Source organism: Blastomonas sp. (assembly GCF_030373265.1).
In the GTDB taxonomy this organism is placed as follows: domain Bacteria; phylum Pseudomonadota; class Alphaproteobacteria; order Sphingomonadales; family Sphingomonadaceae; genus Blastomonas.
Genome location: NZ_JAUCZC010000015.1, coordinates 1 through 57671 on the forward strand (window position 1 = coordinate 1; position 57671 = coordinate 57671).

53 protein-coding genes (1 of these 53 running past the window's edge) are annotated in these 57671 nt (G+C 65.6%); 28 read left to right on the forward strand and 25 right to left on the reverse strand.

The window, feature by feature from the left end; translation table 11 throughout:
* The 10 genes from dapB to QUV11_RS10305 all read left to right on the forward strand — a co-directional run.
* Positions 1-677 (forward strand): 4-hydroxy-tetrahydrodipicolinate reductase (gene dapB, locus QUV11_RS10260; protein ID WP_300882317.1); only part of this gene is annotated, 677 nt, incomplete at its 5' end.
* 56 nt (positions 678-733) lie between these two features.
* Entirely contained in the window at positions 734-1924 is a 1191-nt protein-coding gene (locus QUV11_RS10265; RefSeq protein ID WP_300882319.1) for a M48 family metallopeptidase, read from the forward strand.
* A 10-nt stretch (positions 1925-1934) separates the two neighbouring features.
* A complete protein-coding gene (nth, locus tag QUV11_RS10270; RefSeq protein WP_300882321.1) occupies positions 1935-2678 on the forward strand; it encodes an endonuclease III in 744 nt (247 codons plus the stop codon).
* 222 nt (positions 2679-2900) lie between these two features.
* Positions 2901-3515 (forward strand): hypothetical protein, encoded by a 615-nt coding sequence (locus tag QUV11_RS10275; protein ID WP_300882323.1) that lies wholly within the window; start codon positions 2901-2903, stop codon positions 3513-3515.
* Between the two features lie 217 nt (positions 3516-3732).
* Positions 3733-3951, forward strand: coding sequence for a hypothetical protein (locus tag QUV11_RS10280; protein ID WP_300882325.1), 219 nt, complete (start codon positions 3733-3735; stop codon positions 3949-3951).
* Positions 3952-4023: 72 nt separating this feature from the next.
* Positions 4024-4784 (forward strand): IS5 family transposase gene (locus tag QUV11_RS10285; RefSeq protein WP_300882327.1). Its coding sequence is split into 2 segments (ribosomal slippage): positions 4024-4357 and positions 4357-4784, totalling 762 coding nucleotides; the frame shifts between segments, so codons are not numbered across the junction.
* 498 nt (positions 4785-5282) lie between these two features.
* Positions 5283-5411, forward strand: a complete 129-nt coding sequence (locus tag QUV11_RS10290) for a hypothetical protein (RefSeq protein ID WP_255352559.1) — start codon at positions 5283-5285, stop codon at positions 5409-5411.
* Between the two features lie 8 nt (positions 5412-5419).
* On the forward strand, positions 5420-5731 hold the full coding sequence (locus tag QUV11_RS10295; protein ID WP_188515064.1) for an alkylphosphonate utilization protein: 312 nt from the start codon (positions 5420-5422) through the stop codon (positions 5729-5731).
* Positions 5732-5735: 4 nt separating this feature from the next.
* Positions 5736-6152, forward strand: coding sequence for a DoxX family protein (locus QUV11_RS10300; protein WP_300882333.1), 417 nt, complete (start codon positions 5736-5738; stop codon positions 6150-6152).
* Between the two features lie 107 nt (positions 6153-6259).
* Positions 6260-6880: a lysophospholipid acyltransferase family protein gene (locus QUV11_RS10305; RefSeq protein WP_300882335.1), complete on the forward strand. Its 621-nt coding sequence runs from the start codon at positions 6260-6262 to the stop codon at positions 6878-6880.
* 10 nt (positions 6881-6890) lie between these two features.
* Here the strand turns inward: QUV11_RS10305 and nadA are convergent, their stop codons facing one another.
* The 10 genes from nadA to QUV11_RS10355 all read right to left on the reverse strand — a co-directional run bounded on the left by nadA (position 6891) and on the right by QUV11_RS10355 (position 17856).
* Complete coding sequence (gene nadA, locus QUV11_RS10310) at positions 6891-7898, reverse strand: quinolinate synthase NadA (RefSeq protein WP_300882337.1); 1008 nt, start codon at positions 7896-7898, stop codon at positions 6891-6893.
* 77 nt (positions 7899-7975) lie between these two features.
* Positions 7976-8851 (reverse strand): MBL fold metallo-hydrolase, encoded by an 876-nt coding sequence (locus QUV11_RS10315; RefSeq protein ID WP_300882339.1) that lies wholly within the window; start codon positions 8849-8851, stop codon positions 7976-7978.
* Positions 8852-8925: 74 nt separating this feature from the next.
* Positions 8926-10800 carry a M56 family metallopeptidase gene (locus QUV11_RS10320; protein ID WP_300882341.1) on the reverse strand — a complete coding sequence of 625 codons (1875 nt, stop codon included), beginning with the start codon at positions 10798-10800 and terminating at the stop codon, positions 8926-8928.
* Complete coding sequence (locus QUV11_RS10325) at positions 10797-11168, reverse strand: BlaI/MecI/CopY family transcriptional regulator (RefSeq protein WP_300882343.1); 372 nt, start codon at positions 11166-11168, stop codon at positions 10797-10799. The genes QUV11_RS10320 and QUV11_RS10325 overlap by 4 nt, the downstream gene beginning before the upstream one ends.
* A 173-nt stretch (positions 11169-11341) precedes the next feature.
* Complete coding sequence (locus tag QUV11_RS10330; protein WP_300882345.1) at positions 11342-12220, reverse strand: alpha/beta hydrolase; 879 nt, start codon at positions 12218-12220, stop codon at positions 11342-11344.
* A 3-nt stretch (positions 12221-12223) separates the two neighbouring features.
* Entirely contained in the window at positions 12224-12766 is a 543-nt protein-coding gene (locus QUV11_RS10335; RefSeq protein WP_300882348.1) for a VOC family protein, read from the reverse strand.
* 34 nt (positions 12767-12800) lie between these two features.
* Complete coding sequence (gene wrbA, locus QUV11_RS10340; protein ID WP_289619688.1) at positions 12801-13403, reverse strand: NAD(P)H:quinone oxidoreductase; 603 nt, start codon at positions 13401-13403, stop codon at positions 12801-12803.
* Between the two features lie 26 nt (positions 13404-13429).
* The gene (locus QUV11_RS10345; RefSeq protein ID WP_300882350.1) at positions 13430-15619 is read right to left on the reverse strand and encodes a TonB-dependent receptor; all 2190 of its coding nucleotides are present in this window, start codon (positions 15617-15619) and stop codon (positions 13430-13432) included.
* Positions 15620-15829: 210 nt separating this feature from the next.
* Complete coding sequence (locus tag QUV11_RS10350; protein WP_300882352.1) at positions 15830-16642, reverse strand: IclR family transcriptional regulator; 813 nt, start codon at positions 16640-16642, stop codon at positions 15830-15832.
* Between the two features lie 65 nt (positions 16643-16707).
* Positions 16708-17856 (reverse strand): CaiB/BaiF CoA-transferase family protein, encoded by a 1149-nt coding sequence (locus tag QUV11_RS10355; protein ID WP_300882354.1) that lies wholly within the window; start codon positions 17854-17856, stop codon positions 16708-16710.
* Positions 17857-17975: 119 nt separating this feature from the next.
* Here QUV11_RS10355 and QUV11_RS10360 point away from each other — a divergent pair, with 119 nt between their 5' ends.
* On the forward strand, positions 17976-18770 hold the full coding sequence (locus QUV11_RS10360) for a citryl-CoA lyase (RefSeq protein WP_300882356.1): 795 nt from the start codon (positions 17976-17978) through the stop codon (positions 18768-18770).
* Positions 18771-18779: 9 nt separating this feature from the next.
* Here QUV11_RS10360 and mtgA read toward each other — a convergent pair whose 3' ends face one another.
* From mtgA to QUV11_RS10375, 3 genes are read right to left on the reverse strand one after another with little or no spacing between them, the layout of a single operon-like run.
* On the reverse strand, positions 18780-19469 hold the full coding sequence (mtgA, locus tag QUV11_RS10365; RefSeq protein ID WP_300882358.1) for a monofunctional biosynthetic peptidoglycan transglycosylase: 690 nt from the start codon (positions 19467-19469) through the stop codon (positions 18780-18782).
* Positions 19470-19479: 10 nt separating this feature from the next.
* Entirely contained in the window at positions 19480-19977 is a 498-nt protein-coding gene (locus tag QUV11_RS10370; RefSeq protein ID WP_367279856.1) for a DUF192 domain-containing protein, read from the reverse strand.
* Between the two features lie 14 nt (positions 19978-19991).
* Complete coding sequence (locus QUV11_RS10375) at positions 19992-20549, reverse strand: RecX family transcriptional regulator (protein WP_300882362.1); 558 nt, start codon at positions 20547-20549, stop codon at positions 19992-19994.
* Between the two features lie 209 nt (positions 20550-20758).
* On the opposite strand from QUV11_RS10375, the gene QUV11_RS10380 reads away from it, so the two are divergent.
* From QUV11_RS10380 to QUV11_RS10410, 7 genes are all read left to right on the forward strand, one after another.
* Positions 20759-22486 carry a fatty acyl-AMP ligase gene (locus QUV11_RS10380; protein WP_300882364.1) on the forward strand — a complete coding sequence of 576 codons (1728 nt, stop codon included), beginning with the start codon at positions 20759-20761 and terminating at the stop codon, positions 22484-22486.
* 69 nt (positions 22487-22555) lie between these two features.
* Positions 22556-22984, forward strand: coding sequence for a hypothetical protein (locus QUV11_RS10385; protein WP_300882366.1), 429 nt, complete (start codon positions 22556-22558; stop codon positions 22982-22984).
* Between the two features lie 202 nt (positions 22985-23186).
* A complete protein-coding gene (locus tag QUV11_RS10390) occupies positions 23187-23516 on the forward strand; it encodes a hypothetical protein (RefSeq protein WP_300882368.1) in 330 nt (109 codons plus the stop codon).
* A gap of 144 nt (positions 23517-23660) precedes the next feature.
* A complete protein-coding gene (locus QUV11_RS10395; RefSeq protein ID WP_300882370.1) occupies positions 23661-25835 on the forward strand; it encodes an ATP-binding protein in 2175 nt (724 codons plus the stop codon).
* Between the two features lie 145 nt (positions 25836-25980).
* Positions 25981-27192 (forward strand): toxic anion resistance protein, encoded by a 1212-nt coding sequence (locus tag QUV11_RS10400; protein ID WP_300882372.1) that lies wholly within the window; start codon positions 25981-25983, stop codon positions 27190-27192.
* Positions 27193-27205: 13 nt separating this feature from the next.
* Complete coding sequence (locus QUV11_RS10405; RefSeq protein ID WP_300882374.1) at positions 27206-27928, forward strand: hypothetical protein; 723 nt, start codon at positions 27206-27208, stop codon at positions 27926-27928.
* On the forward strand, positions 27925-28731 hold the full coding sequence (locus tag QUV11_RS10410; RefSeq protein WP_300882376.1) for a DUF4198 domain-containing protein: 807 nt from the start codon (positions 27925-27927) through the stop codon (positions 28729-28731). Before QUV11_RS10405 ends, QUV11_RS10410 begins: the two co-directional genes overlap by 4 nt.
* Before the next feature lie 7 nt (positions 28732-28738).
* On the opposite strand, the gene QUV11_RS10415 is transcribed toward QUV11_RS10410, so the two are convergent.
* The gene (locus tag QUV11_RS10415) at positions 28739-29140 is read right to left on the reverse strand and encodes a gamma-glutamylcyclotransferase (RefSeq protein ID WP_300882378.1); all 402 of its coding nucleotides are present in this window, start codon (positions 29138-29140) and stop codon (positions 28739-28741) included.
* 35 nt (positions 29141-29175) lie between these two features.
* Here QUV11_RS10415 and QUV11_RS10420 point away from each other — a divergent pair, with 35 nt between their 5' ends.
* Positions 29176-29502: a DUF962 domain-containing protein gene (locus QUV11_RS10420; protein WP_300882380.1), complete on the forward strand. Its 327-nt coding sequence runs from the start codon at positions 29176-29178 to the stop codon at positions 29500-29502.
* A gap of 58 nt (positions 29503-29560) precedes the next feature.
* Positions 29561-29779, forward strand: a complete 219-nt coding sequence (locus tag QUV11_RS10425; protein ID WP_300882382.1) for a hypothetical protein — start codon at positions 29561-29563, stop codon at positions 29777-29779.
* Between the two features lie 6 nt (positions 29780-29785).
* Here the strand turns inward: QUV11_RS10425 and QUV11_RS10430 are convergent, their stop codons facing one another.
* The 9 genes from QUV11_RS10430 to QUV11_RS10470 form a co-directional block, all read right to left on the reverse strand.
* Positions 29786-31021, reverse strand: coding sequence for a NupC/NupG family nucleoside CNT transporter (locus QUV11_RS10430; protein ID WP_300882384.1), 1236 nt, complete (start codon positions 31019-31021; stop codon positions 29786-29788).
* Positions 31022-31142: 121 nt separating this feature from the next.
* Complete coding sequence (locus QUV11_RS10435; RefSeq protein WP_300882386.1) at positions 31143-32078, reverse strand: DMT family transporter; 936 nt, start codon at positions 32076-32078, stop codon at positions 31143-31145.
* Between the two features lie 53 nt (positions 32079-32131).
* Positions 32132-33058 carry a hypothetical protein gene (locus QUV11_RS10440; protein ID WP_300882388.1) on the reverse strand — a complete coding sequence of 309 codons (927 nt, stop codon included), beginning with the start codon at positions 33056-33058 and terminating at the stop codon, positions 32132-32134.
* 54 nt (positions 33059-33112) lie between these two features.
* Positions 33113-33745 (reverse strand): glutathione S-transferase, encoded by a 633-nt coding sequence (locus QUV11_RS10445; RefSeq protein WP_300882390.1) that lies wholly within the window; start codon positions 33743-33745, stop codon positions 33113-33115.
* A gap of 75 nt (positions 33746-33820) precedes the next feature.
* On the reverse strand, positions 33821-34243 hold the full coding sequence (gene ribH, locus QUV11_RS10450; protein ID WP_300882392.1) for a 6,7-dimethyl-8-ribityllumazine synthase: 423 nt from the start codon (positions 34241-34243) through the stop codon (positions 33821-33823).
* Positions 34244-34286: 43 nt separating this feature from the next.
* Positions 34287-34913, reverse strand: a complete 627-nt coding sequence (locus tag QUV11_RS10455) for an ABC-type transport auxiliary lipoprotein family protein (protein WP_300882394.1) — start codon at positions 34911-34913, stop codon at positions 34287-34289.
* 11 nt (positions 34914-34924) lie between these two features.
* Positions 34925-35872, reverse strand: coding sequence for an MlaD family protein (locus QUV11_RS10460; protein WP_300882396.1), 948 nt, complete (start codon positions 35870-35872; stop codon positions 34925-34927).
* An 80-nt stretch (positions 35873-35952) separates the two neighbouring features.
* Positions 35953-36801 (reverse strand): ABC transporter ATP-binding protein, encoded by an 849-nt coding sequence (locus QUV11_RS10465; RefSeq protein ID WP_300882398.1) that lies wholly within the window; start codon positions 36799-36801, stop codon positions 35953-35955.
* On the reverse strand, positions 36798-37910 hold the full coding sequence (locus tag QUV11_RS10470; protein WP_300882401.1) for an MlaE family lipid ABC transporter permease subunit: 1113 nt from the start codon (positions 37908-37910) through the stop codon (positions 36798-36800). Before QUV11_RS10470 ends, QUV11_RS10465 begins: the two co-directional genes overlap by 4 nt.
* A gap of 143 nt (positions 37911-38053) precedes the next feature.
* Between QUV11_RS10470 and QUV11_RS10475 the strand changes: the two genes are divergently transcribed.
* On the forward strand, positions 38054-38764 hold the full coding sequence (locus QUV11_RS10475) for an HAD family phosphatase (protein WP_300882403.1): 711 nt from the start codon (positions 38054-38056) through the stop codon (positions 38762-38764).
* 33 nt (positions 38765-38797) lie between these two features.
* The gene (locus tag QUV11_RS10480; protein WP_300882405.1) at positions 38798-40219 is read left to right on the forward strand and encodes a M24 family metallopeptidase; all 1422 of its coding nucleotides are present in this window, start codon (positions 38798-38800) and stop codon (positions 40217-40219) included.
* 209 nt (positions 40220-40428) lie between these two features.
* On the opposite strand, the gene QUV11_RS10485 is transcribed toward QUV11_RS10480, so the two are convergent.
* The gene (locus QUV11_RS10485; protein WP_300882406.1) at positions 40429-41340 is read right to left on the reverse strand and encodes a prephenate/arogenate dehydrogenase family protein; all 912 of its coding nucleotides are present in this window, start codon (positions 41338-41340) and stop codon (positions 40429-40431) included.
* Entirely contained in the window at positions 41337-42437 is a 1101-nt protein-coding gene (gene hisC, locus QUV11_RS10490) for a histidinol-phosphate transaminase (protein ID WP_300882408.1), read from the reverse strand. The genes QUV11_RS10485 and hisC overlap by 4 nt, the downstream gene beginning before the upstream one ends.
* A gap of 466 nt (positions 42438-42903) precedes the next feature.
* Between hisC and QUV11_RS10495 the strand changes: the two genes are divergently transcribed.
* The 6 genes in view from QUV11_RS10495 to QUV11_RS10520 are tightly spaced (at most 57 nt apart) and all read left to right on the forward strand, a layout consistent with a single transcriptional unit that may run on beyond the window.
* Positions 42904-44565, forward strand: a complete 1662-nt coding sequence (locus QUV11_RS10495) for a ShlB/FhaC/HecB family hemolysin secretion/activation protein (RefSeq protein WP_300882410.1) — start codon at positions 42904-42906, stop codon at positions 44563-44565.
* Positions 44565-52781, forward strand: a complete 8217-nt coding sequence (locus QUV11_RS10500; protein WP_300882412.1) for a hypothetical protein — start codon at positions 44565-44567, stop codon at positions 52779-52781. The genes QUV11_RS10495 and QUV11_RS10500 overlap by 1 nt, the downstream gene beginning before the upstream one ends.
* On the forward strand, positions 52778-55876 hold the full coding sequence (locus QUV11_RS10505; RefSeq protein ID WP_300882414.1) for a CHAT domain-containing protein: 3099 nt from the start codon (positions 52778-52780) through the stop codon (positions 55874-55876). Before QUV11_RS10500 ends, QUV11_RS10505 begins: the two co-directional genes overlap by 4 nt.
* A 57-nt stretch (positions 55877-55933) precedes the next feature.
* On the forward strand, positions 55934-56293 hold the full coding sequence (locus QUV11_RS10510) for a hypothetical protein (RefSeq protein ID WP_300882416.1): 360 nt from the start codon (positions 55934-55936) through the stop codon (positions 56291-56293).
* Positions 56290-57273: a bifunctional diaminohydroxyphosphoribosylaminopyrimidine deaminase/5-amino-6-(5-phosphoribosylamino)uracil reductase RibD gene (gene ribD / locus QUV11_RS10515; protein WP_300882418.1), complete on the forward strand. Its 984-nt coding sequence runs from the start codon at positions 56290-56292 to the stop codon at positions 57271-57273. Before QUV11_RS10510 ends, ribD begins: the two co-directional genes overlap by 4 nt.
* Positions 57274-57316: 43 nt before the next feature.
* On the forward strand, positions 57317-57671 hold the 5' portion of the coding sequence (locus tag QUV11_RS10520; protein WP_300882420.1) for a riboflavin synthase. It continues 263 nt past the right edge of the window; only the first 355 of its 618 coding nucleotides appear in the window; it begins with the start codon at positions 57317-57319; its stop codon lies off the right edge, out of view.

Below are 57671 nucleotides of genomic sequence, written 5' to 3' on the forward strand. Positions count from 1 at the left end.
CGGCGATTGCGGATGCAGGCGCCAGCGTCTCGGGCGGGATCGACAAGGGCGGCGACGCGCTGGCGCTGGCGAAGGAAAGCGACGTGCTGGTCGATTTCTCCTCGCCTGCCGCGCTCGAAGCCAATCTCGACGCCGCTGTCGCCGCCAACATCCCGATCGTCATCGGCACCACCGGGCTCGAGGAACGCCACCACTGGCTGATCGATACCGCGTCGGACCAGATCGCGGTGCTCCAGACCGGCAACACCTCGCTGGGCGTCACCCTGCTCGCGCATCTGGTGCACGAGGCCGCGACCCGGCTGGGCGAGGACTGGGATATCGAGATCGCCGAGATGCACCACCGCCACAAGGTCGATGCGCCCTCGGGGACGGCGCTGCTGCTCGGCGAGGCGGCGGCCAAGGCGCGCGGGATCGATCTGGCGCGTGACAGCGAACGCGGCCGCGACGGGCTGACCGGTGCACGCGCGCGCGGCGCGATCGGCTTTGCGAGCCTGCGCGGCGGATCGGTGTCGGGCGACCACACCGTGTACCTTGCCAGCGACGACGAGCGGATCGAACTCACCCATCGCGCAGAAAACCGCATGGTGTTCGCGCGCGGCGCGGTGAAGGCGTGCCTTTGGCTGCACGAGAAGCCCGCCGGGCGCTATACCATGCCGCAGGTGCTGGGGCTGGCTTGACGGACGCAGGGGCACAGCCTAATGCTGTGTTATTGATACAATACAGCGGGGGCATGATGGCATTCAATCCGGAAGCGGCGACAAAGGCCTATATCGACGGGCTGGGCGCGGACGCGCTGGCCAAGGCTGCGGCCTACACGATGGACGGCCACTGGATGATCCTGTGGGGGCTGCTGGTGTCAGTGGTTGCCACCGTCATCCTGGTGCGCCTCCGCGTGACCGACCGCATCTGGGCCAAGCTCGAGAAACGCGCATGGGCGCTGCGGACATTCGCGACCGCTGCGGGTCTGTTCATCGTCTCGGCGATCATCACCCTGCCCTGGAGCATCTGGGCCGAATGGGGCCACGAACGCGCGTACGATCGCACCCAACAGCCGCTCGCCGACTTCCTGATGCAGGATGCGATCGGCATCGCGATCAGCGTCATCGGCGGCGGGCTGTTCTTCCTCGGCATCTACGCGCTGATCCGCCGCACCGGCAAACGCTGGTGGCTGTGGTCGGGCGGGTTCTCGGCGATCGTGGTGTCGGTGGTCCTGCTGCTCTCGCCGACGCTGATCGAGCCGCTGTTCAACAACTACGAGCCGATCCCGGCTGGCCCGGTGCGCGATGCGGTGCTGGAAATGGCCCAGCAGGTCGATATCCCCGAGGACCGCATCTTCCTCTATGATGGCTCGCGCCAGTCGAACAACTTCACCGCCAACGTCTCGGGCGTCGGCAGCGCGGCGCGGATCGCGATCTCGGATGTCGCGCTCAAACAGGCCTCATTGGACGAGGTCCGCGCGGTCACGGGGCACGAGATCGGCCATTATGTGCTGGGCCATGTCTGGCGCTCGGTGCTGGTGCTGAGCGTGCTGGCGATCGTGTTCTTCTTCCTGGCCGACCGGCTGTTCGCGAAGGTCGCGCGCGTCTTCGGCAGCAGCACAACCGAGATCGGCGATCCACGCGGGCTGCCGGTATTCCTGTTCGTGCTGTCGTTCCTCGGCGTGTTCGCAGTCCCGGTGGCCAACACGCTGACCCGGATCAGCGAGAGCGAGGCCGACGCCTATTCGCTGCAGATGGTCAACCTGCCCGACGCGCTGGCGGGCGCCTTGGTCAAGACCGCCGAATATCGTTACCCGCGCCCGCATCCGGTGCAGGAGGCCTTGTTCTACTCGCACCCCTCGGTCGAACGCCGTGTGCGCCGGGCGATGGAATGGAAGGCCGCGCACCCGCCGGGCCCGCCGCCCGCGGCGTCCGCCAATCCGTGATGCTGGCTGGATGAACAAGACCGACACGTTTGAATTCTACCGGCGGCTGGCCGAGGGCAACCCTGCGCCGGTGACCGAGCTGGAATATGGCAACCATTTCCAGCTGCTGGTCGCAGTCGTGCTCTCGGCGCAGGCGACCGATGTCGGGGTCAACAAGGCGACGCGCGCGCTGTTCGAGGGGATCAAGACGCCGCAGCAGATGGTCGAGCTCGGCGAGGACGGGCTGAAGGCGCACATCAAGACCATCGGGCTGTTCAACGCCAAGGCCAAGAACGTGATCGCCTTGTCCGAAGCGCTGATCGCGCGACATGCAGGCGAAGTGCCCAACGATCGCGACGCACTCACCGCCTTGCCCGGGGTCGGGCGCAAGACCGCCAATGTCGTGCTCAACGCCGCGTTCGGCGCGGAGACCTTCGCGGTCGATACGCACATCTTCCGCGTCGGCAACCGCACCGGGCTGGCACCGGGGCGCACGGTGCTCGATGTCGAACGCGCGCTCGACAAGGGCACGCCGGGGCCGTTCCGCGTCCATGGCCATCACTGGCTGATCCTGCACGGCCGCTATGTCTGCAAGGCGCGCAAGCCCGAATGCTGGCGCTGCCCGGTCGCGGATCTGTGCCGGTTCAAGCCCAAGCCCGCCGGGCCGGACGCGCCTACGCCCAAAGCCGCGCTCAAGCACCGCGCCAACAAGCCCGCGCCTGCGAGGAAGAAGCGGGCGAAGGTGGTGAAGGCCGTAGAGATCACCGATCCCTAGATATAAAAGCCCGGTCCCCTGCGAAGGCAGGGGCCCATCTCCTAACGGTTCCTTTGCCGAGCCACCGTTTGACGAGACGCACCAGCAGAAGATGGGCCCCTGCCTTCGCAGGGGACCGGCAAGGTCAGGGAGCGGCAAGGTCAGGGGAGCGGCAAGGTCAGGGGACCGGCAAGGCGATGCTTCGGCTCGACACGGGCGCAGCATTGCGGCATTCAGGGCGCTATGAACAACATGACCCGCAGTGCTGCTGCATTCGCCCTGGCCCTGGCTGCCACCAGCTGCACGACCACACCCCGCAGCGCCGACCCGCAAACCGCCTTCATGGCCAATCTCGCGCAGCATTGCGGCAAGGCCTATCCCGGCAGGCTGGTCAGCACCGACGCCGCCGATGCCGATCTGGCGGGCAAGCCGATGATCGTCCATTTCCGCTCCTGCGCACCCGACCGGATGGAAATCCCGTTCCACGTCGGCACCGAGGGCGGCGGCTGGAACCGCTCGCGCACCTGGATCATCACCCGCACCGGAACCGGCCTCCGCCTCAAGCACGATCACCGGCATGAGGACGGCAGCATCGACAAGGTCACCCAGTACGGCGGCGACACCGCCACTGTCGGCACACCCGGCCAGCAGACGTTCCCTGTCGATGCCGAAAGCATCGCGATGTTCCGCGCGCAGGGGCTCACCGGGTCGGTGACCAACAGCTGGATCGTGGACATCGACGCGCGCACCTATGCCTATGCCCTGCGCCGCCCCGACGGACCCAATGCGCGCAACTTCCGCGTCGAGTTCGATCTCACCCAACCGGTCGCCCCGCCGCCTGCGCCCTGGGGCTGGTAGATGTGGCTGACGCCGACTTTCAAAGCTCTTCAATCACTTTTATCGTGACCTGCCAGAATGGGCCGTCTGACGATCATAGCAGACGGCCGCCATAGCTTGCTTGCGGACAAAAGCGGTAATTCCTTTACCGACCCCATTGCGGACATGTAAAAAATAGTCACGATCGCACGCCTGTTTCTATCAAGGGAATCTGGGAAAAGTTGTCAGGAGAAATCGGATGGCAGATTTAGCGGTTATCGCGATACTATTAGTTGGTGTGCCGTTGATGGGGTGGATTACGCTGCATGGCTTTCAAACAGGCACAATGTATGCATTTGGTGTGCCTTATGCGAGTTATTTACGGTCGAAGAACCCATTCCTTTTTTGGTTTGCGACAATGTTCAATATCTTTGTATTGATTGTAGGTGCTGGCTTCCTGCTTAAAGGCATTGTTTAGGCTCAGGACCTATTAAATTGCTTGCGGAGCATGCGATCGGTTGATTCAATGGCGGCGCAAGGAGGCGCTGTCATGAGTGATCTGATCTGGTTGTCGGAGGCGCAGATGCGTCGGATCGAGCCGTATTTTCCGTTGTCGCACGGGGTGCCCCGTGTCGATGACCGGCGGATTATCAGCGGTATCATCTTCGTGATCCGCAATGGCTTGCGCTGGCGCGATGCTCCCGCCGAGTATGGGCCAGCCAAGACGATCTACAATCGGTTCATCCGCTGGAGCCGCATGGGCGTATTCAACAGGATCTTCGCTGCCTTGGCCGCGAAGGGCGGCAAGCCTGATCACTTGATGATTGATGCCACCCACCTCAAAGCACACCGAACGGCAGCCAGCCTGCTTAAAAAGGGGCTGTTCCCCGACGTATCGGACGCACCAAAGGAGGCCTGAACTCCAAGCTCCATGCGGTATGCGATGGCAAGGGTCGCCCGCTCGTCATGCTGCTCAGCGAGGGCCAGATGAGCGACTACAAGGGCGCAGCATTGATGATCGACGCCTTGCCATCTGCCAAGGCAATGTTGGGCGATCGAGGCTACGATGCCGACTGGTTCCGCACCGCCCTGGCACAGCGCGGCATGATCGCCTGCATCCCGTCAAAAGCTAACCGCAAAGTGCCGATCCCACATGATACCGTGCTCTACCGCCAGCGTCACAGGATCGAGAACATGTTCGGCAAACTCAAGGATTGGCGCCGCATCCACACACGCTACGACCGATGTGCCCACACTTTTATGTCCGCGATCTGCATCGCTGCGACCGTCATCTTCTGGATCAATCAATGAGTCCTGAGCCTAGAACGCGCTTTGCGGAGGCTTGCCGCAAACCCCATTGGGAATTCGTAGCCTCCCCACCCACAAACGGTTGCCCGCGATGCATCGGTAACTCTCTAATTTCGGCCAGGCGGCTAGTGGATCGATTCTGCCGAAGCCGCCACTCTGTTGCAGACCCCTTGACGGCCAGCCTGCTGTATCCGTCATCCCGGGCTTGACCCGGGACCCAGGGTTTTCGTTCCAGGCGGCGCACTTGATCGCTCTGGGCCCCGGATCAAGTCCGGGGTGACGATGACGGGTGGGGCAGCTTACACCCCAATCGTCGCCATTCACGCTGTTTGAAATTTTCCCCGATTGCGGACATCTCAGAGAACTGCGGCTCCTGATGCCTCGTCTCTCATAACGCGCTGGCAAACCGGGCGTCTGCGTGGCTCGCGAATTGTCGCGCTTTGCACGCCGATTGGCGCTATAGCCGCGCTCCGGGCGCTGCGCCTGGACAAGGAACAGACCATGGCAAAAGGCCAGAAGAAGACCAATCGCGAGACCCGCAAGCCCAAGGCCGAAAAGCCCAAGCCGCAGAACGCGTCCAACCCGTCGACCAAGCCCGGCGGCCTGTCCATCGTCACGCTGAAGAGCTGAACCGACCGATGCACAGCGGCGACAGCGACGATTATGTCTATGACGAGGCGACCGGCGAATGGGTCGCCCCCGGCGATCTGACCGTCGCGGCATCCGAAGACGAAGCGGTCGAAGTGCGCGATTCGGCGGGCACGTTGCTTGCCGATGGCGATCAGGTAACCTTGATCAAGGACCTCAAGGTCAAGGGCGCGGGCCAGACATTGAAGCGCGGCACCGTGATCAAGTCGATCCGGCTGACCGGCGATGCGCAGGAGATTGATTGCCGGTTCGACGGCATCAAGGGTCTGGTGCTGCGCGCCGAGTTCGTCCGCAAGCGCTGAGACCATGCCGCGCCAGTCCGCCGTCCGCACCGGATTTCGCTGGCTGCTGGCGCTGATCTATTTTGCGGCCGGGATCATCCACATCCGCTCGCCCGGCGGGTTCCTCGCGATCACGCCCGGCTGGGTGCCGTTTCCCGAAGAGGTGGTTTTCCTGACCGGCGTGGCCGAGATCGCAGGCGCGATCGGGCTGATGGTGCCGCGGCTGCGCTATGCTGCCGGGATAGGCCTGGCGCTCTATGCTTTGTGCGTGTGGCCCGCCAACATCAACCACGCGTTCGGCGACATCGCGGTCGGCGGGCGGACTTTGCCCTGGGCCTATCACGGCCCGCGCCTGCTGCTGCAGCCGGTGATCATCTGGTGGGCGCTCTGGGTGGGCGGCGTCACCGACTGGCCGTTCGGCGCCAAGCAAAAGATGCCGTAACGGCAATTGATCTGGCCAGCGGTTTGCGCCACTAGGCAATTTCATGACAGCGGCACGCGGCCATCACGCCGCAAGGAAAGCCCTGCATCACGATGTGGGGACGGATGATGAACGCGAGCCAGCCCGAGCCTTCCCGGCCGCGAAAGCTTTCCACCGCGCATCTGGGCTGGGCCGCGCGCGCGCTGTATGCGCTGATGATGTTCATCTATCGCCGCCACCGGTTCACCGCGATCGGCACGCCGCCGCCCGAGCGCCGCTACATCATCATCGCGGTGCCGCACACCAGCAACTGGGATTTCCCCAATTATATGGGCGTCACCCGCGAGCTTGGCCTGGAAACCCATTTCATGGCCAAGACATCGCTGTTCCGCTGGCCGTTTCACAATTTCATGCGGCAGATGGGCGGGGTTCCGGTTGATCGCAGCGCAGCGGGCGACATGGTGCAGCAGATGATCGCCGAGTTTAACGCGCGCGACGACTTCATCCTGACGATCGCACCCGAAGGCACCCGCCAGTCGGTCGCGGCCTGGCGCACCGGCTTTTACCGCATCGCCTATGGCGCGGGCGTGCCGATCGTCTGCGGGTTCATGGACTATGCCAACCGCCGCGCCGGCCTTGGCCCGGTGATCCACCCGACCGGAAATTACGAGGCCGACATGGCCCCCGCCTTCGCCTTTTATGCGGCGATGGCAGGGCGCAATGCGGTGCATTCAGCCCCGAAGAGCTGAGCGCAAGTCCTCAATCCTGGTGCGCGAGGTCGGGGCGGCCGAGATCGCCCTGCCCCACGGTGCTGCTCGCCATTTCGAGCATCCGGTCGAGCGACTGCTTGGCCTTCAGCCGCAGCTCCTCGTCCATCTCGATCCGTGGCTCCAGATCGCGCAGCGCGACATAGAGCTTTTCCATCGTGTTGAGCGCCATATACGGGCAGATGTTGCAGTTGCAGTTGCCGTCCGCGCCCGGCGCGCCGATGAAGGTCTTTTCCGGAACCGCCTTTTCCATCTGGTGGATGATGTGCGGTTCGGTGGCGACGATCACGGTCTCGCTGGTCGTCTCCTTGGCGAACTTGAGGATCGCGCTGGTCGATCCGACCATATCGGCGTGGTCCAGGATGTGCGCGGGGCATTCGGGGTGCGCGGCGACCGGCGCATCGGGGTACTGCGCCTTGAGCTTGAGCAGTTCGGTCTCGCTGAACGCCTCGTGCACGATGCACACGCCCGGCCACAGCAGCATCTCGCGGCCCAGTTTGCGGACCAGATACCCGCCCAGATGCTTGTCGGGGCCGAAGATGATCTTTTGGTCGAGCGGGATCTGGCTGAGGATCTTTTCCGCCGAGGACGAGGTGACGATGATGTCGCTCAATGCCTTCACCGCCGCCGAGCAGTTGATATAGGTCAGCGCGATATGATCGGGGTGCTGCGCGCGGAACGCGGCGAACTGGTCGGGCGGGCAGCTGTCCTCGAGCGAGCAGCCGGCATCCATGTCGGGCAGCACGACGATCTTGTCGGGGCTGAGGATCTTGGCGGTCTCGGCCATGAACTTGACCCCGCAGAACGCGATCACGTCGGCATCGGTTTCCGCTGCGATCCGCGACAGCTCGAGCGAATCACCGACGAAATCGGCGATGTCCTGAATTTCGGGCTTCTGGTAATAATGCGCCAGAATGACCGCGTTCTTCTCCTTGCGCAGCCGGTCGATTTCGGCGCGCAGATCAAGACCGGACAGGTTTTCGCGGGGTTGTGCAGTCATCGGTAGTCAGCCCTTCATTGGATAGCTGCATCCCTAGCGACATTGCGCTTGGTTGTGCAGCCGTTTCGTTCGGCGGATCAGGCGGCGGCGAGCAGCCGCCATGTTTCGCCGTCGCGCGCCACCAGTCTGCGGTTCTCCAGATCGATCAGATGCGCCAGCACCGAGCGGCCCGCAGCACCGAACAGACGATGGTCAAGGCCCTTGTACATCAGCGGCACCATATCGGGGATCGCCTGCGGCCCGGCCTCGAGCTGGCGCAGCACCTGGCGCTCGCGCTGCTTGCGGTGGCCCATCATGCCGCGCACCAATTGCGCGGGGTTTTCGACCGCGGGCCCATGCGCGGGATAATAGACGCGGTCCGAGCGCTCCTGCAATTTGGCAAGGCTCGCCATATAGTCCGCCATGTCGCCATCGGGGGGCGAGATCACGCTGGTCGACCAGCCCATCACATGATCGCCGGTGAACAACGCGCCGCTTTCGACCAATGCCAAACACAGATGGTTGCTGGTGTGGCCGGGGGTGGCCACGGCCTGCAACGTCCAGCCATCGCCCGAGACGCTTTCGCCGTCGGTCAGCACCCGGTCGGGCGCGTACGTCGTGTCGAAGGCCTCGTCCGAGCGCGGGCCATCGTCGCTGAGTGTCAGCGGCGCGCAGCCGACGATCGATGCGCCGGTGTGCGCCTTGAGTGGCGCGGCGGCGGGACTGTGGTCACGGTGGGTGTGGGTGCACATGATCGCGGCAATGCGCGCATCGCCCACGGTGGCGAGGATCGCGGCGATATGGTCGGGGTCGGCCGGACCCGGATCGATTACCGCGACATCCGCGCCGTTGCCCACGACATAGGTCTGGGTGCCGGTATAGGTGAACGCCGACGGGTTGCCCGCGAGCACGCGGCGCACCAGTGGTTCGATGGTTTCGGCAAGGCCGGTCGGAAGATCAGCAGGCAGTTCCATCGCGTCTAAGTGGCATTGATCGGCCCAAAGCGAAAGAGGCAGCGCGATATTTGCGCCGCCCCGTCATGGATATGTCAACGACGAACGGACGGTTCGGCGGGGGCTGCCGGCGGAGCGGGGGGCTCAGGCACGTATCTCATTTCGCGGCGCGCCTGTGCCATTTCCTCGCGCAGACCGCGCCGAGCCTCGGCCAGGTCGGCGCGCAGTTCGCGCATGCCTTCGTCCTGGTCGCGCAATGCCTCGGCACGGTCCTCGTCGCTCAGCCATTTGTTGTTGCGGACTTCGGCGCGGGTGATTTCCATGCTGCGGCGCGCCTCGGCCATTCCCTTTTCGATATTCGCCGAGATTTCCGCCTCGTTGGGCATCACCTGTCCGCAGGTGACGACCTTGGTGCGAGTCACGTTGCCGTTCCGGGTTTCGGTATGAGTCATGAACGCTGCGGTCTTGGGCTTGCCGTTGCAATCACTGGTCCGGACGCGCAATTTGTGGCCGTTGCCCATTTCGATCACGTAATTCTCCGGCGAACCGGTGCGCACCACCATCCGTTGCGCGCGATCCATCGCGTCGGCACGGCTGCGCTCGGCCCGGTCGAAAGCCGCGGCCCTGGCTTCGGTCACGGCCGCCGCGCGGTCTGCCTGTGCCCAGGCGCGATCGGCCTGTGCCATGGCGCGGTCGCCCTCCGCCATCGCCACATCGCCTTCGGCCATCGCGCGTGAGGCTTCGGCCTCGGCGACCCGGCGCTCGATCTCCGCACGGCCCGTGGGGCCATCGAGACGCAAGGTGATGTTGTTGTCGCCGCGCCGCACCGTGTAGATATAGACGCCATCCTTGATCACCGGCGTGATCGGAGCGTCGGGCGCCGCTGGCGCATCTGGCGCCCAGGGAGCCGGCGGCGCATCCGGGGCGGCAGGTGCCAGCGGTGCCTCGGGCGCACCCGCTGCGTCGATCGGCTGGAGCGCGTAGCTCACCGTGGCGGTCATCGCGAGCGCGGTGACCAGACCACCGCCGACCAAGGTGCCACCAAGCCATTTGCGGGTGCGCGAGGTTTCGGACTGCTTCATGATCTTCAAACGCTCGACGATCTTGGTCTTGGGGTTGAGCGGGCTGGCGAAGGCAAGCGTGTGGCCGGTCGCTGCCTTGGCGATGGCGCGCGCATACGCGGTGCGCTCGGCAGCCGAACGACGGCGCAGCACGCGCGCATCGCAGGCGGCTTCCTGGTCGAAGCGGAACGCCCGCCAGGCCATCCAGGCGACGGGGTTGAACCAGTGCAGCGACAGCATCGCCAGCGCGGCGAAGTTCGCCCACAGATCGCCCGCGCGGTGGTGCGAGCGCTCGTGCGCCAGCGCCAGTTCGCGTTCCATCGGATTGTATGCCTGGGTAAAGCCGATCGGCAGCGCGATATAGCGCCGCCACAGCCCGAAGGCGAACGGGCCTGCAATCCCGGCGATCTCGATCACGCGGATCCCATCGATCCGCGACACTTCCACGGCGTCTTCGAGCAACTCGCGCCGGTTCTGCAGATAGGCCGAGAGCTGCGCGATCAGGAAGATCGCGGCGCCGCACAGCCACACCGTCACGCCGATCGCAAACCAGTCGGCATCGAGCAGCAACCCGTTGGCAAAACCGGCTTCGGGCAAGGCGTCGAGGGGGGCCGCCATATCGCCGACCGGCATCGCCATCGCCGCGGCACTGCCGGAATCGGGCACCGAAGGCTCGCTGACCGGCACCTGGATCGTCTGCACCACTGGCGGCATGAACAGCCGGGCAAGCGGGATCGCCCAGAGCAGATAGGCGATCTCTGCGCCGAAGTGCCGCGCCACCTGTCGCCGCAACACCAGCACCAGTGCCATCAAAGCCGCCGTGACGGCGAGCGTCTCGACCAGCCATTGCCCGGTCAGGCCATGCGCAAACTCCGCGAGCCCGTCGCTCGCAAGCCAATCCCCGATCATGCCTTCAACTCCCCGATCAGCCGTTCGATCTCTGCCAGGTCCTCGGCCGTGAACTTCTGCTGCTCTGCCAGATGCGCAATAAGCGGTGCGGCGCGGCCGCCGAACAGCCGATCGACCAACCGCCGCGATTCATCGCCGACATAGTCCTCGCGCGCCAGAATGGGGGTGTAGAGATAGCGGCGGCCATCCTGCTGGTAGGAAACCGCGCCCTTGTTGGCGAGCCGCGACAGCAGGGTCTTGACCGTCTGCAGCGTCCAGTCGCGCGCATCGGCCAAGGCGTCGGCGACGTCGGCCGCCGTCATCGGCGAACGCTGCCACAGCACCTCCATCACCGCATGTTCGGCATCGCTGATCCGTTCGGGAGCCATTCGATCGCATTCCTCGCTTCAATTCCGACTACGGACGTAATCGATTCGACTACGGATGTAAACGGCCAACTTGAATGCGTGATGGAAATTGTGCACGGTATCGCGGCAGGCTGCCGACATGGGTGGTGAGAAAACGGTCAGGCGCGGCCATGGGGGAATACTCCAGCAAGAAATCAGTCGTTTACGGCGTCCGGGACCGGCAGCAGCGGGCGGGCGAGAAAGGCGGACACGGCCGTGTTATAGGCCGGCGCATGCGAGAGGTTGCACAGATGCCCGGCGCCACGCACGAACCGCGCCTGCCCGAGCGGCGCGGTGCGGGCCAACGTCTGGGTGACCGAGCGGCGCCATGGAGTGTCTTCGTCGCCGGTGATCGCGAGCACCGGCATGGTGAGACCCGCGACGCTGTCGAGCCGCGCCGACGGCCCCGCGGGGCCCGCCAGCAGGTCGCGGCCGTCATAATCGGCCAGCATCGCCGCGCCGATCTCAGCCGCCTTGCCCGACAGCCCGGCCATCAGCGCGTGCCCTGACCAATGGCGCTTCATCGAATCGAGCGCGCCCAGCCGCACGAGGTCGGCATAATCGGCGAGCGGGATGTTGTCGGATGCATTGGAATGATCGGGGAGGCCCGCAATCGAGATACCCTGCAGCACCAAAGAGGCGACGCGCGCGCGGTGCTGCTGCGCAAACGCGATGGCTGTGGCACCGGCCTGCGACATGCCGACGAGATGGAAGCGGGCAAGGCCAAGCCGGTCGGCCAGCCGCGCCAGATCATCGACCTCGCGCAACCGGTCTGCCGGCGCGGTGGACTGGCCGAAACCACGCCGATCGAGTGCGATCAGCGTAAAGCGGCTGGCAAGCGCGCGCGCCTGCAAGGTCCACATCCGCCGGTCGAGCGTCCAGCCGTGGAGCAGCACGACCGCAGGCCCGCTGCCGATCTGCTCGACCGCCAGATGCCCGTCGCCAACATCGAGCCAGAAGGTTTCGCCATCCAGTCGCGCGTCGGGAGGAGTCATGGTGTGTGCGCAGCCCAGCGTGCCAACCGGGCCCGCCATCGATCAGGCCGCTTCTGCGGCGCGGAACGGGTTGTTGTTGCTGTGATCGCCCGCCAGCCAGCGCGCGAGCTCGGCGCGGGCCTTGGCGCGCGTGTCCGCCTCGATGTCGAGCGCCTCGGGCGCATCGCAGGTGAACTCGATGATCATGCCGTTGGGGTCCTTGACGTAGACCGACCGGCAATAGCCATGCTCGAGGATGTAGGTCCGCGGCTCTTCGATCCCGGCAGCGGCGATCCGGCGCTCGAGCTCGGCCTGCGCGTCGTGATCGACATGCAGCGCGATGTGGTGGAACGGCGATTCGGGGATCGGCGGGCTGAACTCGGCCTGGTCGTCCTCATTGGCGAACTGGAAGAACGCGAGCGCGCTGCCGTCCTTCATCGCGAAGAAGCAGTGGCAATAAGTGCGCTCCTTGCCGAACAATTCGTCCTTCTCGCAATAGGTTGCGACCAGAGGAAAGCCGAGCACGTCCTCGTAGAACGCGCGCGTCGCTTCAAGGTCGCGGGTGGTATAGGCGGTGTGGTGCAAACGGTTGACGAGTACGGTCATCGCATCCTCCTTAGGTGTCCACAAAAACCGGCGGTCAGGCGGTCAGCTTGAGCGTGATTTTCGCGACATGCTCGCCCTGGAAACGCGCGCCTGCAAGCTCATTTTCGGACGGCATCCGCGAACCGTCGCCGCCCGCGATCGTGCTCGCGCCATAGGGCGTGCCGCCGCTGATCTCGGTCATGATGGTGTTGCCGGCAAAGCTGTAGGGCAGGCCGATGACGATCATGCCATGGTGCAGCAAGGTCGTGTGGAACGAGGTGATCGTGGTCTCCTGCCCGCCATGCTGGCTGGCGGTCGAGACGAACACGCTGCCCGGCTTGCCGACCAGCGCGCCCCTGGCCCACAGGCCGCCGGTCTGGTCGAGGAAGTTGCGCATCTGCGCGGCCATGTTGCCGAAGCGGGTGGGCGTGCCGAAGATGATCGCGTCATAATCGGCAAGCTCGTCGGGGCTGGCAAAGGGCGCGGCCTGATCGAGCTTCATGTGCGCGGCGGCTGCGACCTCGTCCGAGACCAGTTCGGGCACCCGCTTGACCACCGCCTCGCAGCCATCGACCGCATTGACGCCATCGGCGACGGCATTCGCCATCACCTCGGTGTGACCATAGCCCGAATAATAAAGGATGAGGATGCGTGCCACTGGTGGTTTTCCCGTTATCGTGAGGATCAGAACTTGTAGAGCGCCTCGAGCCCGAAGACGCGCGGGCGGCCCTTGAACACGAAGCCGCCGGGCGAGAACTCGGCATTGTAGCGCTCGTTGAACAGGTTGTCGGCAAAGCCGGTCAACGACCAGGCGCCGCCATCGAGTGTCAGCCGCGCGTTGACCAGATCGACCGGACGCCGCACGGTCGAGTTGGGCACGTCGAACCAGGTCTTGCCGGTGCGGTTGTAATCGACCCGGATGCGGCCCTTGAGGTCGCTGTCGCCCAGATTGGTCTCGTACTGGGTGCCCAGGTTGATCGTGTAGCGCGAGATGAACGGCGCTTCGTTGCCGATCACGGTGGGATCCGGAAACTCCTTGATCTCGCTATAGGTCACCCCGAGACCGAAATTGATATCCCAGCCCTGGGTTGGACGCAGCGTGCCGTCGATCTCGAAGCCCTGCAGCCGGACCTCGGGGACATTGCCCAGGTTCTGGGTGGAGTTGGCGGCGAGGAAGACGAAGAAATAGCCGTTTTCAGACTTGGTGGTGTAGGCGCTGGCGTTGAGCGTCAGCATCCGGTCGAACAGGGTCGCTTTCACGCCCAGCTCGAAGGTATCGGCGACTTCGGCCTCGTAGATATCCGCCACACCGACCACGCCGGTGCCCGCAGCCACCGCGCCGACCCCGGTCTGGTTGAACCCGCCCGAGCGGAAGCCGCGCGCATAGCCACCATAGATCGTGACATTCTCGACCGGCTTGTAGGTCAATGTGACCTTGGGCTGCCATTCGTCGAAGGTTTCGCGGCGGACCTCGCCGGGGGTTCCGGTGGGGAAGCCGGGGACGACCGGGATGAACGCCAGCGGGGTCAGGGTGCGGTTGCGCCTGCGGTCCTTGTCGTAGCGCAGCGAGGCATCGACGCGGAAGGCATCGGAGAACTTGTAGCCAAGGTTCACATAGCCCGCCCAGGCGAAGTTGTTCTGCGAGTCCGCCAGGAAGGTCGCCTGCGGGTTGAGCGGGTTGGTGCTCGGCGTGCGGAACACGGGGAATACACCGTTACCGGTATCGACCATGTTGCCGGTCGAGATATAGCGGTTGGTGTCGATGAAATAGCCGCCCACGGTCCATTCGAACGCCTGGCCATCGGGCGACTGGATGCGCAGATCCTGGCTGATCGCCTCGACATCGAGGAACTGGCTCTGGTTGAGATCAAAGCCGAGGATCTGGAAGAACAAGGATTGCTGGATCGGCAGGAAGTCGAAGGCATCGCCGGTGAGAATTTCGGTCAGGGTGTCGTACGAGGTGACCGAGGTGATCTTGCCCCAGTCGGCCTCGTAGTCGATCTTGGCCGAGACGTTGTAGATGTCGCGGTCGTTCTGCCCGGCGTTGTTGACCCGCACCGGCAGGCTGGTGTCGTTCACATCGGCGACGATGTTGTAATACAGCGCCTGGGTGCGCAGCAACGACATCGATGCGCGCAGATCGACGGTCAGTTGATCGGTCGGGGTCCACAGCAATTTGCCGCGCAGCGAGATATCCTCGAGCGGGTCGGCGTCTTCGCCGAGGAAGGTGTTGGGGATATAGCCGTTGGTGTCGCGGTACGATCCCGACAGGCGGAACTTGAGCGTATCGCTGATCGGCCCCGAAACCCCGGCGCGCAGCGTGTAGCCAAAGCCGTTGTCGATCCCGGCGAACACCCGCCCCTCGAACTGGTCGCTGGGCTGCTTGGTGTTGATGATGATCGCGCCGCCGATGGCGTTGCGTCCATAGAGGCCGCCCTGGGGGCCCTTGAGAATTTCGATCTGCTCGATATCGAACAGTTCCTGGCTGAACTGCGCGGCGTTGACCTGCTGCACGCCGTCAACGACCACCGCGACCGACGGCTCGGAGTTGCGGTTCTGGGTGATGCCGCGGATGATGACGAAGGCGTTGCCCGCGTTCTGGGTTTCGATCAGCTGGACGTTCGAGGTCAGGCCGATGAAGTCCGCCGCCTTGTCGATCCCGGCGTTCTCGATCGATTCAGCATTGAACACCGTGATCGCGGCGGGCGTATCCTGCAGGTTGGTGTCGCGGCGCAGCGCGGTGACGACGATCTCGCCGGGGGCCACCTCGTCGCCGGCGGCAGCCTGATCTTGCGCGAAAGCGGGTGTTGCACATGCCAGCGCCAGCGCCGACGTCGATCCTGCCAGAAGCACCTTGTTCCAAATCGCGGACATACGCACCAGATCCCCTCATCCTGTGATGTCCCGCCACGGTCATTGCCGAGGCCCTTGAAGGCTTTGCATGCGGGTTGTCGCCTGAGGTAAATTGTTCGTATTACGAAGTCAAGTTCGATATGCGAAGTTCTAATCCGCTGTGCGAATAGGGCAGCAGGGCGTATCGCGCCGCAGCCTGGCGACGGCATCGCAGCATCGATGTTGAGGCTATCAGTGGGTTTGAAGCGAATGCATCAGCGTCGGCCAGCGCTGCAAGGCGCTGCCGATTTCGGCCGAGGCTTCGCGCAGCATCGGCAACCGGGTGCGGACCAGTTCGTCCTGCGAAATCCGGGTGGTCGAGGTCGAACAGTTGATCGAGGCGATCGCATTGCGAGCCGCATCAAACACCGGCACCGCAACCGAAACGATACCATAATCGAGCTCGTCGAGCGCCGAATCATAGCCGGTCTCGCGCGCCCCCTGCAGCCGCTGCTCCAGCGCATCGGCGCTGATTACGGTGCGTTCGGTGAAGCGCTGCAGGCTGGCGCTCGCCATATAGTGTGCGATCACCTGCGCGGGCTGGAACGCCAGCAGCACCTTGCCCAGCGACGTCGCGTGCACCGGAAAGCGGGTGCCCACCGTGGCACCCAACCGGATCCGCCGGTTGGTCGAGACATGCGCGACATAGAGGATATCGCTGCCCGACAGCACCGCCATCGACGCGCTGTCGCCGGTATCGTCGCGCAGTTTCTGCAGCGGTGGCAGGATGACCTGGTCGACATTCATCGACGACAGATACGCCGTGCCGAAGGAGAGAACCTCGGGCCGCAGCAGGAACTTGCGCCCGAACTGCGCGACATAGCCCAATTGCACCAGCGTATTGAGGCAGCGGCGGGCGACAGCGGGGCTCAAGCCCGTGACCTGCGCCACCTCGCTCAATTGCATTTCGGGGTGCGTCGCATCGAACGCGCGCAGCACCTTCAAGCCTCGTTCGAGGGTCGATAGATACTCGCTGTCCTTCTCGGGTTTGGGTGCACCGTCCATCATTGCACCGCTAGCCGCTGGGGCGGGTGCAAGCAAGGCGATGCTGTCCGCAGCGGTCAGCGGTGTCACTCGGCAGCAGCGGTTGCGGCGGCCACGCCCAGAATCTCTTCATTGTGCTGGCCGAGCACCGGCGGCGCGGTGACCTGGGTCGAGCGCTCGCCATCGAAGCTCAGCGGCGAGCGGATGGTGCGGAACCGGCCATGCGGACCATCGGGGTCCTCGATGGTGAGCCCCAGATGCTGCGCCTGCGGGGTCTCGATGACCTCGGGCGCGCTGTAGACCGGCGAATGCGGCACTTCGAGCTGCTCGAGCGTGGCGCACCAGTCGGCTCGCGCCCGCGCGGCGAACAGCGGCGCGAGGAAGGCTGCCACCTTTTCGTAATTTGCGATCCGTGCCTCGCGGCTGGCGAACTCGGGGCGCTGCAGCATGTCGGGCTGGCCGACCGCGGTCGCAAGGTTCTCCCAGAACTTGGGCGGCGAGGACATATGCAGCGCCAGCCAGTCGCCGCCGGCGCACTGGAAGACATAGGATTGCGAGACATTGGGCCGGCTGTACGGGCCCATCACCTGATCATCCGAGAAATAATGGGTGAAATCGTCGAGATTGAAATGCGTCATCGCCTCGAACATCGAGACCTCGACCAGCCGGCCCTTGCCGGTGGTCTCGCGCTCGTGCAGCGCAGCGAGTACGCCGTACGCGCCGTAAAAGCCGGTGATCGCATCGGCGAGCGCGGGGCCCACCACGCGGGGGTTTTCAGGATTGACCAGCAGCCGCAAAAAGCCGCTGGCCGCCTGCGCCACGGTATCGAAGGCGGGGCGGTCGCGATCGGGCCCGGTCGCGCCGAACCCCGAGATCGAGAGGTAGATCAGCCGCGGGTTGATGGCGCGCAGCCGCTCGGGGTCGACATTGATCTTGTCGGCGACCCCGGGGCGGAAGTTCTGGATGAAGACATCGGCCTTGGCGACCAGCCGGTCGAACGCTTCGAGATCCGCGCCGCCGCGCGTATCGAGCGTGATCGAGCGCTTGTTGCGGTTGTAGGTCTGGAAATGCGGGCTGTAGAGGCCACCACGAAACGCCCGGAACGGGTCGCCGCCATCGGGCCGCTCGACCTTGATGACATCCGCGCCCAGATCGGCGAGCATCATGCCTGCAGCAGGTCCGGTGATGAACGTGCCCATTTCGAGCACGGTGACATTGGCAAGCGGCTTGGCCATATTGACATCTCCCTGACACCCACCCATAGAAAATTCGATATACGAAATCAACTTCGTAAATCGAATTAATGGCGGCGTGCCTCCTCTCTCCCGCCCAGCATTACGGAAGGATTTGCTTCATGCGCATCGGCAAGCAGGACGCCCCCTATACCGCCATCTGCACGTCGGACGCCGACAGCATCACGGTGCGCGGGCATGACCTTTGCGGCGACATCATCGGCAAGATGGATTTCACCAGCTATTTCTGGCTGCTGGTCACTGGGAACGAACCCACCGACGTGCAGAAGTTCTTCGCCAACGCCGTGCTGGCGGCGATCGCCGAACACGGCCTTGTTCCCAGCGTTGTTGCCGCGCGGATGACCTACGCCGCCGCGCCCGAAGCGTTTCACAGCGCGGTCGCCGCTGGGCTGCTGGGTTGCGGATCGGTGGTGCTGGGCAGCGCCGAAGTCGCCGGGCGGTTCTATGCCGATCTGGTGACCGAGGTCGGCGCCACCGGCAAGCAGGCCGCCGAAGTCGCATCCGCCGGCGTGCGCACGCTGCGTGCCACCAAACAGGCAATCCCGGGCTTTGGCCATCCCCAGCATTCCGCAGGCGATCCGCGCGCGCTGCTGCTGCTGAAAATGGCCGAGGAGCACGGCATCGTCGGGGAGCATATCGGCATGCTGTATGCGTTGCGCGACTGCCTGCCCGAAACCTTGGGCCGCCCGCTGCCGATCAACGTCAACGGCGCGATCCCGGCGGTGATGCTCGACGTCGGCTTTCCGGTCGGGGCGCTCAAGGGCATCTCGCTGCTGGCGCGCACCGCCAGCCTGATCGGCCATCTGCACGAAGAGATCGAACGCCCGATCGGCTTCATCATGTCGGGCGCGGCGGCGGCTGCGATCGACTATGATGGGCCCGAACCCGCCGCCTGACCGGCCAGCCTAGCGCGTACAGGCGTCCAGTCCATCGCGCTGGACGATGCCGATGCGCTGCGCGATATTGTTGCCATAACGCCGGGTGAAACCGCTGGGGTTCTTGACCGAGCGCTTCTTGGGCAATGGTAAAGCCGCCGCCATCCGCGCCGCCTGGTCGCGGGTCAGCGATCCGGCGCCCTTGCCGAAATAGCGCTGCGCACCCGCCTCGACCCCATAGGTGCCGATCCCGGTTTCAGCGACGTTGAGATACACCTCCATGATCCGGCGCTTGCCCCAGATCGTCTCGATCAGCACGGTGAACCATGCCTCGAGCCCCTTGCGGAAGAAGCCGCCGCCCTGCCAGAGGAACACGTTCTTGGCGGTCTGCTGGCTGATCGTCGATCCGCCGCGTATCCGCCCGCCTTGCGCATTGCGCCGCACGGCGTTCTCGATCGCCTCGCGGTCGAACCCGCTGTGCGTGCAGAATTTGCCGTCCTCGGCAGCGATCGCGGCGGCGATCATATTGCGGTCGATGCGCTCGATCGACGTCCAGTCGCGCGTCGCCCCATTGGGGTCGGTCAGCATGGTGATCGTGGTCGGCGGCGGGACGAAGCGATAGATCACCACCATCACCAGCGACAGCAGCACGAAGCCGAAGATCAGCTTGAAGATCGATGCGATCACCCGGGCGAGGACTCCGCGTTTGCGGGCAGCCATCATGCGGGGCTCAGCGCTTGGCTTGCCATTTGACGATATCGCCAGGCGCGATCCCCAGTTCCGCGGCGCGGCCACCGGCAAGCTCGAGCACCGCAGCCACAGGGCCGTCCGAGCTCACCGCGTCGAGCGAATAGGGCGTCGTATTCGCCGCGATGCTCTCGATGCTGCCATCGGCACGCACGAAGATGATGTCGAGCGGGATCACCGTGTTCTTCATCCAGAAGCTGGCGGGCTTGAGGCTGGGGAACGGGAAAATCATCCCCGCATCGGGCGCCAGCTCGGTGCGGAACATCAGCCCCTGCGCCTGCTCCTGCGACGTGCCAGCGACCTCGACGGTGAAACTGTGCCGCTTGCCCTTGCTGTCGATGGTCAGCGGCACCAGCGCCAGCCCGGCGGGCGACAGCGCGGAGGCGTCGGCTGCGGGACGCTGAGCGATCGCATCGCTGGGGGCAGAGGCGTTGCAGGCGACCAGTGCGAGCGTTGCCAGGGTGGTTGCGCACCATTTCATGACCATCATTTCTCCTAAAAATCCTCTTCAAGCCCCGCGATCTGATCCATGCTATCGGCGAAAACGATACGCCGAGCGAGTGCAAAATCATGCCCAGCGCGGATAAACGCCTGCAACTGCCTGCGCCTCTTGTCCGGATCGGCGGGCTGATCGGCAAAGGCGCCGATCCGCTTGCGCTTGGCAAAGGCCAGCGCCGCGCTCACCGCCTGGTCTTTGCCCGCCGCGCGCATCTCTCCGCGATCGGGCTCCTTGACCCCGGCTGCGGTCAGCGCCTGTTCGACGCGGCGCGCACCATAGCCCCGGCGCAGCAGCGCCCCGCCCTTCATCGCGGCATACGCGGCATCGTCGACATAGCCCAGCTCCGCGCACCGGTCGGCCAGCGCCACCAGATCGGGCGGGACGTCCCCGTCCCAGCCGCGCTCGCGCAATTTGCGCTCCAGATACTGCACAAGCTTCGCCCGGGTCGAGGCGAACCGTCCCAGATAATGCAGCGCAAGATCCCGCAGGCTCGTCTCGTTGAGCGGCTTGGGCGGGCGGCGTTCGGCCCGGCTGGATCGCGATTTGGAAAACATGCGCCTTGTTTGTGCCACAGTCGGGTCGAAATTTGAACGCCTGTCATCGGTTAGAGCGCTAGGCAGATTTATCATGGGGGTGAGAATGCGCCACGGTCCTGTTCATCCCCGAGCCATTTGATTATGGGCAGATCGCAAAGCTCTGCCCTACAAGCGTCGAGACGCCGGCCAACCGGCACCGCGCACAGGAAAGCAACGGGTTAACACGCATGACTGAACTGCAGCCGACACCAACCGCCGACAGCCTTGCGCGACGCTTCGCCGATTTCGCGACGCTGGGCGAAGCGCTCGATTATGCAGCCAGCGGCGCGCGCGGCTTCAACTTCCACGATCCGCGCGGCACATTGGTGCGGCCCTATCCGTATGCCGAGCTGCGCACCGATGCGCTGGCGCATGCGCGGCGGCTGATCGCGCGCGGCGTGATCCCCGGCGATCGCATCGCCATCGTTGCCGAGACCAGCGCGGAATTTGCCGCTTTGTTCTTCGGCGCGGTCTATGCCGGTGCGTGGCCGGTTCCGCTGCCCCTGCCCACCAGCTTTGGCGGCAAGGAAAGCTATGTCGAGCAGCTCGGCGTGCAGCTGCGCTCCAGCGATCCCAAATTCCTGTTCTATCCGGCAGAGCTCGCCGACATGGGCGGCGAAGCCGCGCGACGTTGCGGTGTCGAGGGGCTCGACTGGGAAGGCTTTGCCGAAGAAGCAGCGCCCGAGGCCGCGCTTCCCGAAGCCAGCACCGACGATATCTGCTATCTGCAGTATTCCAGCGGATCGACCCGCTTTCCGCACGGCGTTGCGGTCACCCACTCGGCGCTGCTCAGCAATCTGGCAGCACATTCGCACGGCATGCACGTGGTGGAAAGCGACCGCTGCATCTCGTGGCTGCCCTGGTATCACGACATGGGGCTGGTCGGCTGCATGCTCTCGATGGTCGCAAACCAGGTCTCGACCGATTATCTCAAGACCGAGGATTTCGCGCGCCGCCCCCTGGCCTGGCTGGACATGATCAGCCGCAATCCCGGCACCTCGTGCAGCTATTCGCCGACCTTCGGCTATGACATTTGCGCGCGCCGCATCGGTAGCCAGTCCAAGGTCGCCGAACGCTTCGACCTGTCGCGATGGCGGCTTGCGGGCAACGGCGCGGACATGATCCGCCCCGATGTGATGCAGAGCTTCGTCAACGCCTTTGCCGACGCTGGTTTCAAGGCCAGTGCCTTCCTGCCGAGCTATGGCCTGGCCGAAGCGACGCTGGCGGTCACGCTGATGCCGCCGGGCGAAGGCATCGTTGTCGATCTGGTCGAGGAACAGCGCCTGTCGGGCGCGCCCGTCGATGCCTCCAGGCCCAAGCGCTATCGCTCGATCGTCAACTGCGGCAAGGCCTGCCGGGGCATGTCGATCGAAATCCGCAATCCCGATGGCTTGGTGCTGGCCGACCGCGAGATCGGCAAGGTGTGGACGGCGGGCCCGTCGATCATGCACAGCTATTTCCGCGATCCCGAGGCGACCGACGCGTGCCTGATCGACGGCTGGCTCGATACCGGTGACATGGGCTATATGGTCGATGGCTATCTGTATATCGTCGGCCGCGCCAAGGACATGATCATCATCAACGGCAAGAACCACTGGCCGCAGGATATCGAATGGGCGGTCGAGCAGCTTCCCGGCTTCAAATCGGGCGATATCGCCGCGTTCTCGATCACCACGCCTGCGGGTGAGGAAGCACCGGCGGTACTGGTCCAGTGCCGCACCACCGACGAGGGCGAACGCCGCCGCCTGCGCGATGAAATCCGCGAAAAGGTCCGCTCGATCACCGGCATGAACTGCGTCATCGAGCTGGTGCCGCCGCGCACGCTGCCGCGCACATCCTCGGGCAAATTGAGCCGCGCCAAGGCACGCAACCTCTACCTGTCGGGCGCCATCCAGCCTTACGAACTGGCAGCCTGACCGCCCTGCGAGCGTGATGCTTATCCCTCGCGGGTTTACCGCGGCAGCACCGGGGCGTAGAGTCGGATCATGTCTGCACGACCGTTCTTGATCCGCGCCGACGCTCGTGCTCCGGCCTGCCAGCCGACCACGCGTCGTGGCTGGGCCGGCGGCCTCATGGCGGCGCTGTTCATCGCGCTTGCGAGCGCGCTGTTGCCCGGCGCGATCCCGGCCAGCCAGATGGTCGGCTCTGCGTTCAATCCCGCGTCCACGCAGGTTGCGCTTGCCCGCGAGGAAAACGAGCGGACGGGCCTTGGCGCTCCGCAAAGAGATCGCCAGCAGCCCGAGACCGGCAGCGGTGACGACGGCCCCGCGCTTGCAACGGCGCAATCGGCCCATCCCGGGCCTGCCTTGTCCTATCCCCAGCCTGCCGACATCGACCGCGCAGGCATGCAGCCTCCGGTTACGGTCTTTGTCCTGTCGGGCGCTGGTCCGCGCGCACCGCCCGCCGCCGCCTGAGCGCAGCCTTCTCTTTCGTGTGACGCCCTGATCCTGGACCCTGAGCCCAGCGATCCGGCCTGACCGGCCCAGCGCCGCAGGGCCCGTCGTCGCATGGCTGCGCGCCACCGCCATCATGCGCGCCCTCCACGCGACGGCGCGACCCAGGCGTGCGCCCTATCTGTGGCGCCACGCCGAGACCATTTTCATCCGAAAGACACCTATGACCCAGGAAAACCACTCCGCACCGCGCGAACCCGCGGCGCATGACCCCGACGCGAACGGCCGCAAGCAACACATCAAGACGCTCTTCACCCGCTACCCGGCGATCTCCAACGACGAGCGCCGCGAGCTTACCACCTATCTGAAAACCGGTCCGCTGCTCGAGATCGGGCTGCTGAAGGGCGACGAAACCATCCGCTACAAGATCGCCGCCTTCGAACAGGAACAGCAAAAAGCGCTCGACTATTCGCCTGTGAGCATCATCGTGCTGCTGGTGATCTTCGTGCTTTTGGCGCTGGTGTTGACAGCTCTTTGGGATATGGGTTCATAACAGACGCGCACTCGGCGGCCGGGCCGGCCTTGCCAGGACCCGGCCGCCACGCGAATGGAACGCTATGCGCGGTGAGTGGTTGGGTGCGGACGGAATGCGTGATCTAGCGGGGCAAATCGTGTTGGCTGTGAAATCGTGACATCGATGCCGCCAGTCTGCAGTCCTGCCACGGGCTGGACCGAAACCGATCGGCTGGCTGCGCTGCTGCGCTACGGCATTATCGACACCCCCAAAGAGGCTGAATTCGAGGACATCGTCCGGCTGGCGAGCGACGTCTTCGATGCCCCGATCGCCGTGGTCAACCTGATCGCGTCCGATCGGCAATGGTTCAAGGCGGAGGTCGGCATCGGCGCACGCGAGCTGCCGCTGGATGTCTCGATCTGCGCGCATGCCATCCTGCAGGATGATCTGTTCATCGTGCCCGACACGCTGCTCGACGACCGGTTCCGCAACAATCCGCTCGTGAACGTCGAGGGCGGCCTGCGCTTCTACGCCGGCGCCCTGCTCAAGACCGAGGAAGGCCTGCCGCTGGGCACGGTGTGCGTGCTCGACCGCGCACCGCGCCCCGACGGCGTCACCGAGCGCCAGCGGCTGACGCTCGAGGTGCTGGCGCGCCAGGTGATGACCCAGCTCGATCTGCGCCGGGCCATCGTCCAGCGCGACGAGCGGTCGATGGTGCTCGAAGCCGAAAACGCCCGCCGGATCGCTGCCGAAGAGGCGCGCAGCCAGAGCGAGACGCGCTATCTCGATCTGTTCAGCGCGATCGACGCAGGGCTTTGCGTGTTCGAGATGCGCTATGATGAACACGGTCGCGGGGCCGATTATCGGTTCCTCGAGGTCAACAGGGCCTTTGCGACGCACACCGGGCTGGAGAATGCGCAGGGCCGCTGGATCCGCGACATGGTCCCGTCGCACGACCAATACTGGTTCGACGTGTATGGCGATGTCGCCCGCACCGGCCAGTCGGTGCGCGTGCAGAACCTCGCCACCGGGCTCGGCAACCGGTGGTTCGATGTCCATGCCTTCCGCATCGGTAAGCCCGAGGACCGGCAGGTCGCAGCATTGTTTACTGATATCACGGCAAGACGGAAATCGGAGCAGGAGCTGCACGAGCTCAACCAGACGCTGGAAGAGCGGGTCACCGAGGTTGTGGCAGAGCGCGAGGCCACGGCTGAAGCCTTGCGCCAGTCGCAGAAGATGGAGGCGATCGGCCAGCTCACCGGGGGCCTCGCGCATGACTTCAACAACATGCTCACCGGTGTGATCGGCAGCCTCGATCTCATCCGTCGCTTTCTGGACTCGGGCAAGACCCAGCAGGTGTGGCGCTATCTCGATGCCGCCGAAACCTCCGCCCAGCGCGCCGCCGCGCTGACCGCGCGGCTGCTCGCCTTCGGGCGGCGCCAGTCGCTCGACATCCGGCCGACCGACGTCAACCAGCTCGTCTGTGGCATGGAGGACCTGCTGCGCCGCACATTGGGCGAACAGGTCGATATGGCGATCGAGCTGGCCAAACCCCTGCGCCCCGCCAGCACCGATGCCAACCAGCTCGAAAGCGCGCTGCTCAACCTGTGCATCAACGCGCGCGATGCGATGCCCGACGGCGGCCATCTGACCATCGAGACGACCACGATGCAGCTCGACAAGGGCTTTTCCGACACCGGCGAAGACCTCCAACCAGGCGATTATGTCGTGCTCAGCGTCTCCGATGACGGCCAGGGGATGAGCGAAGAGACCATGACCAAGGTATTCGAGCCGTTCTTCACCACCAAACCGATCGGCCAGGGCACCGGGCTCGGCCTGTCGATGATCTACGGCTTCCTCAAGCAATCGGGCGGGCATGTCCGCCTGTATTCGGTGCTGGGCAAGGGAACGAGCGTGAAGCTGTTCCTGCCGTGCAGCGACGCTCCCATCGCCCCAGCCGAACCGCGCGCCGCAGCGATGCCTGCAGGCACCGGTGAAACCGTGCTGGTGGTCGAGGACGATGCCGCGGTGCGGATGGTGATCGTCAACGTGCTCGACGAGCTGGGCTACGCCGCGTGCGAGGCCGACGACGCCGATGGGGCCTTGTCTATCCTGCAGTCAGACCGGAAAATTGATCTGCTGATCTCGGATGTCGGCCTGCCCGGACTCAACGGCCGACAGCTCGCGGAAATCGCGCGCCAGGACCGCCCGGGACTCAAGGTGTTGTTCGTCACCGGCTATGCGCAGGGGGCCGCGGTGCGCAGCGGTTTCCTCGATCACGGCATGGACATGCTCACCAAGCCGTTCCAGATCGACACGCTCGCCATCAAGGTGCGGCAGATGCTCACCCTGTCATGATTTGCGAGGTGATCCCCGCCGCACACCGCATGCCCCTTGCACTTTCTCACTGTATTGATATCTTAACACAGTAAGACTTATCGCTTGCCTGCAAGGGCAACTCGCCTCATTTTGGGCGGAAAGCTGGAACGGGAGCGCATACGGCATGGCAACGCAAACTGCGATTGCGGACAAGAAACTGACGCTGGAGGCGCCCGATCCGGTGCCCGTGGTGGCGGCTGCGGACGCCACCGGGCTCGTCCCGGTTTCCGAGGACGTCAGGTCGAAGCTCGACGAAAAGGTCGAGGGCTTCATAGCCGATCTGGTGGCACAGGATGTCAACTCGCCCGAGTTCGGCAAGCGCGTCGACCAGATCACCAATATGGGCCGCAAGGAAATCGGCGAGGCGGCGGGCCAGTCCAACCGCTTTCTCGATCGCCCGGTGCGCGCGATGGACAGCGACAATTCGGTCGGTGCTGATCTCGCCAAGCTGCGCCGCACGGTCGAGGACCTGGACCCCGGCAAGAAGGGCGATCTGTTCACCCGCAAGAAGCTGTTCGGCGTCATCCCGTTCGGCAACAAGATGCGCGATTATTTCGACAGCTACAAAAGCTCGCAAGGGCACATCCAGTCGATCCTCGGCGCGTTGCAGAGCGGCAAGGACGAGCTGCTGATGGACAATGCCGCGATAGACGTCGAGCGGCAGAATCTGTGGGCGGCGATGGGCAAGCTCGAGCAGATGATCCACGTCTCCAAGACGCTCGACGCGCGGCTCGAGGGCAAGGCGGCCGAGCTCGAGATGACCGATCCGGCCAAGGCCAAGGCGATCAAGGAAACCGCCTTGTTCTATGTGCGCCAGCGCACGCAGGACCTGCTCACCCAGATGGCGGTGACGGTGCAGGGCTATCTTGCGCTCGATCTGGTCAAGAAGAACAACGTCGAACTGGTCAAGGGCGTCGACCGCGCCAGCACCACCACCGTGGCTGCTTTGCGCACCGCGGTGACCGTGGCGCAGGCTTTGGTCGGGCAGAAGCTGGTGCTCGACCAGATCACCGCGCTCAACACCACCACCGCCAACATCATCGATTCGACCGGAACGATGCTCAAGGACCAGACCGCCAAGATCCACGAGCAGGCGGCATCGGCGACGATCCCCGTCGAAACGCTGCAGCGCGCGTTCCAGAACATCTATGACACGATGGACAATATCGACACCTTCAAGATCAAGGCCTTGGACAGCATGAAGACCACCGTCGACACGCTGAGCAAGGAAGTCGAGAAATCGAAGGGCTATATCGCGCGCGCCGAGGGTGCATCGCAGGCAGGCGGAAGCGGCGCGTCTTCGGGCCCGTCGCTGCTAAGCTCGCTGGAGGCGTAAGGCAGCCGCACGCATGAGCAAATCCCTGACCAGCCAATCCGACCAGATCCTCGCCGATGCCGCCGCCGTCAGGCGCCGGGTGCAGATGGGCCCCTCGATCGGCAGCAAGTCGCGCGCATTGAAGCGCGAGCATCTGTGGAAGAAGATCGCGGCGATCGCGATCAGCATCGGCGTCATCCTGGTTGCGGCTGGCGTGGTCGGCGCGATCATCAACGGTATCGGTTTTTACGGCGTGCTGCTGACCGTGCTCGCCATGGTCGTCGCGACCGTGGTGCTGGGCAGTTCGATGAAGCTGCGCGTCCCCACGCCCGAGAAGCTCGCCAAGGAGCCGCTCAAGGTGCTCGCCGGCAAGACCGAGATCTGGCTGGAAAGCCAGCGCCCCGCTTTGCCCGCGCCCGCGGTCAACCTGATCGACAACATCGGCGTCCAGCTCGATATGCTCGCACCGCAACTGCAGACGCTCGAGGAAAACAGCGAACCCGCGCGCGAAATCCGCAAATTGGTGGGCGAACACCTGCCCGAGCTGATCACCGGCTATCGCAAGATCCCTGCAGCCATGCGCCAGGAAAAGCGCGGCGAGCGCACGCCGGATGAGCAGTTGCTCCATGGCCTTGGCGTCATCGAACGCGAGATCGCCAGTGCCACCCGCACCATCTCCGAAGGCGACGCCGACAAGCTCGCGATCCGCGGCCGCTTTCTCGAGCTGAAATACGATGGTGTTGCCGACGCGCAATGAGGCTGCGCAGGTTCGCCATGCTGGCCGTGCTGGCCACCGCCGCGCAGCCAGCCATTGCTCACGATTTCTGGCTTTCGCTTGATCGCTGGCATCTTTCGGAGGGAGATCAGCTTCAGGTCGACATGCGCGTGGGCACCGGAGCCGAGCCCGAGCCATGGCAAGTGCGGCCCGAACGTGTCGTCGCCTTCCGCACCATCGCGCCCGACCGCACGATCACCGACAGGACCGATCTGCTGGCCCCGCCCGACAGCATGGAATGGCACGATTCCGTTGTGCCTTTCGCGGGCGCAGGAACGCATATCCTGACGTTCGAAACCACGCCCGCGCTCAGCGACCTGGAAGCCAAGGCGTTCGACGAATATGTTGCGCACGAAGGCTTGAGCGCCGTCGCTGCGCACCGTGCCGCTCTCCCGACACCTGGAACCAACGGCCGCGAACTCTATGCCCGCCGTGCCAAGGCACTGGTACAGATCGGCAAGACCTGCTCGCCGCACGTGCTGCAACCGGTCGGCCTGTCACTGGAAATCGTGCCGCTGATCAATCCGCATTGCGCCACAGGCGATGCGATGCCGGTGGAGGTGCGCTTTCGCGGGCGGCCTCTGGCAGGAGCCCTGTTGCGGATGGAGAGCCTCTCCAACCCGGCCGGCGAGATCGAGCAACGCACCGACGCCGATGGCCGCGCGTCTTTTGCCATGCCCCGCCAAGGCAACTGGAAGATCAGCCTGGTCTGGTCAGTGCCGATCGAAGACAACGCGCAAGCCGAGTACGATACCCTGTTTTCCAGCCTCAGCTTCGGCTTCTGACGTTAGACTAGCCCGCCAGCCAGTCGCCCGACGCAATCCGCTCCAGCCCGTCCACGGCCAAGTTCCAGACATAAACCAGCGCGGTGGCCGTACCGCGCTGGGTGACCAATTTCGCGGTCTCTCGCCGATAGTCATGGGGGAGCGGATCGTCCGCCGCGCATCCCTCGAAAGCGTCAAGCCACGGCTGGCTGGCGGCGGCATCGTGCAGTCGCAGCAGATCGCCGGTCACGGCATCGCAGCCTTCCAGCACCAGCGCAGGATGCCAGCTGACCCGGTAGAGCGTTGCGGTAAGGCTCGCGGTGCCCAGCCAGTCGCTCTCGCGCGCCAGCCGCGCCGCATTGGGATGATCGCTGCCACGGCGCAGCGTGCCATAGACGAAAAGCAGGTCGGGGGCTTGGCGGGCGGGCATGGCTTTGCCTATCATGGCGTCAGGAGAACATCGATATGCAACGCTACACCAGCTTCGCCGAATTCTGGCCCTATTACCTCAGCGAGCACAGCAGAGCAGCTACCCGCGCATGGCATTATGCCGGAACGTCCTTGGTCGTGCTGCTGGGGCTGGCGGCCTTGTTCACCGGCAGCTGGCTGCTGCTCGCCGCGATGCCGCTGGCGGGGTATTTCTTTGCGTGGATCAGCCATTGGCGGATCGAGCGCAACCGGCCCGCGACGTTCACCTATCCGCTGTGGTCGCTGGCGGCGGACTTCAAGATGTGGGGGCTGTGGCTGACCGGACGATTGGGTCCCGAACTCAAACGCGCCGGGGTGCGCTGATCCCGGCGACGGAACCGGCGGCCACCACCGACGTAGGCTCATCACCAAGGAGAGTCTTATGACCGATCAACATGACCCCAAGTCCGCCGCCAACGATCCCGTCGATTGCACCGAAGAGACCGCCCAGCGCGCCGGGGCGAAGCACACCAGCCTGAACAAGGATGACCATGAGGCGAAACCGGACGTCGACAAGGATGACGTCAGCGAACACGATCTGGACGAGGCGCTCGACGATTCGATGGACGCCTCCGACCCGCCATCGTCGATCCAGCCCTGAGCCGCATCACACCGTAATCAGCAAACCCGCCAGCGCCGCGCTCATCAGATTGGCAAGGCTTCCCGAGGCAAGCGCCTTGAGACCGAGCCTCGCGATCATCGGGCGCTGGCTGGGGGCAAGCCCCCCGGTCACCGCCATCTGGATGGCGATCGACGAGAAGTTGGCGAAACCGCACAAGGCAAAGGTCACGATCGCGACCGTGCGCGCCGACAAGCCGGAATCGGCGCCGCCCAGATCGATGAATGCGACGAACTCGTTGAGCACGATCTTGGTGCCGAACAGCCCGCCTGCACGCAACGCCTCGTCCCAGGGCACTCCGATCAGGTACATGATCGGGGCGAAGACATAGCCGACCAGCATCTGGAACGATAGGTCGGTCAGGCCAAACCAGCCGCCGATCCCGCCGAGCAGGCCGTTGGCCATCGCCACCAGCGCCACGAATGCCAGCACCATGGCGCCGACCGCCACCGCGAGCTTGACTCCGGTCTGCGCGCCCATGGCTGCTGCCATGATGACGTTGGCCGGGCGTTCGTCCTCATATTCGACATCGAGCGGCATCACCGCCTCGGGGCTCGCATCGGCAGGATCATCGGGCATGATGATCTTGGCCATCAGGATGCCGCCGGGCGCGGACATGAAGGCTGCGGCGAGCAGGAAATCGATGCGGATTCCCATCGCCGCATACGCCGCCAGGATGGTCCCTGCGACGCCGGCCATGCCAACGCTCATCACCGTGAACAATTGCGAGGGCTTCAGCGCCGCAAGATAGGGGCGGATCACCAGGGGCGATTCGCTCTGGCCGACAAAGATGTTCGCCGCCGCGCACAGGCTTTCGACCTTGGAAATGCCGATCAATTTCTGGATCGCGCCGCCGACCCACTGGATCACGCGCTGCATGATGCCGAGATAATAGAGGATCGACACCAGCGCCGAGAAGAAGATGATCACCGGCAGCGCGGCGATGGCGAAGCTGTTGCCGCCGACATCGGGGCTGGCGAGCGGACCAAAGATGAAGTTGGTTCCCGCCTGGGCATAGCCCAAAAGGTTGGAGACGCCGCGCGCCATCGCCTGGATCGCGGTCTTGCCGGCGGGCACATACAGCACCAGCACCGCGATGCTCGCCTGCAACGCGAACGCCGCGCCGACCACGCGCAGCCGGATGGCGCGGCGGTTGTTGGACAGCAGCAGCGCGATCGACAGGATCAGCGCTATGCCTGCCAGTCCCAGCAAAATCCGTGTCATGCGTTGCGCCCGTGCCCCCGATTGTGGAATTGGTCTGGATTGTCCCCGGTCCTGCCTAGCCAGATTGCCGCGACGGGGGAAGCGTGAACTGTGCGCGCTGCGCCGAGGCGATTGCGTGCGATCACGCTCGCGACTGGCGCGCCACCAGCCAGCAGCCGGCAACGATCAGGGCCGCGCCTGCCAGCGTGGTCCAGCCGATGGTCTCGTCGAACACCAGCCAGCCGAACAGCGCCGCCCAGATGAACATGCTGTATTCCAGCGGGACCAGCGCCTGCGCCTCCGCGCGCGCATAGGCGAAGGACAACAGCAGCAGCGAGACGATGGCGAGCATCGCCGCCAGCGCCAGCAAGCCCCAGGCGAGCGGCGCCGACAGCACCTGATCGCCGGGCATGCCGCCGGCAAAGGGCATCGCCAGCCCCATCCAGAAGCCGATGATCAGGTTCTGCACCAGCACGATCTCCTGCGGGCTGGTGACCTGCGCCTGCTGGCGCTGGAGCACCAGGTTCCAGGCATAGAGCACCGCCGAGCCGGTGATCGCAGCGATGCCTGGCCATTGCGCGACGCCCTGCTGTTCGCCGCCGCCACCGCCGAGCCAGCTCAGCCGTCCGCCCGCGATGATCGCGACCCCCGCAAGTCCCAGTGCCGAGGCCATCATGGCGCCTTTGCCGATGCGCTCCTTCAGCACCACCGCTGCCAGGAACAGCGCGATGATCGGCGCGATGAAGGTGATCGCGATTGTCTCGGCCATCGGCGTGCGCGCCAGACCCCAGAAGAACAGCACCGCCATGCCTGCGACCACCGTGCCGCGCAGCAGATGCAGCCGCAGCGCAGCCCCGCGCGGCAGCGCGCGTCTGCCGCTGGCAAGGAAGACCACCAACGCCATCAGCGATCCGATCATGCAGCGCCAGAACAGCGCCGCGACGACACCGATATCGATCGTCACCGCCTTCATCGCGGTGTCCATCGCGCCGAAGAACAGCATGCCCCCCGCACACGCCGCCATCGCGGCGAGCGGTGCAGCCGTGACGGCGGTGGAAGACAGGGGTCCGGAAGCCATATCAGCGCCGCTATCGCCGCGGATCGCAGGCGTGTCCAGCGGTCAGGCGCAGCTTAGCGATCCATCAGCGCAAGCGCTGCAGCGGTGGCATCGCGATAGGCGCTGCCGTCATAGCGATGCGCCCCGACAAAGTGCATGAAACGGCAATCGGCGTCCCAGGGCGCACCCCAATAATTGCCATAATGGCGATACGGCAGCAGCAGCGCACCGGGATCATTGGCGATGACGAAGCTCGAGGCGACCTGCTCGGTGCCCCATTCGTGCATCGCCTCGGCGTCCAGAAGCCGCTGCATCTCGCGCGCAAAATCGCCGGCAAGCCCGCGGCCTTCCGCGCCACGGGAAAATCCGGTAAACCCCGAACAGCCGCGGATATAGCGCAGCCTTTCGGCCTCGGCGATCTGCGCAAGCACGCGCTCCATCCGGGTCTGGATATGGTTTTCGGCTGATGCAGGAACATCGGCGGGCGGGGTGAAGGCCACGCAGGTGCGTGCGCCGATTTCCCACTCGGCGCCGCCCAGCAGGGTGAAGCTGACATTGGCCTCGATCGCCTCGATCACCGCATCGGGCCGCCCCAGCGTCACGGTGTCGCTGTCGAGCTGGATGACATAGCCGTTGCGGCGCATGTCGAGGATCGTCAGCAGCCGTTCCCAGGTGCCCCCGGTGGGAAAGCCGGTGGTGTCGACATCGGCGATATCGATGATCTGCGGGTTGCCGCAATGATGGGCCAGCACCGCGCGATCGTCCGCGGTCAGCGTTCCGTCCGACAGGATCGCCACCCGGCCGCGCCGCAAATGGGTCCACAGCGATTTGACCGCGATCAGATAGGGCAACAGCACCGCGGTGCCCATCATCGAGAAGATCACCAGCCCGTCGTCGGCGGGCACGATCGGCGCGGTATTCAGCACCGGGCGGCAGGCAGCATCGTGCCGCCGCTGGGCTATGCGGGTGTGCAGACGAAAAGGCAGGATTTTCTTCAGCAAGAGCAAGCACCTGTCGAGCGACGAATCGTGCCCGCAAGGCTACACCAAATCGGGTTAATTCCCCGCAAAGACTGTCGCCTCATCCCCCGGCTGCCATGGCGGCAGCCGCACCATGCACCGTGCGAACAGATCCGAGTCCACCAGCGCGCCCAGCCAGCGGTGCACACCGGCAAGCGTCTGGCCGGAAAACCAGTCGGCATCGGTCGCGGCGAACTGGCGGACAAAGGGGAACAGGGCGATATCCGCCAGGGTGCGATTGTCGCCGCACAGATATCGGCTCTGGCCAAGCCGCGCCTCCAGATCGGCCAGATGCGCAAGCCCCGCCTCGCGATGGGCGAGCGGGTCCTCGTCATAGCGCGACGGGTATTTGTAGCGGTCGAGATGCTGCTTGAACGCCCCGTCATTGGCCGCGATCACCGCGGTGTCATCGCCCGCCAGCCAGCCCTCGGGGTCATCGCGCCGCAGCGCCCAGCGCATGATGTCGAGGCTTTCGGCGATCACCTCGCCATCGCCCGGCAGCAGCACCGGCACCGTGCCCTTGGGCGAGGCATCGAGCATCGCCTGCGGCTTGGCGCGCAGCACCACCTCGCGCAGTTCGACCGCCTGCCCGCTCGCCAGCAACGCCATCCGGCCGCGCATGGCATAGGGGCAGCGGCGAAAGCTGTAGAGAATGGGCAGGTCGGTCATGCACAAAGGCTTACAGCATCACCTGCTCCCGCGTCACCCCCACGCAAGCGGGAATGACGGCGATGGGCTGACGGCTCAGCCTGCCAGACGCTCGGAGATTTCGAGCATCGCGATCGCGGCGCGGGCCGCGTCGCCGCCCTTGTCCTTCTCGGTCATCTTCGCGCGGGTCAGCGCCTGCGCCTCGTTCTCGACGGTGAGGATGCCGTTGCCGATCGGCATGCCGTCGAGCGTCAGCGCCATGATCGCGCGCGCGCTTTCGTTGGACACCACCTCGAAATGATAGGTCTCGCCGCGGATGATCACGCCGATCGCGACATAGCCGTCAAACCGCTGGGTGTCCGACGCCATGGCGATCGCGGCAGGGATTTCGAGCGCGCCGGGAACGGTGAGCACCTCGAAGCTGTGCCCGGCCTTCTTGATCGCGGCCTTGGCGCCTTCGATCAGCAGGTCGTTGAGATGATCGTAGAAACGCGCTTCGACGATGAGAAAAAGAGCCATAACCGGGTATCCTGTAAAATGCCTGAGCTTGGTCGGCCCAATGTCAGTTAACGGCCCAGGCCGCAACCTCGCCCGCAACGGTGTTGGCGGCGCGGTTGAGCGCCGAACCGACACTGACCGCATCGACCGTCGCCACCGGCTCGCTCGCCTCGAAACGCTGTTTGCGCAAGGGGCTGCCCGGCTTGCGGATCACCGCGTCATAGCGCACCACCACCGCACGCGCCGCCTCGTCATAGCCGAAGCGCTGCAACTGGCCCGACAGCATCATGCCGCGTTCCGATCCGGTCTCGACCTGATCGAGCACCAGCCGGCCGCTTTTTGCGGCGAGCGTTTCGGCCAGCACGCCGCGGAACAGCCGCGCGGGCTTGTCCGCCCACACCGCGTCCTCGACATAAGCGATCGCGCTGTCGCTGACCTGCACCGGCACCCGCACCTGATCGAGCGTGCGCTCGACCGTGGGCACATCGACGATGATCGCCTCGGTCACCGATGCCGAGGAAATCGACCCCGCCGTGGGCGCAGCATCGGATGTCAGCGTGAGCAGCTGGGGCGGAGCCTTGCCGCCCAGGCTGACGCATCCGCCCAACAGCGCCAGCGTCGCTGCGGACGCAAGCACCGGGCGGGCCATCTGGATCATGCGGCTGGAACGGCGTGTCGGCATCGCGGTCATGGCTTGCCCTTTCAGTTTTTCGGTTTGTAGTCAGGCAGCGGCGGGGTGCCGATCAGGCTGCTCGCGCCTTCCTGATCAATCTTCTCGGTGATCGACGACAGCGCTTTGGCGGTCACCCGCAGGTCACGCACCAGCGCTTCGGTCTCGGGCAGCGTCGTGGTCGAGAACTGGCGCAGGCCCGGCCGTGCCTCTTCCATTGTCTCGGTCAGCTTGGCGAGCGTGCGGTCGGTCTCTGCCATCGTCTTGGCAAGCTGCCTGGCCAGCGGGCGGCCTTCGGAATCGAGCACGTCCTTGGTCGATTGCGCGGTCAGCCCGAGCTGCTCGGCGGCAACCCCGGCCTTGGTCAGGGTCACCCGCAACTCGGCCAGCGCCGCGCGCATCTGCGGTCCGGTCTCGGCCAGCTCTCCGGTCAGGCGTCCGGAGTTCTTCAGCAGCACGGCGATCGATGCCTGGTTCTCGTCCGACAGCACCTGCGTAAACCGTTCGGTCAGCGTCGCCAGCCGTTCGAGCAGCAGCGGCGCGTTGTTGAGCAGCTCGCCCAGCGCGCCGGGCTTGGTCGGGATTACCGGCACGCCCTCGGGCCCCGGCTCGGTGATCCGCGGTGCGCCCTGCTTGGCGCCATCGAGCTGGATCTGCGACACGCCGGTAAAGCCCACGCCCTGGATCGTCGCGGTGGTGCCTTCGAGGATCGGAACCTGGTTGTTCACCTCGATCCGCACACGCACGAACTGCGGGTCCTTGGCCCACAGCGCAATCTCGGTCACCTGGCCCGACGGCACGCCCGAATAGGCCACCACCGACCCCTTGGCGATGCCATCCACCGACGTCTTGAAGAAGATGTCGTATCGGTTGCGGTCATTGTCACCCAGCCCGGCCAGCCAGATCACAAATGCAGCGATCCCTGCGAGCAGCACCAGGGTGACGGTCCCCACCCAGACGTGATTGGCGCGTGTTTCCATGGCGTTGCGTTATGCCCCTGATCTTTTCATGCTGTCTACCGCCAATGCGGCGCGGTCGTTCCCCAGGGAATGATCTAGCGTCATCGCTTGAACCCCCGGCTCTTGGTCTGTGCGGGGTGCCGGTTCTGTCGCCGCTCCTCGTCTGCATGGCTGACCGCCGCGGCGCGGCCGCGCGGACCGTTGAAATATTCCTGGATCCACGCATGGTCGGTGGCGAGCAGCTCGGGAATGGTGCCGATGGCGATCACCTTGCGATCGGCCAGCACCGCGACCCGGTCACAGATTTCGTGCAGCGTATCGAGATCATGGGTGATCAGGAACACCGTCAGGCCCAAAGTACGCTGCAGCTCGCGCGTCAGCTCGTCGAAGCGCGCCGCGCCGATCGGGTCCAGGCCGGCCGTTGGCTCGTCGAGGAACAGCAGGTCCGGGTCGAGCGCCAGCGCGCGTGCAAGCCCGGCGCGCTTCTTCATGCCGCCAGAAAGTTCGGATGGGTATTTGTCGGCAGCGTCTGCGGGAAGTCCGCTCAGCGCGATCTTGTAGAGCGCGATCTCGCGCCGCAGCTTGCGATCGATCCGCGGGAAAAATTCGGCCAGCGGGACCATCACGTTTTCTGCGACAGTCAATGTCGAGAACAACGCCCCGCCCTGGAACAGCACGCCCCAGCGGCTGCGGATCGAGACATCCTCCTCCTCGCCCTCCAGCATCGATTCGCCGAGCACCTCGATCTTGCCCGAATCGGGGGTCTGCAGACCGATGATCGAGCGCATCAGCACCGATTTGCCGGTGCCCGATCCGCCGACCACGCCCAGGATTTCGCCATGGCGAACCTCGAGCGACAGGTCTTCATGCACCACATCTTCGCCAAAGCTGTTGGTCAGCCCGGTGATGCGGATGGCGACATCGCATTCCTTTTCCCGCGCCGCGCTCATCCCCAGCCGATCTCAGTGAAGAACACCGCAAAAAACGCATCGAGCACGATGACCATGAAGATCGCCTGGACCACCGCTGCCGTGGTCCGCGCGCCGACCTCCTCGGCATTGCCGCGCACCTGCATGCCCTGATAGCAGCCCGCCAGCGCGATGATCAGGCCGAACACCGGGGCCTTGATGATGCCGACATAGAAATCGGTGATCGGCACCACTTCCTGGATGCGCACGATAAAGGTGGCAGGCGGAATTTCGAGCACGACCCAGCACAGGAACGCGCCGCCGACCATCGCGACCATCATCGAGTAGAAACCGAGCAGCGGCATCATCAGCACCGCAGCGGCAACGCGCGGCATGACCAGCGCCTCGACCGGCGAGATGCCGATGGTGCGCATCGCGTCGACCTCTTCGGTAAGCTTCATCGTGCCGATCTGTGCAGCAAAGGCGCTGCCCGAGCGGCCTGCGACCATGATCGCGGTCATCAGCACGCCCAGCTCGCGGATGGTCAGCCGCCCGACCAGATTGACCGTGAACACCTCTGCACCGAACTGGCGCAGCTGCACCGCGCCCTGTTGTGCGATGACGATGCCGATCAGGAAGCTCATCAGCCCGACGATGCCGAGCGCCGAGGCGCCGACCAGTTCGAAATGGCGGACCATCGCGGCCCAGCGGATGCGGCGCGGGTGCACGGCGAGCGACAGTATCGCCCGCACCAGCGCCCCGAAGAAGCTGAGCATGCCCACCATCGAGCTGAAGGCAAGTATGGTGCCCTCGCCCACGCTGCTGACGGTGCGGGTTACGACGTTGGGCCGCTGTGGTGCTGGGACGTCGCCCGGATCCGATTTACCCACAGCCTCGACCAGCCTGCTGCCCGATTCGCTGAGATTGGTGATCTCGCAACCATGGTCGCGCGCCAGCCGGTGGACGATCCAGGCGCCCACGGTATCGATATGCCCGACATCGGCCATGTCGATCAGCGCAATGGTCTGGTCTAAGGCGTTCAGCCGCTTGTCGATCGGGCCGATGGTGGCGATATCGAGATCGCCGGAAAAGCGCAGCACCGCGCCGGTCTCGCTGCGCTCTTCAACAGAAAAATCGGCCGGGACACCCATATCGCTGCCCTCTTTGTGCGATAAAGCCAGCGATCACAAGCATCTTGGCACACGCTTTGCCGCAGCGCGGAACGATCGCCTGTGCGTGCGCAGGATGCAACGCCACGCTTGTCTCATTTCCATTTGCCATTATGGCCTGAAGCGTGCGGGAGCGGATCGCCTTTTACGATATGGATCGGACGATTACCGTCCACCCCACGTATGCGCGCTTTCTGCTGTGGATGGCGCTGCGACATGACCCCAAACGGCTGCTGCTGCTGCCATTGTCCGCGCTTGCCGGGCTGGGCTATCTGATGCGCATCGTCAGGCGCGACAAGCTCAAGCAGATCAACCAGCGGCTGCTGCTGGGCAGCCTGCGCCTGGCAGGCCTCGCCGCACCGATGGCCGCGCATGCCGAGTTCGTCTTCGCCAAGAACATCCGGCCCGGCGCGCTGGCGCAGATCGCCGCCGACCGCGCCGCAGGGTATCGCATCGTCATCGCCACCGCATCCTACCGGCTGTATGTCGAGGCGATCGCCCGTCGGCTGGGGGTCGACGATGTCATCGCAACCGATCTCACCGCCTCACGCGGGCGGGTGCAGCCGCATATTGCCGGGCACAATTGCTATGGCCCGCACAAGGCCGAGATGATGATGGCCTGGATGGCGCGCAACGGCCTGGACCGCGCCGCCTGCCACATCCGCTGCTATTCCGATCATCTGTCGGACCTGCCGATGCTCGAGCTGAGCGACGAGGCCTTTGTCACCAACGCCTATCTGCCGATGCGGCTGGTGGCGCGGCAGAAGGGCTGGCCCGAACTCGACTGGCCCGCGGGCGGCGATCATGTGGTGGCATTGCCCACCCTGCCGGGCTAGGCTATTTCCATCGACACGCCGCAGGGGAGCCGCATGCAACACACCACCACCGCCTTGACGTCATGGATCGCAGCCGCCGTGCTGGCGAGCACACCGGTTATCGCCCCTGCCACCGCGCTGGCCCAGGCGCCGGGCAACGCCGCCGAGGCCGAAGCGCCCGCCTACCCCGCGATCCTGCCGCTGCGCGAGCAGGCCAAGCTGCGCGACGCGTGGCTTGCGCAGCGGCTGGAAACCGTGGTGCCGACGCTGATGCGCGAACAGGGCGTGGACATGTGGGTGCTAGTTGCGCGCGAATATGTGGAAGATCCCGTCGTCGCGACCATGCTCGATGCGAGCTCGATGCACGCGCGGCGACGCACGGTCCTGGTGTTCTTCGATCCGGGCGAGGGTCGACCGGTCGAGCGACTGACGGTCAGCCGCTATGGCCTGGCCGACATGTTCGCCCCGGTCTGGGTGCCCGAAACCGAGCCCGACCAGTGGAAGCGGCTTGCCGAAGTCATCGCCGAGCGCAACCCGCAGAAGATCGCGCTCAATATCTCGGGGCAGACCGCGCTCGCAGACGGCTTGACCCACAGCCAGCACGAAGACTTCATCGCTGCGCTGCCCGAAGAGATGCGCGACCGCATCGTGCCCGCCGGACCGCTTGCCATCGGCTGGCTGGAAAGCCGCATCCCCGCCGAGCTGGAGGTCTATCCCTCGATCGTCCGCACCGCGCACGCGATCATCGCCGAGGCCTTGTCCGACAAGGTCATCACGCCGGGCACCACCACCGCCGAGGACGTGCAATGGTGGATGCGCGAGAAGGTCAGCGCGCTGGGGCTCAAGGTGTGGTTTCACCCTTCGCTCAACATCTTCCGCGCAGGCCAGTCGGCGGAGCTCACCGGCGATGCGGTGATCCAGCCCGGCGACATGCTGTGGACCGATTTCGGCATCACCTATCTGGGGCTCAACACCGATACCCAGCACCTTGCCTATGTGCTGAAACCCGGCGAGACCGAGGCGCCGCAGGGCCTGCAGGCCGGGCTTGCCGCCAATAATGCGGTGCAGGACATGCTGACGGCAGAGTTCCGCGTCGGCCTGACCGGCAACGATCTGCTCGCCGCAACCCGCGCGCGCGCGATCTCCTCGGGCTATCAGCCGAGCATCTATTCGCACCCGATCGGCTTTCACGGCCACGGCGCGGGGCCCGCGATCGGTTTCTGGGACAATCAGGACAGCAGCCCGGCCGGGCGATACCTCGTGCGCGCCAACACCGCCTGGTCGATCGAGCTTGCGGTCACCAACAACGTCCCCGAATGGGGCAACCAGGCGGTATCGTTCCGCACCGAGGAAGACATGGTCTTCGACGGCGAGCAGGTGCGCTATCTGGACGGACGACAGGACAGGTTCCACCTGATCCGCGGGGCTGCGGATGGGCCGGTGGAGGCGCCTGAGGCTTTTTCGTCCGGCGAATAGGCGCGATGTAAAATCCTCCCCTGCAAGGGGAGGGGGACCGTTCGCGCAGCGAATGGTGGAGGGGTGTATCCCTATCGCGGGAGCGGACACCCCTCCGTCTCGCCTATGGCGATCCACCTCCCCTTGCAGGGGAGGATTTCCTCGCTTGCAATAGCCGCCGACAAAACTTCGTGCCTTGCAGCGAGGCGATCGCGCAATACTCAACCCGCTTAAGGATGCTCGCGGCCGAAATCGGGCTTGGCGTCGTCCTGGCCCTGTTCGATGATCGAGCGGCGGATGGCCCTCGTGCGGGTGAACAGTTCCTCGAGCTCGTCGCCCTTGTCCCAGCGGATCGCGCGCTGCAGCGCCGACAGATCCTCCGAGAAGCGCTGGAGCATCTCGAGCACCGCATCCTTGTTCGACAGGAACACGTCGCGCCACATCACCGGATCGCTTGCCGCGATGCGGGTGAAGTCGCGGAAACCGCCGGCGGAGTATTTGATCACCTCGCTCTGGGTCACGCCCTCCAGATCGCTGGCGGTGCCGACGATCGTATAGGCGATCAGATGCGGCAGATGGCTGGTGACCGCGAGCACCAGATCGTGGTGCGCGGCGTCCATCGTCTCGACGTTCGCGCCCAGCGCCTGCCAGAACGCAGCGACGCGCGCGCACGCGGCGGCATCGGAATCGGCATCGGGGGTAAGGATGCACCAGCGCCCCTTGAACAGCGAGGCAAAGCCCGATTCGGGGCCGCTGTTCTCGGTCCCTGCCACCGGGTGTGCCGGCACGATGATCGCGTGCGGCAAGGCGCCGCGCAACGCCGTGAGCACGCTCGCCTTGCACGATCCGACATCGGAGATGACCGTCTCGGGCAAGAGATGCGGCGCCATCGAGGCTGCCGCGGCGGCCATCGCGCCGACCGGCACGCACAGGATCACCATCTGCGCATCGGCAAGCTCGGGCCCGAAGGCGGTGTGGTAGCTGTCGCACAAGCCGATCGCCTGCGCCCGCGCACACACGCCCGCATCGCGGTCATAGCCCATGATCTGGGTGTCGGGCAGGGACAGGCGGATGGCGCGGGCGATCGACGATCCGATCAACCCCAGGCCGACGATCGCAACGTTGGCGAAATCCTCGCTCATGCCGCCACCAGATCGCGCAGCACCGCGGCGATGGCGCGCATGTCCGCTTCATGCCCGATGGTGATCCGCAGCGCGTGGCCCAGTCCCTGCCCCTTGGGCCAGCGGACGATATAGCCCGCCTGCATCAGCGCGGTGAAAGCGACTTCGGCGCTGACCGCGCCCTCGAACAGGATCAGCAGAAAGTTGGCATGGCTGGGGATTACGGTCAGCCCGTGATTGCCGAGCTGCGCGATCTCGTCCGCCAGCCACTGCCGCCAGCGGGCATTGTGATCGCGCGATCGGGCCACGAAGTCCTGGTCCGCCAGCGCCGCCAACGCGGCAGCCTGCCCGGTCAGCGTGACATTGAACGGCCCGCGGATCCGGTTGAGGGTATCGATGATGGCCTGCGATCCATAGCCCCAGCCGATGCGGTCGCCGGCCAGCCCGTAGATTTTCGAGAAGGTCCGAGTCACCAGCACATTGCCATGCGCCCGCGCCAGATCGAGCCCGAGATCGTCGTCGTCGGGCGAGAGATATTCGGCATAGGCCTGATCGAGCACCAGCAGCACATGCGAGGGCAGCGCGGCGTGCAACCGGGCGACCTCGGCGCGCGGGGTGAGCGTGCCGGTGGGGTTGTTGGGGTTGGCAAGATACACCACCCGGGTGGCATCGGTGACACAGGCGAGCAGCGCATCGACATCGGTCGCATAGAAGTTGTCTGGCGCAACAACCGGGGTGGCGCCGCATCGCCGCGCGGCGATGTCGTACACCGAAAACCCGTAGCGGACGTACACGACCTCATCGCCCGGCCCGCAATAGGCCTGTGCCGCGAGGTTGAGCAGTTCGTCAGACCCGGTCCCGCACACGATCCGCGCAGGGTCCAGCCCGTGCAGCGTGCCGATCGCCTCGCGCAGGGCGCGGCTATCGGGATCCGGATACAGCGCAGGATCGGCCGCTGCCCCCTGCGAGCGGGCGACACGCGCGGCAGGAGACGTTCCCAACGGGTTTTCATTCGCCGATAGCTTGATCAACGGGCGGCCGTCGTCTCCCGTCGATTTTCCGGGGACATAGGCGTGGATCGTGGCGATCCATTCTTTGGGCTGGGGAAGACTGGTCATGGCCCGCGCGCATAGCGTGAGTTGCCCGGCGAGGGAAGAGGCGCGCCAGAGCGGGGAGGACCGGCGCGCGGCGCCACCCGATCCACCGGGCACCTGCCAATTGGTTCAAATGATTGCCGAAACAGCGGACGTTACATGCGATGTAACGGCGTTTACGCCACCAATCCAAACGCATGTTAACTTTGGACAAATCCGCGCCGGCCCGGCATTTGCGGGTTGCTCCGGGAAGGAGGCTGGGTTAAGACCCGTGCCAAGGTCGCCCGGGGAAGCAAAAAGTGGAACTACCGCTTTGCTTTCCGCTATCCGGTTGGGGGTGACAGTTTCTGCCACGACACCCTCGCGCCGTAATGGTTAAATGGGGGTAACTTTGGCGACGCGCAACACTCGCACATCACGTGTTTTTCTGGGTACTGCCCTCGCGGCAGGGCTGTTTGGCACGACCACGGCCCATGCCCAGCAGGTCAACGTGCCCTCGCCCCCCACCCGCGAGGAAATCGAGCGCCCGGTGCAGCAACGCGCCGATCGCCCTGCCCGTCTGACGGTAGAAGGCGACATCGAGCGCGCACCGTGTCCGCTGGCTGACCCGGCCTATGCCAATGTCCGGCTGACGCTGACCGAGGCGCGCTTCAACAATCTGGGTCCGGTCGCGCCCGCGGAACTGCGTCCGCTGTACGAGCAATATGTCGGCACCGAGCAACCGGTCGCCGTCCTGTGCGAAATCCGCGACGCGGTCGCAACCAAGCTGCGCCGCGACGGCTATATCGCCGCGGTCCAGGTGCCGACCCAGCGGATCGACAACGGCATCGTCCAGTTCGAGGTGCTCTATGCCAAGCTGACCTCGATCCGCGTGCGCGGCGATGCGGGCAATGGCGAGAAACTGGTCGCAAGCTATCTGGAGCGGCTGACCACCGGCACGGTGTTCAACCAGAAGCTGGCCGAGCGCTATCTGCTGCTTGCCCGCGACCTGCCGGGCTATGACATCCGCCTTACCCTGGTGCCCGCCGGCACGGGCCCGGGCGAGCTGATCGGCGACGTCACCGTGCGCCGCACCCCCTATGAGGTCGATCTCAACGTCCAGAACATGGCCGCGCGCGATGCCGGACCCTATGGCGCGCAATTGCGCGCGCAATTCTATGGCCTCACCGGCATGGGTGATCGCACCTACATCTCGGCCTATTCGACGCTCGATTTCGAAGAGCAGCAGATCGTCCAGGCGGGGCACGAATTCCGGGTCGGCAACGAAGGCCTGACCCTGGGCGGCCGCTTCACCTATGCCTGGACCAAGCCCCAGCTCAACCTGCCCGCAGGCGTCAATGCCAGCATCGAGGCGACCACCTTGCTGGCGACCATCGAGGCGCGCTATCCGCTGCTGCGCAGCCAGGCGGCTTCGCTCTACAGCACCATCGGCCTCGATTACGTCAACCAGGACATCGACTTCATCGGACCGCTGTCACGCGACCGCATCCGCGTGGCTTATGCCCTGCTTGCCGGCGAAGCGATCGACATGGCCAATGGCGCCGCGCCGCGCTGGCGGATGAGCGGTCAGGTCGAACTGCGCCAGGGGCTCGACATCCTGGGCGCAAGCGAGGCGTGCAACTTCGTCTGCGCACTGGTGCGCACGCCCACGACGCGCGGCGATGGCGATCCGACCTCAACGCTGGTCCGCGGCGAGATCGCCGCCGAAGCCGCGCTGGGCGACAATCTGTCGGTGTTCGTGCGCGGGCGCGGCCAGATCGCGTTCGATCCGGTGCTCAGCTTCGAGGAGTTCTCGGGCGGCAACTTCACCATCGGCCGCGGCTATGATCCGGGCACGATCATCGGCGATGACGGCGCCGGCTATTCGGTCGAATTGCGCGGACCGCAGATCTCGCCGGCCAAGGCCGGGGACTTCTCGTTCCAGCCCTTCGTCTTCATGGATGTCGCCTGGACCTGGGACGATGGCCGCCTTGGCGATCCGCAGCGGCTAAGCTCGGTCGGCGGCGGCGTGCGCGCCCGGCTCAACGACCGGTTCCGTCTGGACGTCACCGTTGCCGTCCCCACCGAACGCGCCGGGCTGCTGGTCGACACACCCGATCCGCGTGTCCTGTTCACTCTCACCACCTTGCTACTGCCCTGGGGAGCCCGCTGATGGCTTATAACCGCACCACCAAGACGATCACTGGCAAGCTGATGTCTGCTGCGCCTGCGACCGGCGCGACGCGCCGCTTGATGCTCGCCAAGGCGACTTCGGGCATGGCGCTGGCTACCGGGCTTGCCATCGGCGGGTGTGGGACAGCGCACGCGCAGGCGTATGAAGGCGACCCCACGGTCGTTTCCGGTGGCGTGGTCATCAACCGAACGACCGGCAACGACGACATCCAGGTCGATACCGATCAGGCCGTGATAAACTGGACGACCAACGACATGGGTATCGGTGGCGGGGTGATCAACTTCCTGCCCAATGGCCGCACCGTTGTCTATCGCAACAACCCCAGCTTTCAGAACCAATTCACCGTCCTCAATCGTATCATCCCCAACGACCCCGGTCGCGCGATCGCGCTCAACGGCACGATCATCAGCCAGTTGCAGACCGGCGCCGGGCTGGTTTCGGGCGGCAATGTCTGGTTCTACAGCCCCGGCGGCGTGGTCGTTGGCTCGACCGGTGTGATCGATGTCGGCGGGTTGCTGTTGTCCAGCCTCGATCCGGTGGTCGATGGCAACGGCGCGTTCATCAACGGCGCAGGATCGTTCACTCTCGGACCTGCGGGCTCTTCCACCAGCTATATCCAGATCGATCCGGGCGCGCTGATCCAGGCGACGCCTGAAAACAGCTATGTCGCGATGGTTGCGCCCATCATCCGCCAGAACGGTGTGGTCGATGTCAACGGATCGGCGCTGATGGTCGGCGCGGAGGCTGCCACCATCTCGTTCGGCTTTGGCGGGCTGTTCAACATCGAAGTCACCACCGGAACCGACGGCGATGCCGGTGCCGGAAACACCGCAATCAGCCATAACGGCGTCACCAGCGGACCAGCCAGTGGCGGCAGCATCGACAATCACCGCATCTATATGGTCGCAGTGCCCAAGAACAACGCGATCACGATGGCGATCGGCGCCGGCAGCCAGCTTGGCTTCGACATCGCCGGCGCGGTCGATGTGATCGGCAACTCGATCATCCTGTCGGCCGGATACAATGTCTTCGGCGATTTCATCGACACCAGCTCGCAGGTCAATCCGGCCCAGGCCGCCGACATCGTCGTGTCTCCGGCCGATATCACTTCGTCGTTCGTTGCCGCAGCCTCGCGCGATTTCATTGGTCAGTCGTTTGGCGGCGACCTCAATTTCTTTAGCGACGTGCAGGCTTTTGGAGCCAACTCGGCCCTGTTCAACGCGGATGGCAGCACCGCCTCGATCAATGTCGGCGGCAACCTGCGGCTGTCGGCCAATGCCGAACAGGCGCCCGAAGGCGCCGACGCAGTGGCCGGTGCGGTGCGCCTGCGTGCGGCCAATGGCGGTGTCATCAGCCTGTCGAACAACGCCGAACTGACCGCCGTTGCCTTTGGCGGGTCCAACGACAGCAGCGGCACGGCGGGAAGCGGCACCGGCGGCATCATCGAAATCGCGGCGCTCGATGGCGGCCTGATCGCGATTGCGGGCGGCCTGCGGGCCGATGCCTCAGGCTTTGCCGGAAGCACCGAAACCAACGGGATTGGCAGCAACTTCGGGCGCGGCGGCACTATCGGCGTCTTTACGCTGGGCAGCGGCGGCACGTTGCTGATCGATGGCACGACCGAGCTTGTGACCAGCGGCTTTGGCGGCCCGGACGGCGGCTCTGCAACCGGCACCGGCGGCGCAGGCTTTGGCGGACGGATCGACGTCTTCGCGCAAGGCTCGGGCCATCTCATGCGTTTTGGCGATGCGTTTCTGGCGGATGCCACCGGCTTTGGCGGCAGCGGAGCGAATGCAGGAAATGGTGGCTCCGGTGCCGGCGGTCAGATTTTCGTCAGCACCGAGGGCGCGAGCACGCTCGATTTCCTCAGTGACCTGTCGCTGCTTGCCTTCGGCTTTGGCGGCACATCCGGGGAACTGGCCGGAGCGTCAGGCGGGGCGGCCACTGGCGGCACCGCCAGCCTCAGCATGGGCGGCTCCGGCGGCCTGATCAGCGTCGCTGGCGATGCCTCGATCAGCGCCGGCGCGAATGGCGGCACCGGCGAAAATCCCGGAACGCTTGGCGGCAACGCCACCGGCGGCAGTGCGATCATCTTCCAGAACGCCGCTGGCGGCAATCTGACGATCGGCGGAACCACACAGGTCGATGCCTTTGGCTTTGGCGGATTGGGAACCTTTGCGGGCAACGGCATCGGCGGCAGCGCCCAGATCGCCGCGCAGAACACGGGCCAGATCGATCTGCTCAGCGGCGCCCAGATCAGGGCCGATGGGTTTGGTGGCTCGGCCACCACCAGCGGTTCGGGCAGTTCGGGAAGCGGCTTTGGCGGCGATGCGCGCATGGTCGCCACGCTGGGTGGAGCGATCACGGTCGTCGGCGATATCGGTGTGTCGGCCAGCGGCAGCGTCTTCAGCACCGCGCTGACAGGGATTGACGGCGGCAACGGCAACGGCGGCACGGCATCGATTTCGCAAGGAACGGCTGGTGTCATAGCGATCACCGGCAACGCCGACGTGATTGCCACCGGTCAGGGTGACGTCAACCAGGGTGGCGGCGATGGCATTGCGGGCACCGGAACCGGTGGCGATGCGCGCATCGCGGTCAACGATCTCACCATCACCATCGGCGGCACGGCCACGGTCGATGCGAGCGGATTTGGCGGCGGCAATCTGGGCGGCATCCGCGGCGGCAACGGCATCGGCGGGCTCGCCAATCTGGGCGCCGGCGTGGGAACGCTGTCGATCGGCGGCGACGGAATAGCCCGGGCATCCGGTATCGGCGGCGATTCACTGACCGCAGGTTCGGGCGGCGACGGCACCGGCGGCACCGCGATCGTGGGCACGATTTCGTCCACCGCGATCATCGGCATCAGCGGATTGCTGGACATCACCGCCAATGGCGAAGGCGGCAGCGGCGATGGCGGCATATATTCGGGCGGGAACGGGACCGGCGGCACCGCGCAGGTGTTCGCGCAGACCGGGACGGTCAACATCACCGGCACCAGTTTCCTCAGCGCGTCGGCATTCGGCGGCGACGGCATCAACGATGCCGCAGGCGGCTCCGCGCTGGGCGGCATCGCCAACATCATCACGCTGGGCGTCGACGGCCAGATCAATCTGGGCGACAGCGCGTTCCTCTCGGCCTTTGCCGGCGCGGGCAGCAGCTTTGGCGGGATCGGCAATACCGGCACCGCGACCGCGGGCAGCGCCTTTGTCGAAGCGCGCGATGTCGGCAGCGCGATCACCATAGCTGGCAGCCTGTTTGCCGACGCGACGGCCTTTGGTGGATCGACCAATGGCGGGATCATCGGGCTGGCGACCGGCGGTGTTGCAGTTTCCTCGGCGCAATCGGGCACCCTGCAGATCGACGGCGACACCTCGCTCGATGCCTCGGCGACAGGCGGCAGTTCGCTTGTCACCGGAAACGGCGGCGCGGCGACGGCCGGGCGCACCGGGATGGTCGTCTTCGGAACCGGCGGCGGATCGGTCACGACGGCAGGCACGCTGACCCAATTGGCGAACGGCTTTGGTGGAATCGCCAACACGGGCACCGGCGGCGTCGGCACCGGCGGCCTCAATGAACTGGGCACGCTGGGCGGCATCGCGGGCACCTTGACGGTCGGCGGCGCGGCGCTGATGCAGGCAGACGGCCAGGGCGGCAACGTGCTGGGCACGGGTGTCGGCGGAAATGGAATAGGCGGCATATCGCGTGCCGGGGTGACCGGCGCGACCCTGACAGGCGCCAGCATCACCATCAGTGCCAAGGGGCTCGGCGGCAATGGCGGCGCCGGGAGCGCGGGTGGCAACGGCACCGGCGGCGAGGCCACGCTGGTTGCTGCCAGCGGCCCGGCAACCGGCGTTATCAGCTTTGCCGATGTGACGCTGTCTGCCGAAGGCGCAGGCGGAGATGGCGGCGACGGCCTGAGCGGCACCACGGGTGGCGCAGGCGGAGCCGGCGGCAATGGCACGGGCGGCTTCACCCAGCTGTTCGGATCGGCGGGCAATGGCCAACTTCAGGTCGGCAACGCGCTGCTGACGTCCAATGGTGTCGGCGGCTTCGGGGGTGCAGGCGGCATCGGCCTGTCCGGCGCAGGCGGTATCGGCGGTGTCGGCGGTACCGGCACGGGCGGCTTCAACCAGATCGGGACGTTCAGCGGCACGGCGAGCCCTTTGAACATCGGCTTTGCCGAAATTGGCGATGCCTTGGTCCAGGCGTTCGGCTTTGGCGGCATCGGTGGCGCGGGCGGCACCGGATCGCTGGGCAATGGCAACGGCGGCAATGGCGGCGCCGGCCTGGGCGGCCAATCCACCTTGCTGGTGCGCGGATCGCGAGTGACCATCGGGGACGTCTCGCTGTTCTCCTCCGGCATCGGGGGTGATGGCGGACTGGGCGCGATCGCGGGCAATGGCGGCGATGGCACCGGCGGCGGCGTGGCCGTGCTGGTCACCGAACGCTTCGAGACACCCAGCAATCGCGGCATTCTGGAAGCCGGCGACATCCTGGGTATCGCGCAGGGCATTGCCGGCAGCGGCGCGGTTGCGGGACAGAGTTTCTATGAGACAGGCTCGCAGGTCGTCGTCCGGCTGAGCGATGCCAATGTGCAGAGCCTGGTAATCAACACCTCCGGAAATGCGCCAGCGCCCAACCCGCGTGAGGACTTCATCGCGATCAACGACGGCACGCTCAACGTCGCGGGCACCTTCACCTTCGCGACACCCAATGCGCTGTCGGTGCTGGTCGAAAACGGATCACTGGCGGCGGACACCATCGGGCTTTCGGCGGGCACGTTCGTACCCGATACCGTGACCACCCCGGTCAATCCCGGAACGATCACCGCCAATGCGATCGATATCCTCTCGGGTAACGACATCATCGTCAGCGCCAACCTCCAGCTCTTCGGCGATTTCAGCGCTTCGGCGGGCGGGCTGGTCAATCTGGGCGATATCGATGCCGGCGGCATCATCTCGATTTCGGGCGGCGGCCTGAATCTGGGTAACCTCAACGCGGGCAACCACATCAGCCTGTTCGGCGGCGGTGTCAGCACGGGGGCAATCAGCGCGGGCAATTTCGTCGAGATTTTCGCCTCGGGCGGCATCTTCACCTCGGACATCGTGGCTGGCGGCTATATCCTGGCGCTCACCGATACCGGCGATATCAGCCTGGGCAATCTCGATTCGGGCGAGTTCATCGCGCTTGAAACGGGAGGCGGCAATATCGCGGTCGGCAATGTGACCTCGCTGGAAGAAACCGAATTCGATGCCATCGGCTCGGTCAGCTTCGGCGATGTCACCACCGGCCTCAATTTCGAGGTGCTCGCGGACGGCGACATCAGCGGCGGCAACATCGTGGCGCAATCGGCGCTGTCCGAGGCCAATTACGGCGTCGGGCTGGCAGCCACCGGCAACATCCAGGTGGGATCGATCCAGTCCACCCGCACCATCGGCGCCCTGAGCACCGGCACTTTCACCAGCGGCGGGCTCTCCACCGGCGAAAGCGTGATCCTGCTGGTCGACGGCGATATCGCGATCAATGGCGGCATCACCACCGGCACGGCTGCCAACCGCTTCTTCTATATCGGCAATTCCTCGATGTCTGCGCTGCTGGATGACGGTGGCGGCGATGACAACACCTCGTTCATCGGCGGCGATCCCAGCCCCGTCTTCGCAGCCGCACCGGTGCGCACGCTGGGCAGCCTGACGGTCACCGGCCCCATCCAGACGGGCAATTTCGTGGTCGGCCTGGGCACCGGCTTTGCCGTCAACGGTCCGATCACCGCGACCAACGGCCGCATCGCCATCACCGCCAACAGCATCTCGGTCCAGGACCTGACCTCGACGCTGAACACCACGCTCAATGCCACCAGTGGCAATATCGCGGTGGGTTCGGTGACCGCAGGCGGAGCGGTGGGTCTGCTGGCTGCAGCAGGCCAGATCACCGCCGGAACGCTGACCGGCACATCGGTCTGGGTCGACGGACTGGGCGCGGTCAGCATCGGCGGGGTGACCACCACGGGCGCGGCGCAATTGCGCTCGATCGAAGGCACATTCACCTCGATCGGCGCGATCACCGGCGGCACGGTGAACATCGGCGGCGCATCGCTGGCGCTCGCCAATGTCACCAGCACCGCAGGCGCCATCGCCATGGCGGCGAACGCGGGCAACCTCAGCTTCGGCACGCTTACCTCTTCGGCGAACACGCAGTTCTCGGCGACCGGGTCGGTCACCGGCGGCGATATCACCGCCGGAAGCTGGATCGGCGCCATCGCCGGCAGCAACCTGACGCTGGGCAATCTGCGCACCACCGGACCGGGCGGAGCCCCGACGACCGGGTTCAGCGTCGGGCTGGGCGCCAATGGCGCGATTGCCACCGGAACGATCGACAGCTTTGGCTCGGTTGGTATCGGCTCGGACGATGGCCAGGGCAATGTCGGCAATGCCACCAGCATTGCCACCGGCGCGATCAACGCCGGCGGCAGCGCGTTCCTGCGCAGCACCGAAGCCCTCACCACCGGAGCCATCACCTCGGCCAACGAAATCCGCGTGCGCGGTGGTACGGTGACCACAGGCGCGCTCAACGCCACTAATGCGATCCTGGCCGCCGCCATGACCGGAAGCCTCGCCACCGGCAACGTCACCTCCGGCACCTCGGCGGTGCTGCTGGCCTCGCAATCGGTGACCACCGGCGCGATTGCCACCGGCGCATCGGGCACGGCCTATATCGGCAACAGCTCGGCCATCCCGGCAGCGGGTCTGATCTCGACCATCGACCTTGCCGCGCTGCTGGCGACAACGCCATCGGAGGTCGGCGGCAGCATCACGATCGGCGGTCCGGTCACCACCGGGACCTTGACGGCTGCGTCCAACGACGGCTTCTCGGCCAATGCAGCGATCACGGCAGGCACCCGCATCTCGATCGAGACCGGTGGCACCGCGACGTTCGGAGGTCTCGCCACCGCGCCCACCATTCTGGTGAGTTCGGGCGATATCGCGCTGTCGCAAAACGGTGCGCTGGGTGATGCCAACACCGGAACGCTGACGCTGACCAACAGCGGCGACGGCAGAATGCTGATTGGCGGCAGCGCCAGCGGCGAAGGCTATATTCTGGATGCCAGCGAAATGTCGCGACTGCGCGCCGGGGCCATCATCGTGCGTTCGCCCTTCTCAGGATCGAGCGGCATCGGTATCGAGATCCGCGACTTCACGCTCAACGGATCGGGCGCATCGAGCGGCGCCAACCTCAATGGCGCCGAAGGCTCGCTAGCGTTCGAGACGAGCAGCACGATCCGGGTCAACGGCAACGCGATCTTCAATTCCATGGCCTCGGCCAACCGCGTTGCGCTCGGGGCCGGACGGGTGGAGATCAACGCCGACACCGGCGGGATTTTCCTCAATGGCAGCTCGCCGGGCGGGGTGCTTTCGATCCGCGCCAACGCCATCCACATCGCCAGCGCCTCGCTGCTCGAGCAGCTGGCTCAGAACCCGACCTTTACGGGACGGGACGCCGCGCTTGCTCAGCCGATCACGCCATCGCGGCCCGATGGCGTGATCCAGGCATCGCGGCTGGTGTTCAACGTCGGCGACACCCTGCTGATTCAGAACACCGGAACCGCCCTGCTCAACGCCGGCTTCTTCGGCCGTGTCGGAAGCGTCGAGATCAATCCGATCGAATCGCAGTCGTCGCAGCCCCGCATCATCGACATGGTGATCTACGGCCAGTTGCTCGACAGCGGCGATGTCGTGCGCAATGGCTCGTCGGTGCGCGATCTGCTGTTCCCGCCCTCGTCCGGACAGGGCGGAGCGAGCGCCATCACCGGCTTTACCGCCAACTCCAGCGTCAATGGCTGCGCCCTGAATGCGGCCAGCTGCGGCAGCAGCAGCGGCGGCGGCGACAGCGATGGCGGTGCGATATCGCAAGAAGGCCCGACGATCGTATCGCATGCCGGCCCGACCCCGCCGCAGCCCTCTGAAGAACGCCAGGCCGAACGCGAGCAGGAAGAGGCCGAGGCGGCAGCCGAAGCCGCCGCGCGCGGCGAAGCGGCTCCACGCCGTCCGATCATGCCGCCGGTGACCATCGTCAACACGCGCAATCTCGGCGTCGAACCGATCATCGCCGAGCCGGTGACCAGCGGTGGCAACCCCAATCTGCAACTCGACCAGCCCCTGCCCACGCCAATGCCCGAAACCGGAGGCCAGCCATGATCCGCACCCCGTCCAGACACCGTGCGCTGCGGCGCGCCCTCGGTCGCAGCGGCAGCGCGGTGATGGCTCTGAGCCTGGGCCTGGCAGGCGTGCTGCCCGGTGCGGCGTCCGCCCAGACCGAAGGCGCGATCGCGCTGCGCGACAGCTTCCGCATCGGATCGGCTGGCGTGCTGTGCACCGCACAATACCGTCCGACCGATGCGGCGCTCACCAGCATGTTCGACCGCGGCTATCGCGTGGTGTGCCGCGATGCGGCCAGCCCCGTCGGGTCGCTATATGCGCTGCGCGGCGGTGACGGCGACCGGTTGGCGAGCTATCTGCAGGCCGCCGCAAGCCGTCTCACCTGCGGCGAGCGGCAGGTCACCGAGGTCGAGAATGTCGGCGGCGCCACCGTCATCGAATGCCGCGACCCCAAGGCGTCGGTCGATTACCGGCTGTATACCGCGGTGCGCGGCGACACGGTGTATATCGCAGAAGGGCTTGCGGGCTATGATTCCGCCCTGCGGCTGGCGCTGGCGACGGTGGTCACCGACCGCCCGGTGACCGGCGCTGTCGATGTCGCCACGACCCAGGTCAGCGACCCTGCGGCCTTTGCCCGCATCCAGGCCGGCACGCTCGATGAAGAATCCGCACGAGCCGAGGCCTACACCCGCAACAATTACGGGGCCTATGCCGAGTCGTCAGAGTTTTTCGAGACGCTGGCCGCGCGCGACATGGGCAGCGGCGAACGGACCGCCGAGTTTCTCGCCAACCAGGCGCTGCAGCAGTCGAACATGGGCGATTTTGCCACCGCAGGCGCGCTGTTTGCGCGCGCCGACCGGGTGGTCGCCTCGAGCGATGGCGTGACCCAGCGGATGATCCGCAACTTCCGCGCGATCGACGCGATCAACCAGCGTGACCCGGCGGCCGCGATCGCGTTTCTCGATCGCCCGGTGGCGGTCGACACCGAGCTGGTCGGCGAATCTTCGCTGTCGCAGGGCGAGATCACCAAGATGCTCGCCGACCGCATCAACCGCGAGAATGCCGGGCTCAAGCGGCTGGGCGGCGTCGACAGCAGCCTGACCGGAACCGAACGGGCGCAGATCCTCGACGGACAGGCGCTGCTGCTGCGCGGCACGGCGTTGCGGTTGTCCGGTCAAAGCGCCGATGCGCTCGACGCATTGCAGCGGGGCATCGACATGATCGTCGCGGTGCGGGGCGGCAGGATCAGCTCGACAGGATGGCTGCGCGCCGAAGTCGCCACCCAGCGCGCGCTGATCCAGGAATCGCAAGGCGATCTTGCCAGCGCCCGCGCCGGGCTGACCGACGCCTTGAACATCTATCGGCTGGATTATCCGCAATCGCCAGGCCTGCTGGGCGCCAAGGCGCGGCTGGCTGCGTTCCTGGCGCGGCGCGGCGAGGCCGATGCCTCGATCGCGCTGTACGACGAGATCGTCGCCGAGGGCGAGGCGGTGCCCAGCGCGCGCGGATCGATGAAGGAAATGCTCGGCCCCTATTTCGCGCAGCTTGCGGTCCGTGCCGATTCGGACCCATCGGTGGCATCGCGCATGTTCACCGCCAGCCAGCTGCTGCAGCGCCCCGGGGTTGCCCAGACCCAGGCGGTGCTGGCGCGCGAATTGTCCGAAGGCAATGACGAGGCTTCTGCGCTGTTCCGCCTGGCTGTGACCCGCACCCGTGAAATCTCGCGCACCAGCGCCGAGATCCAGCGGCTCGAAGCCCTGCCCGCCCCGACCGCGGACGACGCAGCGACACTCGCGCTCGCGCGCGAATCGCTGACCAATCAGCAGAACGAACAGACCGCGCTGCAATCCCGGCTGGGCCAGTATTCGCAGTATCGCGTGCTCTCGCCGACATCGGTGACCCTCGCCGAACTGCAGAAGCTGCTGCGACCGGGCGAAGGCTATTACAAGGTCAGCTTTGTCGGCCAGCAGGCCTATGGCCAACTGATCACGCCCGATCGCGTGCGCACCATCAACATCGCGCTGACCCGCGCCGAGCTCGACAAGACGGTGGCCAAATTGCGCGATTCGATCGTGGTGATCGAGAACGGACAGCCGACCAATTATCCCTTCGACGTGGTCGAGGCCAAGGCGCTGTACGAAGCGCTGTTCCCCGGGCTGGGCCAGGACCTCGCCGGGATCGAGCATCTGGTCTACGAGCCCGACGGCGCGCTGTTGCAGCTGCCGCCGGGTCTGCTGGTCGAGGATCAGAAGGGCGTCGATGCCTATCTGGAACGCACCGCCGCGATCGATGCCGATCCGTTCGATTTCACCGGCATCGCCTGGTTCGGGCGCGACCGGCGCTTCTCGATTGCGGTGTCGCCGCGCTCGTTCGCCGATGTCCGCACCATCGCGCCGGCGCGGGGCAAGCAGGCCTATCTCGGGCTTGGCCAGAATGCCGAGCCGCCCGAACGCATCCGCATGGCCTCGGCCAGTCGCGAAGCGGATTGCGAATGGCCGATCAACACCTGGCTCGACCCGATTTCGCCTGCCGAGCTCAAGCTCGCACAGGGCGTGCTGGGTGCAGGCAAGGCCGAAGTGCTGACCCAGAGCGCCTTCAGCGACACCGCGCTGCTGGGCCGTAACGATCTGGACGATTTCCGCATCCTGCATTTCGCCACCCACGGGCTGGTCACCGCGCCGCGCCCCGAATGCCCCGCCCGCCCGGCGCTGGTCACCTCGTTCGGCGACAGCACGTCGGACGGGCTCTTGAGCTTCAAGGAGATTTTCGACCTCAAGCTCGATGCCGATCTGGTGATCCTGTCGGCGTGCGATACCGCAGGCCTGGCCACGGTATCGGCCTCGCGCGAAGCGGGGATCGAAACCGGTGGCAACTTCGCACTCGATGGCCTGGTGCGCGCCTTCGTCGGCGCCGGTGCGCGATCGGTGCTGGCCAGCCACTGGCCGGTGCCCGACGACTTCAACGCCACCGAAAACCTTATCTCGGCTTTGTTCAAGGCAGGCTCGGGGGTCGCGATGAACGCCTCGCTGGCACAGGCGCAGCGTACGGCGATGGATGACCCGCTGACGTCGCACCCCTATTACTGGGCGGCGTTCATCCTGCTGGGCGACGGCACCAAGCCGCTGGTGCAATAAGCGCCCGCGACAGGGCGAGGACGGCGATACTGGTCAAGACGGGTAAAGCCCCCTATCTTGACGGTCATGGGATTCTTTCGTGACATTTCGCCGATCCGCGCCGTAGGCGACCTCAAGACCTACTGGTTCGACCAGCAGGACCACAAATGGCGCTTTCTGTTTGCGGCGCTGGCGGCGACCACCACCATCTTTTCGGCGTTCATCAGCGAATCGGGCTTCGAGGTGCAATGGAAGCGGCCGGAGATCACCTGGGTGACAAGCTTCGAGCCCGGGCGAAGCGATGACCAGATCGCGGCCGAGAACGTTGCCAACCAGGCCGAGAACGACCGGATCGAAGCCGAATGGCTGGCGAAGGAAGAAGAGCGCAAGGCGCAATATCGCCGCCTGGCCGAACAGTTTGGCATGGATACCGAGTGAGTCCAGGCACCCGGTCTGATGCGGACTGGATGCACGCCGCCATCGCGCTGGCGCTGCGCGGGCGTGCGCTGTCGAGCCCCAACCCTTCGGTAGGCTGCATTCTGGTCCGCCAGGGCCGCGTCGTCGGACGCGGCTGGACCGCTATGGGCGGCCGCCCGCATGCCGAAGCGATGGCGCTGACAGCAGCGGGGGAGGCCGCGCGCGGCGCCACCGCCTTCGTCACGCTCGAGCCTTGTGCGCATGACAGCCAGCGCGGCCCCGCCTGCGCCGACCTGCTGGTCGCGGCCGGGGTGGCGCGCGTCGTCATCGGCACGCTCGATCCCGACCCGCGCACCAATGGCGAGGGCGCCGCGCGGCTGGCATCGGCCGGGATCGCGGTCGAGACGGGCATTGCCGAACCGGCAGCCCGCGCCAGCCTCGCCGGCTTCATCACCCGCCAGACTCTGGGCCGTCCGTTCGTCACGCTCAAGCTCGCGACATCGCTCGACGGCCGGATCGCGCTGGCCGATGGATCGAGCCAGTGGATCACCGGCGCGCAGGCGCGTGCGCATACGCACGTCGAACGCGCGCACCACGACGCAATCCTGGTCGGCGGCGGCACGTATCGCGCCGACGCGCCGCGGCTCGATGTGCGGCTGGCCGGGCTGGAAATACGGTCACCGCGCCGCGTACTGCTCAGCCGGATGGGCGATGCGCCTGCAGGGTGGACCGCGCTTGCCTCACCCGGTGACATCGGCTCTCTCGATGGCGTCGACTGGCTGATGGTCGAGGGCGGCACCGAAGTGGCTGCCGCGTTTCTGGCCGCCGACAGCGTCGACCGGCTGCTGCTGTACCGCGCTCCGGTGCTGATCGGGTCCGGCAAGGCCGCTCTGGGCGATATCGGGCTGGATCGGCTGGCCGACGCGCATGGTCGCTGGCGGCTCACCGACACGCGGCTGCTTGGCAACGACCGGATGGAAAGCTACCAGCGGATACGCTGACCTTGCGCAACCCGCCCGCTGACGGGCAACACACAGGACGACCATGTTCACAGGCATCATCACCGATATCGGCGCCATCGACCATATCGAGCAGCGCGGCGATCTGCATGCCCGCATTCGCTGCGGCTATGACATGAGCACCGTCGCCATCGGCGCCTCGATCGCATGCTCGGGCGCGTGCCTGACCGTGACGTCGAAGGGCGACGACTGGTTCACCGTCGATATCAGCGCCGAAACCGTCAGCAAGACCAGCGCCGGACGCTGGCAGCAAGGCACCCGGCTCAATCTCGAACGCGCGCTCAAGATCGGCGACGAACTGGGCGGGCACATCGTCACCGGCCATGTCGACGGCATGGGCAGCGTGGTCGCGCGCGAATCCGAGGGCGATTCGATCCGCT

Bases quoted from the DNA above. Each gene is read 5' to 3' on its own strand.
- QUV11_RS10325 (WP_300882343.1), bottom strand. From the start codon at position 11,168: ATGGCTCCCGAACGGATCAGCGATGCCGAACATGCGGTGATGGAGGTG.
- QUV11_RS10480 (WP_300882405.1), top strand. From the start codon at position 38,798: ATGCAACACACCACCACCGCCTTGACGTCATGGATCGCAGCCGCCGTG.
- QUV11_RS10290 (WP_255352559.1), top strand. From the start codon at position 5,283: ATGGCAAAAGGCCAGAAGAAGACCAATCGCGAGACCCGCAAGCCCAAG.
- QUV11_RS10355 (WP_300882354.1), bottom strand. From the start codon at position 17,856: ATGGCCAAGCCGCTTGCCAATGTCACCGTGCTCGAAATGGGCACGTTC.
- QUV11_RS10385 (WP_300882366.1), top strand. From the start codon at position 22,556: ATGTCTGCACGACCGTTCTTGATCCGCGCCGACGCTCGTGCTCCGGCC.
- QUV11_RS10465 (WP_300882398.1), bottom strand. From the start codon at position 36,801: ATGAGCGCGGCGCGGGAAAAGGAATGCGATGTCGCCATCCGCATCACC.
- QUV11_RS10305 (WP_300882335.1), top strand. From the start codon at position 6,260: ATGAACGCGAGCCAGCCCGAGCCTTCCCGGCCGCGAAAGCTTTCCACC.
- QUV11_RS10410 (WP_300882376.1), top strand. From the start codon at position 27,925: ATGAGGCTGCGCAGGTTCGCCATGCTGGCCGTGCTGGCCACCGCCGCG.
- QUV11_RS10500 (WP_300882412.1), top strand. From the start codon at position 44,565: ATGGCTTATAACCGCACCACCAAGACGATCACTGGCAAGCTGATGTCT.
- ribH (WP_300882392.1), bottom strand. From the start codon at position 34,243: ATGGCTCTTTTTCTCATCGTCGAAGCGCGTTTCTACGATCATCTCAAC.
- QUV11_RS10300 (WP_300882333.1), top strand. From the start codon at position 5,736: ATGCCGCGCCAGTCCGCCGTCCGCACCGGATTTCGCTGGCTGCTGGCG.
- QUV11_RS10420 (WP_300882380.1), top strand. From the start codon at position 29,176: ATGCAACGCTACACCAGCTTCGCCGAATTCTGGCCCTATTACCTCAGC.
- QUV11_RS10265 (WP_300882319.1), top strand. From the start codon at position 734: ATGGCATTCAATCCGGAAGCGGCGACAAAGGCCTATATCGACGGGCTG.
- QUV11_RS10485 (WP_300882406.1), bottom strand. From the start codon at position 41,340: ATGAGCGAGGATTTCGCCAACGTTGCGATCGTCGGCCTGGGGTTGATC.
- QUV11_RS10350 (WP_300882352.1), bottom strand. From the start codon at position 16,642: ATGGACGGTGCACCCAAACCCGAGAAGGACAGCGAGTATCTATCGACC.
- nadA (WP_300882337.1), bottom strand. From the start codon at position 7,898: ATGACTGCACAACCCCGCGAAAACCTGTCCGGTCTTGATCTGCGCGCC.
- QUV11_RS10445 (WP_300882390.1), bottom strand. From the start codon at position 33,745: ATGACCGACCTGCCCATTCTCTACAGCTTTCGCCGCTGCCCCTATGCC.
- QUV11_RS10395 (WP_300882370.1), top strand. From the start codon at position 23,661: ATGCCGCCAGTCTGCAGTCCTGCCACGGGCTGGACCGAAACCGATCGG.
- QUV11_RS10390 (WP_300882368.1), top strand. From the start codon at position 23,187: ATGACCCAGGAAAACCACTCCGCACCGCGCGAACCCGCGGCGCATGAC.
- QUV11_RS10280 (WP_300882325.1), top strand. From the start codon at position 3,733: ATGGCAGATTTAGCGGTTATCGCGATACTATTAGTTGGTGTGCCGTTG.
- nth (WP_300882321.1), top strand. From the start codon at position 1,935: ATGAACAAGACCGACACGTTTGAATTCTACCGGCGGCTGGCCGAGGGC.
- QUV11_RS10320 (WP_300882341.1), bottom strand. From the start codon at position 10,800: ATGATCGGGGATTGGCTTGCGAGCGACGGGCTCGCGGAGTTTGCGCAT.
- QUV11_RS10405 (WP_300882374.1), top strand. From the start codon at position 27,206: ATGAGCAAATCCCTGACCAGCCAATCCGACCAGATCCTCGCCGATGCC.
- QUV11_RS10470 (WP_300882401.1), bottom strand. From the start codon at position 37,910: ATGGGTGTCCCGGCCGATTTTTCTGTTGAAGAGCGCAGCGAGACCGGC.
- QUV11_RS10400 (WP_300882372.1), top strand. From the start codon at position 25,981: ATGGCAACGCAAACTGCGATTGCGGACAAGAAACTGACGCTGGAGGCG.
- QUV11_RS10275 (WP_300882323.1), top strand. From the start codon at position 2,901: ATGAACAACATGACCCGCAGTGCTGCTGCATTCGCCCTGGCCCTGGCT.
- QUV11_RS10455 (WP_300882394.1), bottom strand. From the start codon at position 34,913: ATGACCGCGATGCCGACACGCCGTTCCAGCCGCATGATCCAGATGGCC.
- QUV11_RS10415 (WP_300882378.1), bottom strand. From the start codon at position 29,140: ATGCCCGCCCGCCAAGCCCCCGACCTGCTTTTCGTCTATGGCACGCTG.
- mtgA (WP_300882358.1), bottom strand. From the start codon at position 19,469: ATGGCTGCCCGCAAACGCGGAGTCCTCGCCCGGGTGATCGCATCGATC.
- QUV11_RS10505 (WP_300882414.1), top strand. From the start codon at position 52,778: ATGATCCGCACCCCGTCCAGACACCGTGCGCTGCGGCGCGCCCTCGGT.
- QUV11_RS10435 (WP_300882386.1), bottom strand. From the start codon at position 32,078: ATGGCTTCCGGACCCCTGTCTTCCACCGCCGTCACGGCTGCACCGCTC.
- QUV11_RS10380 (WP_300882364.1), top strand. From the start codon at position 20,759: ATGACTGAACTGCAGCCGACACCAACCGCCGACAGCCTTGCGCGACGC.
- QUV11_RS10345 (WP_300882350.1), bottom strand. From the start codon at position 15,619: ATGTCCGCGATTTGGAACAAGGTGCTTCTGGCAGGATCGACGTCGGCG.
- QUV11_RS10370 (WP_367279856.1), bottom strand. From the start codon at position 19,977: ATGAAATGGTGCGCAACCACCCTGGCAACGCTCGCACTGGTCGCCTGC.
- QUV11_RS10295 (WP_188515064.1), top strand. From the start codon at position 5,420: ATGCACAGCGGCGACAGCGACGATTATGTCTATGACGAGGCGACCGGC.
- QUV11_RS10460 (WP_300882396.1), bottom strand. From the start codon at position 35,872: ATGGAAACACGCGCCAATCACGTCTGGGTGGGGACCGTCACCCTGGTG.
- QUV11_RS10330 (WP_300882345.1), bottom strand. From the start codon at position 12,220: ATGGCGGGCCCGGTTGGCACGCTGGGCTGCGCACACACCATGACTCCT.
- QUV11_RS10315 (WP_300882339.1), bottom strand. From the start codon at position 8,851: ATGGAACTGCCTGCTGATCTTCCGACCGGCCTTGCCGAAACCATCGAA.
- QUV11_RS10425 (WP_300882382.1), top strand. From the start codon at position 29,561: ATGACCGATCAACATGACCCCAAGTCCGCCGCCAACGATCCCGTCGAT.
- hisC (WP_300882408.1), bottom strand. From the start codon at position 42,437: ATGACCAGTCTTCCCCAGCCCAAAGAATGGATCGCCACGATCCACGCC.
- QUV11_RS10375 (WP_300882362.1), bottom strand. From the start codon at position 20,549: ATGTTTTCCAAATCGCGATCCAGCCGGGCCGAACGCCGCCCGCCCAAG.
- QUV11_RS10335 (WP_300882348.1), bottom strand. From the start codon at position 12,766: ATGACCGTACTCGTCAACCGTTTGCACCACACCGCCTATACCACCCGC.
- QUV11_RS10360 (WP_300882356.1), top strand. From the start codon at position 17,976: ATGCGCATCGGCAAGCAGGACGCCCCCTATACCGCCATCTGCACGTCG.
- QUV11_RS10430 (WP_300882384.1), bottom strand. From the start codon at position 31,021: ATGACACGGATTTTGCTGGGACTGGCAGGCATAGCGCTGATCCTGTCG.